This window comes from Corynebacterium sp. UMB6689, from assembly GCF_030215295.1.
GTDB classification, from domain to species: Bacteria; Actinomycetota; Actinomycetes; order Mycobacteriales; family Mycobacteriaceae; genus Corynebacterium; species Corynebacterium aurimucosum.
In genome coordinates this window covers 1-55,044 of record NZ_JASOLS010000011.1, presented here as the reverse complement: position 1 = coordinate 55,044, position 55,044 = coordinate 1, and the positions used below count along the sequence as shown (strand labels likewise).

General features: G+C 60.3%; 61 protein-coding genes and 2 tRNA genes (1 of these 63 only partly in view). 28 read left to right on the top strand and 35 right to left on the bottom strand.

Annotated elements, in window-relative coordinates; translation table 11 throughout:
- Together QP363_RS07745 and QP363_RS07740 are read right to left on the bottom strand one after the other, a co-directional pair.
- A protein-coding gene (locus QP363_RS07745) for an ATP-dependent RNA helicase (protein ID WP_284763836.1) crosses the window boundary here: on the bottom strand, positions 1-1,287 show its 5' portion. It extends 894 nt beyond the left edge of the window; the window shows 1,287 of its 2,181 coding nt (coding positions 1-1,287); the start codon lies at positions 1,285-1,287; its stop codon lies beyond the left edge, outside the window.
- Complete coding sequence (locus tag QP363_RS07740; RefSeq protein WP_070444400.1) at positions 1,280-1,903, bottom strand: sugar O-acetyltransferase; 624 nt, start codon at positions 1,901-1,903, stop codon at positions 1,280-1,282. The genes QP363_RS07745 and QP363_RS07740 overlap by 8 nt, the downstream gene beginning before the upstream one ends.
- Before the next feature lie 99 nt (positions 1,904-2,002).
- Here QP363_RS07740 and QP363_RS07735 point away from each other — a divergent pair, with 99 nt between their 5' ends.
- From QP363_RS07735 to QP363_RS07710, 6 genes are all read left to right on the top strand, one after another.
- Positions 2,003-2,539 (top strand): NADPH-dependent FMN reductase, encoded by a 537-nt coding sequence (locus tag QP363_RS07735; protein WP_070444398.1) that lies wholly within the window; start codon positions 2,003-2,005, stop codon positions 2,537-2,539.
- Between the two features lie 5 nt (positions 2,540-2,544).
- Complete coding sequence (locus QP363_RS07730; RefSeq protein ID WP_070444396.1) at positions 2,545-3,237, top strand: SDR family oxidoreductase; 693 nt, start codon at positions 2,545-2,547, stop codon at positions 3,235-3,237.
- An 80-nt stretch (positions 3,238-3,317) separates the two neighbouring features.
- Positions 3,318-3,965 (top strand): LysE family translocator, encoded by a 648-nt coding sequence (locus QP363_RS07725; protein WP_070710466.1) that lies wholly within the window; start codon positions 3,318-3,320, stop codon positions 3,963-3,965.
- A gap of 19 nt (positions 3,966-3,984) precedes the next feature.
- A complete protein-coding gene (locus tag QP363_RS07720; protein ID WP_210384562.1) occupies positions 3,985-4,263 on the top strand; it encodes an RNA-binding S4 domain-containing protein in 279 nt (92 codons plus the stop codon).
- Positions 4,263-4,967 (top strand): VOC family protein, encoded by a 705-nt coding sequence (locus QP363_RS07715; protein WP_070710465.1) that lies wholly within the window; start codon positions 4,263-4,265, stop codon positions 4,965-4,967. Before QP363_RS07720 ends, QP363_RS07715 begins: the two co-directional genes overlap by 1 nt.
- The gene (locus QP363_RS07710) at positions 4,939-5,241 is read left to right on the top strand and encodes an MGMT family protein (RefSeq protein ID WP_070644666.1); all 303 of its coding nucleotides are present in this window, start codon (positions 4,939-4,941) and stop codon (positions 5,239-5,241) included. The genes QP363_RS07715 and QP363_RS07710 overlap by 29 nt, the downstream gene beginning before the upstream one ends.
- A gap of 70 nt (positions 5,242-5,311) precedes the next feature.
- On the opposite strand, the gene QP363_RS07705 is transcribed toward QP363_RS07710, so the two are convergent.
- Complete coding sequence (locus QP363_RS07705) at positions 5,312-6,589, bottom strand: HNH endonuclease signature motif containing protein (protein ID WP_070644667.1); 1,278 nt, start codon at positions 6,587-6,589, stop codon at positions 5,312-5,314.
- A gap of 272 nt (positions 6,590-6,861) precedes the next feature.
- On the opposite strand from QP363_RS07705, the gene QP363_RS07700 reads away from it, so the two are divergent.
- On the top strand, positions 6,862-7,629 hold the full coding sequence (locus QP363_RS07700; RefSeq protein WP_284763835.1) for a hypothetical protein: 768 nt from the start codon (positions 6,862-6,864) through the stop codon (positions 7,627-7,629).
- Between the two features lie 74 nt (positions 7,630-7,703).
- Here the strand turns inward: QP363_RS07700 and QP363_RS07695 are convergent, their stop codons facing one another.
- Together QP363_RS07695 and QP363_RS07690 are read right to left on the bottom strand one after the other, a co-directional pair.
- The gene (locus tag QP363_RS07695; RefSeq protein ID WP_070644669.1) at positions 7,704-8,546 is read right to left on the bottom strand and encodes a PrsW family intramembrane metalloprotease; all 843 of its coding nucleotides are present in this window, start codon (positions 8,544-8,546) and stop codon (positions 7,704-7,706) included.
- Entirely contained in the window at positions 8,543-9,034 is a 492-nt protein-coding gene (locus tag QP363_RS07690; protein ID WP_070644670.1) for a hypothetical protein, read from the bottom strand. Before QP363_RS07690 ends, QP363_RS07695 begins: the two co-directional genes overlap by 4 nt.
- 42 nt (positions 9,035-9,076) lie before the next feature.
- Here QP363_RS07690 and QP363_RS07685 point away from each other — a divergent pair, with 42 nt between their 5' ends.
- Positions 9,077-10,993, top strand: a complete 1,917-nt coding sequence (locus QP363_RS07685) for a M13 family metallopeptidase (RefSeq protein ID WP_284763834.1) — start codon at positions 9,077-9,079, stop codon at positions 10,991-10,993.
- Positions 10,994-11,007: 14 nt separating this feature from the next.
- Complete coding sequence (locus QP363_RS07680) at positions 11,008-11,838, top strand: alpha/beta hydrolase (RefSeq protein ID WP_284763833.1); 831 nt, start codon at positions 11,008-11,010, stop codon at positions 11,836-11,838.
- 2 nt (positions 11,839-11,840) lie between these two features.
- Here the strand turns inward: QP363_RS07680 and QP363_RS07675 are convergent, their stop codons facing one another.
- The 5 genes from QP363_RS07675 to QP363_RS07655 form a co-directional block, all read right to left on the bottom strand.
- Positions 11,841-15,167: an arabinosyltransferase domain-containing protein gene (locus QP363_RS07675; RefSeq protein ID WP_284763832.1), complete on the bottom strand. Its 3,327-nt coding sequence runs from the start codon at positions 15,165-15,167 to the stop codon at positions 11,841-11,843.
- 31 nt (positions 15,168-15,198) lie between these two features.
- A complete protein-coding gene (locus tag QP363_RS07670) occupies positions 15,199-17,139 on the bottom strand; it encodes a galactan 5-O-arabinofuranosyltransferase (RefSeq protein ID WP_284763830.1) in 1,941 nt (646 codons plus the stop codon).
- A 38-nt stretch (positions 17,140-17,177) separates the two neighbouring features.
- Positions 17,178-17,936 (bottom strand): decaprenylphospho-beta-D-erythro-pentofuranosid-2-ulose 2-reductase, encoded by a 759-nt coding sequence (locus tag QP363_RS07665; protein ID WP_070710451.1) that lies wholly within the window; start codon positions 17,934-17,936, stop codon positions 17,178-17,180.
- A gap of 14 nt (positions 17,937-17,950) precedes the next feature.
- Positions 17,951-19,354: an FAD-binding oxidoreductase gene (locus QP363_RS07660; RefSeq protein WP_284763811.1), complete on the bottom strand. Its 1,404-nt coding sequence runs from the start codon at positions 19,352-19,354 to the stop codon at positions 17,951-17,953.
- A gap of 148 nt (positions 19,355-19,502) precedes the next feature.
- Positions 19,503-19,781: a hypothetical protein gene (locus QP363_RS07655; protein WP_070644676.1), complete on the bottom strand. Its 279-nt coding sequence runs from the start codon at positions 19,779-19,781 to the stop codon at positions 19,503-19,505.
- Between the two features lie 36 nt (positions 19,782-19,817).
- Between QP363_RS07655 and QP363_RS07650 the strand changes: the two genes are divergently transcribed.
- The 4 genes from QP363_RS07650 to QP363_RS07635 are packed head-to-tail and all read left to right on the top strand — an operon-like array spanning position 19,818 to position 22,007.
- On the top strand, positions 19,818-20,240 hold the full coding sequence (locus tag QP363_RS07650; RefSeq protein ID WP_284763809.1) for a hypothetical protein: 423 nt from the start codon (positions 19,818-19,820) through the stop codon (positions 20,238-20,240).
- Between the two features lie 20 nt (positions 20,241-20,260).
- Entirely contained in the window at positions 20,261-21,136 is an 876-nt protein-coding gene (locus QP363_RS07645) for a hypothetical protein (protein ID WP_284763808.1), read from the top strand.
- 32 nt (positions 21,137-21,168) lie between these two features.
- Positions 21,169-21,558: a GtrA family protein gene (locus tag QP363_RS07640; protein WP_284763855.1), complete on the top strand. Its 390-nt coding sequence runs from the start codon at positions 21,169-21,171 to the stop codon at positions 21,556-21,558.
- Positions 21,559-21,560: 2 nt separating this feature from the next.
- On the top strand, positions 21,561-22,007 hold the full coding sequence (locus QP363_RS07635; protein ID WP_284763807.1) for a GtrA family protein: 447 nt from the start codon (positions 21,561-21,563) through the stop codon (positions 22,005-22,007).
- On the opposite strand, the gene QP363_RS07630 is transcribed toward QP363_RS07635, so the two are convergent.
- From QP363_RS07630 to QP363_RS07620, 3 genes are all read right to left on the bottom strand, one after another.
- Positions 22,004-22,909 carry a glycosyltransferase gene (locus QP363_RS07630; protein ID WP_284763805.1) on the bottom strand — a complete coding sequence of 302 codons (906 nt, stop codon included), beginning with the start codon at positions 22,907-22,909 and terminating at the stop codon, positions 22,004-22,006. The two genes, QP363_RS07635 and QP363_RS07630, sit on opposite strands and share 4 nt — an antisense overlap.
- A 60-nt stretch (positions 22,910-22,969) precedes the next feature.
- Positions 22,970-23,428, bottom strand: coding sequence for a hypothetical protein (locus QP363_RS07625; RefSeq protein WP_284763803.1), 459 nt, complete (start codon positions 23,426-23,428; stop codon positions 22,970-22,972).
- A gap of 149 nt (positions 23,429-23,577) precedes the next feature.
- Positions 23,578-23,937, bottom strand: coding sequence for a hypothetical protein (locus QP363_RS07620; protein WP_284763801.1), 360 nt, complete (start codon positions 23,935-23,937; stop codon positions 23,578-23,580).
- A 186-nt stretch (positions 23,938-24,123) separates the two neighbouring features.
- Between QP363_RS07620 and QP363_RS07615 the strand changes: the two genes are divergently transcribed.
- Together QP363_RS07615 and QP363_RS07610 are read left to right on the top strand one after the other, a co-directional pair.
- Positions 24,124-24,729, top strand: coding sequence for a GNAT family N-acetyltransferase (locus QP363_RS07615; RefSeq protein WP_284763800.1), 606 nt, complete (start codon positions 24,124-24,126; stop codon positions 24,727-24,729).
- Between the two features lie 63 nt (positions 24,730-24,792).
- Positions 24,793-25,683: a Fic family protein gene (locus QP363_RS07610; protein ID WP_284763798.1), complete on the top strand. Its 891-nt coding sequence runs from the start codon at positions 24,793-24,795 to the stop codon at positions 25,681-25,683.
- On the opposite strand, the gene QP363_RS07605 is transcribed toward QP363_RS07610, so the two are convergent.
- Both QP363_RS07605 and QP363_RS07600 read right to left on the bottom strand, forming a co-directional pair.
- A complete protein-coding gene (locus tag QP363_RS07605) occupies positions 25,680-26,477 on the bottom strand; it encodes an ABC transporter ATP-binding protein (RefSeq protein ID WP_070444344.1) in 798 nt (265 codons plus the stop codon). The genes QP363_RS07610 and QP363_RS07605 overlap by 4 nt on opposite strands.
- A gap of 12 nt (positions 26,478-26,489) precedes the next feature.
- Positions 26,490-27,401: an ABC transporter permease gene (locus QP363_RS07600; RefSeq protein WP_210384561.1), complete on the bottom strand. Its 912-nt coding sequence runs from the start codon at positions 27,399-27,401 to the stop codon at positions 26,490-26,492.
- 135 nt (positions 27,402-27,536) lie between these two features.
- Here QP363_RS07600 and QP363_RS07595 point away from each other — a divergent pair, with 135 nt between their 5' ends.
- Positions 27,537-28,748 carry an aminotransferase class V-fold PLP-dependent enzyme gene (locus QP363_RS07595; protein ID WP_284763795.1) on the top strand — a complete coding sequence of 404 codons (1,212 nt, stop codon included), beginning with the start codon at positions 27,537-27,539 and terminating at the stop codon, positions 28,746-28,748.
- On the opposite strand, the gene QP363_RS07590 is transcribed toward QP363_RS07595, so the two are convergent.
- Positions 28,745-29,701: an NAD(P)H-quinone oxidoreductase gene (locus QP363_RS07590; RefSeq protein ID WP_284763793.1), complete on the bottom strand. Its 957-nt coding sequence runs from the start codon at positions 29,699-29,701 to the stop codon at positions 28,745-28,747. The two genes, QP363_RS07595 and QP363_RS07590, sit on opposite strands and share 4 nt — an antisense overlap.
- A gap of 15 nt (positions 29,702-29,716) precedes the next feature.
- The gene (locus QP363_RS07585) at positions 29,717-30,613 is read right to left on the bottom strand and encodes an NAD(P)/FAD-dependent oxidoreductase (RefSeq protein WP_070710431.1); all 897 of its coding nucleotides are present in this window, start codon (positions 30,611-30,613) and stop codon (positions 29,717-29,719) included.
- Positions 30,614-30,759: 146 nt separating this feature from the next.
- Here QP363_RS07585 and QP363_RS07580 point away from each other — a divergent pair.
- Positions 30,760-30,847 (top strand) — tRNA-Ser (locus QP363_RS07580).
- Positions 30,848-31,196: 349 nt separating this feature from the next.
- On the top strand, positions 31,197-31,340 hold the full coding sequence (locus QP363_RS07575) for a hypothetical protein (protein ID WP_157844601.1): 144 nt from the start codon (positions 31,197-31,199) through the stop codon (positions 31,338-31,340).
- Positions 31,341-31,419: 79 nt separating this feature from the next.
- Here the strand turns inward: QP363_RS07575 and QP363_RS07570 are convergent, their stop codons facing one another.
- From QP363_RS07570 to QP363_RS07550, 5 genes are all read right to left on the bottom strand, one after another.
- A complete protein-coding gene (locus tag QP363_RS07570) occupies positions 31,420-31,689 on the bottom strand; it encodes a type II toxin-antitoxin system RelE/ParE family toxin (RefSeq protein ID WP_070444336.1) in 270 nt (89 codons plus the stop codon).
- Between the two features lie 9 nt (positions 31,690-31,698).
- The gene (locus tag QP363_RS07565; protein ID WP_083311435.1) at positions 31,699-31,944 is read right to left on the bottom strand and encodes a prevent-host-death family protein; all 246 of its coding nucleotides are present in this window, start codon (positions 31,942-31,944) and stop codon (positions 31,699-31,701) included.
- A 66-nt stretch (positions 31,945-32,010) separates the two neighbouring features.
- Positions 32,011-32,766 (bottom strand): NAD-dependent deacylase, encoded by a 756-nt coding sequence (locus QP363_RS07560; RefSeq protein ID WP_070717096.1) that lies wholly within the window; start codon positions 32,764-32,766, stop codon positions 32,011-32,013.
- A 4-nt stretch (positions 32,767-32,770) separates the two neighbouring features.
- Positions 32,771-33,502, bottom strand: coding sequence for a DUF1648 domain-containing protein (locus QP363_RS07555; RefSeq protein WP_284763788.1), 732 nt, complete (start codon positions 33,500-33,502; stop codon positions 32,771-32,773).
- Between the two features lie 197 nt (positions 33,503-33,699).
- The gene (locus QP363_RS07550) at positions 33,700-33,840 is read right to left on the bottom strand and encodes a hypothetical protein (RefSeq protein ID WP_168165679.1); all 141 of its coding nucleotides are present in this window, start codon (positions 33,838-33,840) and stop codon (positions 33,700-33,702) included.
- A gap of 252 nt (positions 33,841-34,092) precedes the next feature.
- Between QP363_RS07550 and QP363_RS07545 the strand changes: the two genes are divergently transcribed.
- Entirely contained in the window at positions 34,093-34,407 is a 315-nt protein-coding gene (locus tag QP363_RS07545; protein ID WP_070520233.1) for a DUF4288 domain-containing protein, read from the top strand.
- Here QP363_RS07545 and QP363_RS07540 read toward each other — a convergent pair.
- The 7 genes from QP363_RS07540 to QP363_RS07510 form a co-directional block, all read right to left on the bottom strand.
- Positions 34,404-34,667 carry a type II toxin-antitoxin system RelE/ParE family toxin gene (locus tag QP363_RS07540; protein ID WP_284763783.1) on the bottom strand — a complete coding sequence of 88 codons (264 nt, stop codon included), beginning with the start codon at positions 34,665-34,667 and terminating at the stop codon, positions 34,404-34,406. The two genes, QP363_RS07545 and QP363_RS07540, sit on opposite strands and share 4 nt — an antisense overlap.
- On the bottom strand, positions 34,651-35,733 hold the full coding sequence (locus QP363_RS07535; RefSeq protein ID WP_284763781.1) for a ThiF family adenylyltransferase: 1,083 nt from the start codon (positions 35,731-35,733) through the stop codon (positions 34,651-34,653). Before QP363_RS07535 ends, QP363_RS07540 begins: the two co-directional genes overlap by 17 nt.
- Before the next feature lie 21 nt (positions 35,734-35,754).
- Positions 35,755-35,970, bottom strand: a complete 216-nt coding sequence (locus tag QP363_RS07530) for a hypothetical protein (protein WP_070444330.1) — start codon at positions 35,968-35,970, stop codon at positions 35,755-35,757.
- A gap of 66 nt (positions 35,971-36,036) precedes the next feature.
- Entirely contained in the window at positions 36,037-37,038 is a 1,002-nt protein-coding gene (locus QP363_RS07525; RefSeq protein ID WP_141756066.1) for a hypothetical protein, read from the bottom strand.
- A gap of 216 nt (positions 37,039-37,254) precedes the next feature.
- On the bottom strand, positions 37,255-37,674 hold the full coding sequence (locus QP363_RS07520; protein WP_070710425.1) for a molybdenum cofactor biosynthesis protein MoaE: 420 nt from the start codon (positions 37,672-37,674) through the stop codon (positions 37,255-37,257).
- Positions 37,664-38,134 (bottom strand): MogA/MoaB family molybdenum cofactor biosynthesis protein, encoded by a 471-nt coding sequence (locus QP363_RS07515; RefSeq protein ID WP_070645478.1) that lies wholly within the window; start codon positions 38,132-38,134, stop codon positions 37,664-37,666. Before QP363_RS07515 ends, QP363_RS07520 begins: the two co-directional genes overlap by 11 nt.
- Positions 38,131-39,282 carry a molybdopterin molybdotransferase MoeA gene (locus QP363_RS07510; protein WP_284763854.1) on the bottom strand — a complete coding sequence of 384 codons (1,152 nt, stop codon included), beginning with the start codon at positions 39,280-39,282 and terminating at the stop codon, positions 38,131-38,133. The genes QP363_RS07515 and QP363_RS07510 overlap by 4 nt, the downstream gene beginning before the upstream one ends.
- Before the next feature lie 40 nt (positions 39,283-39,322).
- On the opposite strand from QP363_RS07510, the gene QP363_RS07505 reads away from it, so the two are divergent.
- Positions 39,323-39,577, top strand: coding sequence for a MoaD/ThiS family protein (locus QP363_RS07505; RefSeq protein ID WP_010188351.1), 255 nt, complete (start codon positions 39,323-39,325; stop codon positions 39,575-39,577).
- Here QP363_RS07505 and QP363_RS07500 read toward each other — a convergent pair.
- From QP363_RS07500 to QP363_RS07485, 4 genes are read right to left on the bottom strand one after another with little or no spacing between them, the layout of a single operon-like run.
- The gene (locus QP363_RS07500) at positions 39,574-39,945 is read right to left on the bottom strand and encodes a phage holin family protein (protein WP_039673133.1); all 372 of its coding nucleotides are present in this window, start codon (positions 39,943-39,945) and stop codon (positions 39,574-39,576) included. The genes QP363_RS07505 and QP363_RS07500 overlap by 4 nt on opposite strands.
- A 21-nt stretch (positions 39,946-39,966) precedes the next feature.
- Positions 39,967-41,025 carry a histidinol-phosphate transaminase gene (hisC, locus tag QP363_RS07495; RefSeq protein ID WP_070710419.1) on the bottom strand — a complete coding sequence of 353 codons (1,059 nt, stop codon included), beginning with the start codon at positions 41,023-41,025 and terminating at the stop codon, positions 39,967-39,969.
- 10 nt (positions 41,026-41,035) lie between these two features.
- A complete protein-coding gene (locus QP363_RS07490) occupies positions 41,036-42,709 on the bottom strand; it encodes an alpha-keto acid decarboxylase family protein (protein ID WP_070731479.1) in 1,674 nt (557 codons plus the stop codon).
- A 13-nt stretch (positions 42,710-42,722) separates the two neighbouring features.
- The gene (locus QP363_RS07485) at positions 42,723-44,120 is read right to left on the bottom strand and encodes an amino acid permease (RefSeq protein ID WP_083313821.1); all 1,398 of its coding nucleotides are present in this window, start codon (positions 44,118-44,120) and stop codon (positions 42,723-42,725) included.
- 113 nt (positions 44,121-44,233) lie between these two features.
- Between QP363_RS07485 and QP363_RS07480 the strand changes: the two genes are divergently transcribed.
- Together QP363_RS07480 and QP363_RS07475 are read left to right on the top strand one after the other, a co-directional pair.
- Entirely contained in the window at positions 44,234-45,388 is a 1,155-nt protein-coding gene (locus QP363_RS07480) for a CdaR family transcriptional regulator (protein WP_284763778.1), read from the top strand.
- Positions 45,389-45,433: 45 nt separating this feature from the next.
- Positions 45,434-45,522: transfer RNA gene (locus tag QP363_RS07475), tRNA-Ser, on the top strand.
- Positions 45,523-45,872: 350 nt separating this feature from the next.
- Here the strand turns inward: QP363_RS07475 and QP363_RS07470 are convergent.
- Entirely contained in the window at positions 45,873-46,265 is a 393-nt protein-coding gene (locus QP363_RS07470; protein ID WP_070645465.1) for an NUDIX domain-containing protein, read from the bottom strand.
- Between the two features lie 184 nt (positions 46,266-46,449).
- Here QP363_RS07470 and QP363_RS07465 point away from each other — a divergent pair, with 184 nt between their 5' ends.
- The 6 genes from QP363_RS07465 to QP363_RS07440 all read left to right on the top strand — a co-directional run bounded on the left by QP363_RS07465 (position 46,450) and on the right by QP363_RS07440 (position 53,911).
- Positions 46,450-48,990 carry a YhgE/Pip domain-containing protein gene (locus QP363_RS07465; RefSeq protein ID WP_284763777.1) on the top strand — a complete coding sequence of 847 codons (2,541 nt, stop codon included), beginning with the start codon at positions 46,450-46,452 and terminating at the stop codon, positions 48,988-48,990.
- Complete coding sequence (locus QP363_RS07460) at positions 48,990-51,038, top strand: YhgE/Pip domain-containing protein (protein ID WP_070710745.1); 2,049 nt, start codon at positions 48,990-48,992, stop codon at positions 51,036-51,038. The genes QP363_RS07465 and QP363_RS07460 overlap by 1 nt, the downstream gene beginning before the upstream one ends.
- A gap of 104 nt (positions 51,039-51,142) precedes the next feature.
- The gene (locus QP363_RS07455) at positions 51,143-52,507 is read left to right on the top strand and encodes a TrkH family potassium uptake protein (protein ID WP_070444299.1); all 1,365 of its coding nucleotides are present in this window, start codon (positions 51,143-51,145) and stop codon (positions 52,505-52,507) included.
- 1 nt (position 52,508) lies between these two features.
- Positions 52,509-53,192, top strand: a complete 684-nt coding sequence (locus QP363_RS07450; RefSeq protein ID WP_070510746.1) for a TrkA family potassium uptake protein — start codon at positions 52,509-52,511, stop codon at positions 53,190-53,192.
- Positions 53,193-53,252: 60 nt separating this feature from the next.
- Positions 53,253-53,615 (top strand): YidH family protein, encoded by a 363-nt coding sequence (locus QP363_RS07445; protein ID WP_046648866.1) that lies wholly within the window; start codon positions 53,253-53,255, stop codon positions 53,613-53,615.
- Positions 53,612-53,911: a DUF202 domain-containing protein gene (locus tag QP363_RS07440; protein WP_070717063.1), complete on the top strand. Its 300-nt coding sequence runs from the start codon at positions 53,612-53,614 to the stop codon at positions 53,909-53,911. Before QP363_RS07445 ends, QP363_RS07440 begins: the two co-directional genes overlap by 4 nt.
- 106 nt (positions 53,912-54,017) lie before the next feature.
- Here QP363_RS07440 and QP363_RS07435 read toward each other — a convergent pair whose 3' ends face one another.
- The gene (locus QP363_RS07435; RefSeq protein ID WP_284763770.1) at positions 54,018-54,926 is read right to left on the bottom strand and encodes a DUF559 domain-containing protein; all 909 of its coding nucleotides are present in this window, start codon (positions 54,924-54,926) and stop codon (positions 54,018-54,020) included.
- Positions 54,927-55,044: the final 118 nt, after the last annotated feature.

Here is a 55,044-nt window from a genome sequence, read left to right as displayed (position 1 = left end):
ACCCTTGTTGGGCACCAAGCGGGCAAGCCGCTTCGGATCCGAATCATCCAGGCGGGCAATCGTCTGTGCTGCTCCCGCGCCGTACTTCAACAGTGCCGCGCCCCATCGTGGGTGCGTTGGCAGTAACGCCAGCTCTTCGCCAGCGTTGAGCAGATCTAGGGTGCGGTGGGCGTCGGCAAGCGCGGGCCCCGGTGGGGGATCCAGCAAGGGGAAATCCGGTCCCGCGCCCCAACTATCCATGAACAGTGCCGCCTGCGTGAGGTCCGCAGAGAGAATTTCTGGAATCACGTGCGGGGAAAAGTGCTGGTAATCCTCCTGCGAATAGCAGCGGACGACGGTACCCGGCGCCTCACGTCCGGCACGTCCGGCGCGTTGATCGGCGCTGCTTTTCGACGTCGACACTGTCACCAACCCACTCATCCCGCGCTGCGCATCCCGCTTGGGCACGCGGGATAGCCCGGCATCGATGACGGTGCGCACGCCTGGCACGGTCAGCGAAGATTCCGCGATGGACGTCGCCACCACGATGCGCGGCTCGCGCGTATAAAGCGCCGCATCCTGCTCTTGCGTGGTCTGGCGGCCATGGAGCGGAAAAACGTTATGGCCACTCAGTGCATCACACACCAGGTTGACCTCGCGCACGCCGGGAACAAAGACCAGCGTGGACTCGTGCTGCCGCGCGGCAACCCTCGCCACGCCTTTCCAAAAGTCTCGATCTCCCGCAGCGCGCCCCGGAATCGGTTCATAGGAAATATCGAGTGGGTACGTGACAGCCTCAGTGGAATGGATCGGCGCATTCCCCATAAGCTGGGAGAAGCGGGCGGCGTCGACAGTCGCGGACATGGCAATAACCCGAAAATCATCGCGGAGCTGCGCCAACTCTAAGCACATACCGAGTACGAGGTCAGTATCGAGCTGGCGTTCGTGGACCTCGTCGATGGCCACGGCGGAAATCCCTTCAAGTTCCGGATCCCGCAACAGTCGGCGTAACAAAACACCTGGGGTAACAAACTCGACGTCCGCGCCTTTGCGGGAATCACCGCGCACCGCATAGCCGATGCGCTGGCCTGACAACTCCTGAAGGCGGTTTGCCGCCGCACGCACCGCCACGCGGCGTGGTGCGGTGACGAGAACCTTGCCCTCTACCTGGTTCGCTAATGCCGGTGGAATAAGCGTGGTCTTACCGGTGCCGGGCGGGGCCTGGACCACGACGTGGCCGTCTGAAGGAAGCGAATCAATGGTCTCTAGGACGGGAAGTCCCTTGCCGATTGCCTTGAGATCAAACATCGAGATCTTGGCGCTCCCACCTATCTTCGTTGTCCTCCAGCTTGCGCACCACGCGCCCCGGTGAGCCCAGGACCAGCGAGTTATCCGGTACGTCGCGGGTCACCAGTGAGCCTGCGCCTACGACGCAGTTCTTGCCCACGGTGACGCCAGGCAGGACCGTGACGTTGGCGCCAAACCAGGTGTTATCACCGATGGTGATAGGTTTAGCTATTTCCCAGCCCTCCGCCCGCATCTCATGATCGTTGACGGGGTGGCCCACCGTGATGAGCGAACAGTTCGGCCCCATCATGACGCGGTCTCCGAGGGTTACAGGCGCTTGCGCCAGGATTGTCGCACCAAAGTTGATGAACACCCCTTTGCCAACCGTGACGTTGCGGCCGTATTCCAGGTTAAGCGGCGTGTGGAGGCCGGGTACTTCGGACTCGGGGGAGAGCAGCGCGCGCAGGATGTCGTGCGCGCGGTCGCGATCGGTGTTGTGCAGCTCGTTGAGTTCTTTGACCAACCGGAATCCGCGCTGGTGCTCGGCGTTGACCTCCTCGTTGACACTGGGCATGAACCACTGCCCGCTGGTCATGCGCTCAATGGATCCGTGATTCGCCAAGTTCTCCTGTGACATGGCAAAAGAATAAACATGTTGAGCGGAAATGTCGATCGCGTGAGCATATCGGCGTACGCTCAAACGTTGACACGTTAACAAAATGTGAAAGGCATATTTATGGCAAAAATCGGCATCATTCTTGGCTCTACCCGCGACGACCGCGCCGGGCTGGCCATCGCCCAATGGGTCACTGACCTGGCCCAAGGTCGCGACGTTGACTACGAGCTCATTGACCTCAAGGCCTTCGACGTTCCAATTCTCACTTCTTCCGTCATCCCTATGGCGGCAAACAAAAATTACGAGGACCCGAATGTCCAAGCTTGGTCCGATGCCATTGATGCCTGCGACGGCTATATCTTCGTTACCCCGGAGTACAACCACTCCGTGCCGGGTGCGTTCAAGAACGCCGTCGATTCCTTGGGCGCTGAGTGGGTGGCCAAGCCGATTGCCTATGTGGGCTATAGCTTTAGCGGCGGCATCCGCGCGGTGGAGGCGTGGCGTCTCATCATGGCTAATTTCTCCATGAAGCAGCTGCGCACTCAGCTTGATATCTCGCTCAATACTGACATGAAGGATGGCACCTTTACCCCGGCCGACTTCAAGATCGAGATCGTGGAAAACATCTGCGCCGAGCTGGAAGAAGTCCTATCCTAGGGCGCATGGAAAAGGTAGCAGTTGTCACAGGAGCGTCCTCGGGGATCGGGGAGGCGTCGGCAAGAGCGTTGGCGGCCGACGGTTGGCATGTCGTCGTCGGTGCGCGTCGCGTAGAGCGCCTTGAGGCCCTCGCGAAGGACATCGGCGGCGAGGCCTATGCCCTCGACGTAACCTCGGACGAGTCCGTGGCTGAGTTCGTCTCCCACCTCGACCGCGTGGACCTCTTGGTCAACAACGCCGGTGGCGCGAAGGGCTTGGAACCTCTCGTGGAGACCACCGTAGAGGACTGGCAGTGGATGTACGACGTCAACGTCCTCGGCACTGTCCGTATGATCCAAGCCCTCATGCCGAAGCTGCGGGGTGGGCTCATTATCAACATGGGATCCGTTGCCGGGTGGAACGTCTACGAGGGCGGCTCCGGCTACAACGCCGCCAAGCATGGCGTGCGCGTGATTTCTCGTGCATTACGTATCGAGGAGCACGGTGTCCGCGTCACCGAACTCGACCCAGGCCGTGTGGCCACGGAAGAGTTTTCCCTTAATCGTTTTCGGGGCGACAAAACGCGTGCCGCACAGGTGTATGACGGCGAACTCAACCTCACCGCAGAAGATATCGCTGAGGCCGTGCGTTGGGTGGCCTCGCTGCCGGAGCACGTCAACATTGACACCATGACCATTAAGCCGCGCACGCAAAGCTAAATTACCTGTTTCGCTGCAGGTGAGACGCCTCTTATAGTGGCATGTGTTAGCAATAATGCATGTGAGTATGGGGGTGTTAGATGGCATTCAGCGCCATAGTGGCCTTAATGGGTGTGTGGTTCGCGGCGATGGCTTCGCCGGGACCAGACGTGGTGCAGATTATTCGTTTGGGCGCCCGCTCTACGCGCGCGGCGGTGTGGGCCGCAATCGGTAGCACCACCGGCTTGATGATGTGGACCGTTGCTTCGCTAGCGGGGCTCACCGCATTGATTTCGGCGCACCCGGAAATCCTAGTGGCGCTGCAGGTTGCCGGCGGCAGCTATCTGCTATGGATGGCTTTTTCTGCCATTAGCGGTGGCATCAAAGAGCGTCGTGCTCCGGCAACTATGAATCCCCAACCGCGTGGGTTCACCCCGGATGGCATCATCAGACTCGGCACGGCGTACCGCATGGGCCTGGTCAGCGACCTTTCCAACCCCAAGGTGCTGATCTTCTTCGGCGCTATCTTTGCCAATTTCATCGACCCCGGCATGGGGTTTGGTGCCAATGCCACGGTGGGCTCAGTGCTCATCCTCGAAAGCCTCATCATCTTCGTTGGCGTCGCGCTGTGCACACGTGCGGTGTCGAAGTGGATGGCGAAGAACTCCGCCAGTGTCGATATCTTTAGTGGTGTCGTGTTTGCCCTGCTTGGCGTCATCATTCTGACGGAGGGACTCCTTGCGCTTTGAGCTGGGTATGCTGGTCAGCATGCTAGAAGTCTCAATTAAGGGAGAATCCATCAAGCTCGGCCAGTTCCTCAAACTGGCCTCCTTGGTCGCAACCGGGGGTGAGGCCAAAGAGCTCATCGAGCAAGGCCAGGTCACCGTCAATGGGGAAGTCACTAAGCAGCGCGGTGCAACGCTGGTGCTTGGCGACGTCATCTGTGTCTCCGACACCTGCGCCCGCGTCGTCGAAGACGACGACGATTATTTCGATGAGGCCACCGCCGATGATGACTTTGACCCGGAGAAGTGGAGGAACCTCTAATGCCCGCTTTTGAAGCAGAAGTAGGAATGCCCTACTGGATTACTCTGGCTAGTTCCGATGTGAAGGCCTCCGAAAAGTTTTACTCGGCCGTGTTGGGTTGGGAATTCGAAGACGGCATTGCCCGCCTGCAGGGCCTTCCCATCGCGGAGATTGTCCCAGGCCAAGACACCTGGGCAACTTATTTCCTTTCCCGCGACTTGGAGGCGGATTGCGCCCGGGTAGAACAACTCGGTGGCAAGATCCTCGCTTTAGGTGCGCCGTTGGCGCTTGTTCTGGACAACAGTGGTGCCATGTTTGGTTTGACGCAGCCGGAGCTCGACCGCTTCGTCGCCGGCGGAGAGCCGGGTACTCCGGTGTGGCATGAGCTGACGGTTTCGGCGAATTTCCACTCAGCGCTGGACTTTTATGGCGAGCTCTTCAACTGGGAAATCCGTGGTGATGAGCATTACGCAGTAGCGGAGGAAGAAGGCGCTGCCTTCGCCGGATTTTGGCACGCGGAGGGCTTGCCGAGTTTCTGGCAAACCTACCTGGGCGTGCGGGACATTGACCAGGCAGCTAAGGCTGTAATTGATAACGGCGGAAAGATCATTCGTGAGCCCCACGATTCCCCATTCGGCCGTCTGTGTCTGATCGAGGATTGCACAGGTGCGGCGCTTACCTTGTGTGAGGTTGAGGATGCCCCCGAAGAACCCATCGAGCTCTAGGGTTACGGAGGTCGTTCTCCGCATTCCAGCTGGCAATGTCTCCACCTACGGAGAGATCGCCAAAGTGGTGGGGGTCGGCGCGCGATATGTGGGCTGGGTGATGTCGAAAAGCGCAGATCTGCCCTGGTGGCGGGTGGTCAACAGCACTGGCCGCGCCCACACCTCGGCCGCCCAAGCCCATTGGGATGAAGAAGGCATCCCGCACCGCGGCGACCGCGTGGTCCTTTCTGAGTGTGGGCTGGATGCAACGGATCTGGGAGGCAGCGCCTATTAAGATCCGCTTTGAGAATCGCCATTCTTGGTAAGGGGGTGGCTACTGCGTCGTTTTAAACGACGGACCTTTCTTAGAAGGGGATTTCCTCACCGCCTTCAGGTTCCTTGTTCTCTGCCTTTTCTGTAGGTGCGTGGTGTGCGGCCTCTTGTTGTTCTTTGTCTAGCTCAGCTTTAAGTTCTTGAGCCTCACGGTGTTTCCGGGCACGGAAGCCCTCAATATCTTGTGCCACACTTCGCGCCCAGCGTTTGTTCTTAGGGGCTAGTGGTCCGGAAGGTTCGGTGATTGCCCACGTTCCATCCTCAAAAAGCCAGACCACATCCCCGGTATCCGGGTCCAAAATATAAAAGGCCCGTCCGTCGGTCTTCATGTTGTGGTGATGCTGGCATAACGCGACCATGTTGTCCGGGTGCGTTGGTCCGCCATCGGCGTAGTTAATACGGTGGTCCAACTGGCATAGCCACGCAGGCATTCCGCAGCCAGCTGCACGGCAGGTGCCATCGCGGCCCTCAACATATTTGCGCACCATCGTGTTTGGTCCGTAGCTTTTGGAGGCCTCTGGCTTGGTGCTTAAATCCCTTTTTGTTACGGCCTGTGCGGGGATATTGCCCACCTGCCAGCCATGGCCTTCTACATATACTGGTGCATCCTCGACGTCATTAGCTTGATAAGTGTGGAGTACTACTCGGGCAGCCTCTGGCTCTACCTTCCCAGTGATGAGGAGGATGAGTGCCTCGGCCATAGAAACTTCATACTTTTCCGCCGCTGCCTTAATAGCCTCATGAATAATGACCCCGATGCTGCTGTCAACCTCTAGTTCGATGGTGGCGCGCTGGGCGCGGGTGAGTATGGAATACCGGTTCTTCGGGCGCGTATCTTCCACCGCGATGGAGTCATCATGAACCTTGACGAGATCACGCATGCGGCGGCGAATCTGCGAAGTGCTGGGAAACGCCTGATTGGGCTTCGTAGGAGTAAACCAACGGGCCAACGAAGTATCGATGGCAGCCACTACCTCTGGGGAAGGCTGGCCCAGCTTAGCCATGACCTGGTCAATGGCAATCAAGGCAGGTAGGTCCAGCAAATAATAAGCATCTTGTAGGGCCTTGAGCTGGGGGAGTTCTCTAAGGCGGTAAATCCCCATGACTATGCGAGCAACTGCCCCGGCCGTTTTGCCGGTCTTTAACCCAAGGCGCATACACGCTGTGTCTGAATCTTCGTCCAAGGCGGGAAGGACGCTAGACCAGAACTCGTAGTCTGCTTGGCGTATGTCCTTGCCTTTCATACATACTGGGTCGTTCGGATTGGAATGAGAAAAATAGGGAACAACAACGTCTGAAGTGGAAGACACTTCAACCCCCTCTTTTGACTGAGTTAATGCGACGGGACGAACCCCCACCGTTCGAAATCCCTTTCGAAATAAGAGCTTATTCGGTATCTCTGGAGAAGTCCATACTGCGGAAAGAAGTTGTGATTAGAGGGGTAAATGAGAAAACTGGTGCTCCACACAAGTCGTGGGGTAAGCGCCAGATAAAACGAACATTCGAGATTTCCAGTGGGGGTTTAGGGTGCCAAATCTCCAATCAGAGCTGTTAAAGCTGTGACTTGAGTTAATCTATACAAGTGTTTAAGTCTCGTTCCTTCATTGTCGGTCTTGCCCTGGCGGCCGTCACCGCGCCTTCTGCCCAGGCTCTGACTTTCGATCCTGGAAAAGTCCCACCACGCACCCAGATGACCGTGCGTTATGCCGATGGAAATTCAGTTTCCACTGGGAATAGCCACGAGTCCCGCCCCGCGCTTTCCCTGGCGAAGCTGTATCTCGGTATGTGGGTGCTGAAATATGGCGCATTCGAGGATAAGGCGCGGGTGGAGAACATGATTCGTTTTTCTGAGGACGGCACCGCCAGTGACTTGGAGCGGAAGTATCCACAGGCCATTCCCTCTATCATCGGGGAGTATCGGTTAGGAGAGACTCACCACAATGGCTACTGGGGAAATACCACGACGTCGACGGAGGATCTCACTCGCTTCATAGGGGCGATATCTGGCGATCCGGCTGCCGCGCCGCTCATGAAGGGTATGGCGGCGGTAGCGCCTGCGGCATCCGACGGTTACCGCCAGGACTTTGGCACCGCACGCATCCCGGGCATCATTGGAACGAAATTTGGATGGTCGGACAACCGTCAGGTTCACGCTAGTGCCTCTTTCGGCCCTGGGTATAGCGTGGCGGCTAATACTTATGGATCTCCCGCGGATCTCACGGGGGATGTGCTGGGAGCGGTGGAGGTTGCACCACAGGCGCCAGGCTTGCCGACGCCTCTACAGGACGCGCGCGATAGAGCATGTGCGGAACTAAAACGGGCGGTGCCGAGCTCATCGCAGGCATGCTAAGCGTAGCCGTTGTCGGAAGTAAAGAAAGTATCCTTCGGGCGCGACATCAGAGCTGCAGGGGCAGTTCGACTAGTTCACCGCAGGCTGGCGAGGCCGGGCGAATGCGAGTAGGTATCGTCCGCCTTAGCTAGACGGTGGGCTCGAATCCCCAGGGCGATGACGGTGGGGTAGAGGATGAGCGCGACGACGATATACTGCGTGATCAGCTGCCAGGTTTCTTCCCACATGTAGTTCCACGCGAAGTGGAGACAAAAGGAAACAAAAAGCGCGCCCACGCCGACGCCGAGACGCCACCACCAAGTTTTATGGGCAGCGTAAATGGCCCAGCCGATGCCGAAGCCCGCAATGGCTGTCAGTGACATGTGCAGACCTGGTCCCGCCACAAGGCGCAGTCCCCACATCTGCAGCATGCCAATCCAATCCGACGTCGGGTGCATTACGGCGCCGAGAGAGGCGTAGAGGATGTTCTCGAAAACATCGAAAGCCCAGCCCACGAGTGCGCCGACGATGAAGCCGTGCCAGGGCCGGTTGAGCTGGCGGAAGCTGAGGAGAATGAAGACCACGCCGAGGGCCTTAGCGAATTCCTCCGGATAAGCACCGGACCAGGACATCATGGATTCTTCCCAGCCCACACCTTTGGTGAGGGAGGTGAACGGCAGTGCGGAGAGGAGCGCTAAAGATACCGCGGTGCCGCCTCCCCACAGCACGCTGGCAGTGGCCCAGCCCTTGGCCGGTGCGGCCCACATCGGGCTGAGGCGCCACAGGTATAGGCCTAGTGCTAGGAAGGCTAGTCCGATCAGCAGGCTTATCAGGCCTGGGAGCGGGGCAACGAGAAAGGAGCCCAACAGATTGATAAGAGCGGCGGGTAGGCAGACGCCAATGAAGACCCACAGGGTTACGCGGAAGATCTTGCTCACTTGAAGGCCTCCATAAATTGATCGGCGAATTCCTCTGGGTTTCCATCCGAGAAGACGAGCTCGTAGTTGAGGTTTCCCTTGGCCACGCTGAAGGCAACGACCGGGATGTACGTATACGTTCGCAGGACGAGGATGCCGTCTTGGTTTTCTACTTTTTCCTTCGGCATCGACCCGAAGGTGGTCGCGCGAACGGCGCGGCGCAGGGCTAGCTCATCATCGTCGACATCAGAGGTGAGATAGGCCTCGACCAAGGTGTCGCCGCAGTCCCACGCCTGGTTGGCCACGGAATCGTAGTTAACGCTGCACTCGACGCCGTCGATGGGCTGATGCCACTCCGGATCATCGAGGACGACTGGCTCTGTTTCCGGCTCGTGTTCCGGCAGTGCCAAGCTGAGGATGGCGGGCGTGCCCAGCACGAGGAGAGTCACTCCCAGCACAGCGAAAAACGGCCCCGTCATCTTCGCTGGCGGGAAACGATAAGAAGTCATGCACACCACACTAACGCGTGCTTCTGACATAGAGTGAAGTGCATGAAGGATCTGTATCAATTTGTTAATGGCCCCTGGATTGAGTCCCACGTTATCCCCGATGACCGTGGCGTCGACGGCACTTTTCACGCGCTTCGCGACGAAGCCGAGGAACTCGTCCACGACATCGTTAAGGAAGACACGGGCCGCCCAGGGATCGTGTATTCCTCCCACATGGATGTAGAAGGAGTCAATGCTGCGGGAACGACGCCGCTTGACGAGGACCTCGACAAGCTGGTGGCGGCGGACCCGGAGGAGCTGGCCCACAACCTGGGTGTGCTGGAGCGCGAGGGCGTTGGCGCCCCGGTTACCTTCTGGGTGGAAAAGGACTCCGGCACCGAGGAGGCGGTGGCCTACATTATTCAGTCCGGTTTAGGTCTGCCGGATGAGGCATATTACCGCGAGGAAGCCCACGCGCAGACGCTCGCTGACTACGAGAAGCACGTTGCGGCGATGCTGGGATTCTTAGATCCCGCCCGCCTCTTCGGACTGGGCGCGGAGACGGCCGCGACGCGTATCGTAAACCTAGAGAAAGAAATCGCGGCCGGCCACTGGGATGTGGTGGCCTCGCGTGATGCGGTGAAGACGTATAACCCGGTGGACGTCGCCAAGCTGCCCAGCATCAGCCGCGCCATCCTGCAGGGCGGGGGACTGCCCGAGCACCGTGCGGTAGCTATGATGCCGTCTTATTTCGAGCACCTCGAGGGCCTGTTCACCGCCGGCCGTATGGCGGATTGGCAGCTGTGGGCAACGTGGCACATTCTGCTATCGCGCGCGCCTTACCTCTCCGAGGAGATCGGTAAGAAGAACTTCGAGTTCTACGGAACCAAGCTTTCCGGTGCCACGGAGCAGCGTGACCGCTGGAAGCGCGCCGTGGGCTTGGCGGAAAACATGGTGGGACAGGAGATTGGCAAGGTCTTCGTGGACAAGCACTTCCCGCCCTCCTCGAAGTCCGAGATGGATGAGCTGGTGGAGTACCTTACCGCCGCTTACCGCGAGAGGATTTCGCAGCTGGAGTGGATGACTCCGGCTACTCGTGAACGCGCGCTGGAGAAGCTCTCCCAGTTCAAGGCCAAGATTGGCTATCCAGATACCTGGCGTGACTATTCTGACCTGGAGTTTTCTCCGAAGGGTGCGGACTTGGTGGCCAATGTGCGCGCGGGTAACGCGTGGAATCACGATTATGAATTGGCCAAGATTGGCAAGCCGGCGGACCGCGATGAATGGTTCGCAACCCCGCAGACGGTCAATGCTTTTTATAATCCAGTGGTCAATGACATCACCTTCCCGGCAGCGATTCTGCGCCCGCCCTTCTACAACCCTGAGGCGGACGCGGCGGAGAACTTCGGCGCTATCGGTGCGGTGATTGGTCATGAGATCGGCCACGGCTTTGATGACCAGGGCTCGCAGTATGACGGCCAGGGCAACCTCAACTCCTGGTGGACGGAGGAGGACCGTGCGGCCTTCGAGAAGCTGACCGCGAAACTGGTGGACCAGTTCCAAGGGCAGGTACCGAAGGTGCTGGAAGGCACCGATTCCGCAGGCGTCAACGGCAGCTTCACCCTGGGTGAGAACATCGGTGACCTGGGCGGATTGGGAATCGCCGTGGTGGCCTACAAGAACTACTGCGCCGACAAGGGCCTGGACATCAATGGCCAGGTCACGCCCTTTGAGGCTGAGGGCGCTGAGCCGGAATTGGCAGAACACGAGTACACCGGTCTGCAGCGTTTCTTCCTGGCGTGGGCGCGCGTGTGGCGCACTGCCATCCGCCCGGAGATGGCCACGCAGTACCTGGCCATTGATCCGCACTCGCCGGCGGAGTTCCGTTGCAACATCATCGCCGAAAACATCGATGAATTCTACGAGGCTTTTGACGTCGAGGGTGGTCTAGCACCGGAGGAGCGCGTCACCATCTGGTAGTACCCTTGGGGGCCATGAGTGAGTGGAATATCGGTGGTACTGATCGCCAACTAAGTCCGGAACAACAGCTCGAGCAGCTTTCCTCCTACATGGAGGTGCACTACCCGCTGCCGGACTTCCGCCCGCCGTGGGCCGGTGGAGGTTCGCCGGAGGCGGACCGCTACTGTGCGTTGCTGCCGGACCGCATCGTGCAGGCCTCCATGATGGTGCTGGGTTCCGCAGTGGATCACTCGCTGCCTGGTACTGCCTTCACGGAGGGGGTACGTGTTGAAGACTCTGAGGTGGGAGCGATCTTTGTTCCTTCAGAGCAGAATGGTCGTTGGGCGGTGTCGTTGCACTCTGGCGGATGGTGGCGTGGTGACGGCAAGGCGCTAGAGATGCAGTGGCGGCCCGAAGTGGCTGCTGCAGCACAGCTGTCCGGAACCACCATCATTGATGTCGACTATCCGTTGGCACCCGAGCACACTGTGGCGGAGATGGCTCAGTCGGTTCAGGCGGCCGTCGATTATGCCCGCGAACACGGTGCCGAGCGCGTGACGGTGTGGGGCTATTCCTCGGGTGGGGCGCTCGCAGCGCTGGTGCCTGCCGACGCCCTCCTCCTCACCTTCCCTGACTTCGGCGCGCTGGCCAAGCTCCCGGAGGACATCCGCGGTGAGTACGTCCTCGACGAGGCGGCGCTGGCAGCAGCCTATTCTGACATCTTGGTCCAGACCGCAACGCAGGATGAGATTGCGGAATGCGTGGAGATTCCCGGTGCACAGACCGCGGACTACGTGTCTATGCACCGCATTTCCACCCCGGCCGTGGCGCGGCAGCGCATTAAAGATTCGGCCGAGTTCCTGTAGGGCTACTGCTCGCCCTCCGGGCGAATCTTCATCTCGGAGTTCTTCCACAAGCCAGAGCGCTGGATGACTTCCTGGTCGATATCCGCCTTCAGCGGTTCCTCGCCCCGGGAGTTGGTACGCAGCTCGTACTTCTCAATGGCGCCCCAGTCGCGTGCCCAATCGTTGTTGAGGTAGCTCGGGATCTCATAGGAGTAGTTCACTGCCTCTGCGGTTGCCAGCGCGCCACCACCGGAGAAGGACTGGAAGTCTGTGAGGGAGGTTTGCGCGGCGGCGTCGGGAAGAATGCGGAACTCCGGAATCTCCGTCACACCGGCGTAGTGGTCGAAGGTGCGCTGGCAGGGGAACTGCAGTGCGACGGACCAGTCAAGGAGTGCCGGGGTGGAGGAATCGAACTGGGAGTTGATGGTGGCCAGCTCCGGTACGCGCGGTGGGGTAAACGCCATCCAATCGTCTTCATCGGTGGAATCATCTACCGCAACGAGGCGTACAACGTTGGCCTCTTCCGGGAGCTCGTCTAGAGCAATGCGGAGGTTGCGCCATTTGGGGGTCGCGCCGACGTCGGAAAGCTCGGCCTCACCCTTGTTGGTGACCTTGCCGTTCTTGAGGGTGCCGTACTCCAAGGTGAGCTCGGTGCCTTCCTGCTCTACACCGTTGACGTCGTGGTGGTAAATCTTGCCGGCAGCAGAGACCGCGAGGACAGGGGTGTTTTCTCCTGGTTCCGGCAAGTTGTACCACTGGGTGGTGATGGTGGCGGTGGAGCGCTGCGACTCATCGTAGGAACCCATGACCGGGACCTTTGTGTAATCCAGGTTGAAGGGCAGGTGCATCTCGGAGCCGTTGACGCCTAGCGTTCCGCGCACGCCACCGGCGGAAGAATCGGTGACTTCGGTTGTTTCGGTGGTTTCCTCATTGGAAGCAGCCGAGTCATCACCGGTGGTGTTGGCAATGGCGCCTACCGACGCCGAGTTGAGGTTCTCCGGCTCAATATCTTCCTTGATCATGTTGGGGCCGAAACCGAAGTTATCCTCGTCTTCGTCAACCAGCGAATCCTTGAGGTCGCCGTCGACCGGAGTGAGGAAAGCCTCGTTGGTGTTGGTTTCCACCATGGTGGCATCCGCCAGCGAGCAGACATCGCCGCGCAGGGACGCCAGGTTGCCCTTGCCCACGGAGTAGGAATCCGCCTGGGCCACGTAGCCCTTGGCAAAGGAGGCGCAGGAGAAGGCCACGATGAGGATGCAGGCCACCGCAATCGGTGCGGACATGGCGCCTGCCCAGCGAGAAACCTTGGCGGCGTTGGCGGCCTCGAATTCCTCGAGGGTGCCGTCGGCCTCAGCCTTGTTCTTGCGATAGCTGTGAACCAGGGACTGATAGAGGCCAATCGCTAGGACCACCATGGCGATCGCGAGCACCACGGTGTTGGCCTCGATGGCCTTGAACTGCACCGTGCGGTCCCACCACGGGATGCCGAAGGAAGACACGTACCACCAAGCGTTCCAGCCACCTAGGGAGATGGCGAGGAGGAAAATCACTGCGGCGACGGAGAAGGTCCGGGCGCGCGGGGAGCGCATGGCGATCTGGGACAGGACCACCGAGCCGAGCGCGGCGATGACGCCGGCGATACCGGCGTAGATACCGAAGTGGTGCGTCCACTTCGTCGGCGTGAACATGAGGAAGAAAGCCGAGAGCGCCATGATGGCCAGCAGGCGTTTGGTGGGATCTGCCTCCGCACCGACGACGCGGTGGTTCTTGATGAAGGCGTAGATGATGAGCGCCAGGCAGAAAAGCATGGTGAACATGGCGAAACGGCGCGTCAGGGAGCCATCCACGGAGGGCTCGAAGAGCGTGGAGTAGCGCACGAACTCGGAGTACCACGGCAGGGACGGGCCGACCGCGGAGCGCACGCGCGTCGATTCGATGACTGACGCTAATGTTTGGTCCCCGAAGGCGGCGACCATGACGGCAGTGCCGCAGGCAAGGAACGGGGCGATGAGTGCCGGCCAGGTGACTTCGGGGGCGCGCGTGCCCATGATGCGGAACAGCGCGGGCAGGCAGACCAGGAAGATGCCCACCGCGGTCAGGCCGGTGGGGCCAGCGGCTAGGGTGATGGTGGCGATGATGGTGCCCACCGCTGCCGGCAGAAGGCGCTGGGTGGAGATGGCGCGCTCGAAGGAAGCCCACGTCAACATGACACCGAGGGCCACGATGGGCTCTGGGCGTACGCCGTTGTTATAGGGCAGCCAGAAAGCTAGGAACATGAACGCGGCCGTCCAGTGCGCGAGGCGGCGCTCGTTCACGCGGGTACCGAAGCGCGGGAGCATCTCGCGCGACAAAACAAACCAGATGATGAGCGCCGAGATGAGCGAGGGCAGGCGCACGATGATGGAGGCGCTGGAGAACTGTGCCAGCCATGCCACGAGGTCGTAGTACGGCGCGCCGAACGGGGCCTCGGGGACGCCGTACCAGCGGTAGTAGTTCGCCATGTAGGTCGCGTGATCGGAAACGCGGCCCATGGTGAGGATGAAGCCATCATCGGAGGTATTGGCGCCGAAGACGTACCACCAGCCGAGTACAGCTGCCACGACGCCATCGAGCGGGCGGATCTGCTTCCAGGTTTCGGGCATGAAGCCAAGGCGTTTGCCATCGAGGCGGTCAATCCGCCACAGGCAGACCAGGCTGATGACCACCATGGCCAGGCCCAGCCACATGGCGATGAGCTTGAGCGGTGTCGGGGAGGAGGTAAACCGAGAGTTGATCTCTACGTGGATGCGGAGGTCGTCGCCAAGCTCTGCGAGGTTCTCCGGAGTGTCATCAATCTCGGTGTAGACGCCGGTGACCTGCGGGCGCAGATCCTCCTCGGTGGTCTTCTTGTGCTTGCCCACGGAGACGGTGGTCCCGTCCTCCGTGGAGGCGATGCTGAGGGTGGCGTCCTCTGGTAGCTGTGCCACCTGCTCAGCTGTGAGCGAGAAAATGACCTCATCGAGGCTGGTTACCGAGAGGCCACCCTCGCCGGCGCGGACAAACATACCGCGGTTGGAGGCCTTCTTGGACTCCGGGGGCACGGTGCCGTAGAGCAGGTCCTGGCCGTCGCGCAGCTTGTCGACGGCTTCCAGGGGGATCTCTGCATCAATTTCTTCCGGCGCCACCGAGATGAGCGGGGCGTTGATGGACTGCAGGGAGCCCTGCTGGGGCCAATCGAAGGAGGATTGGGTCTGGTTCACCGGCAGTAGCGGCGTCGCCACGAAGCACAGGAAACCAATGAATCCAGCGATGATGGCGGTGAGTCGCAGGGACTGCGGTGCACGTAATGAAGAGGTTTTCCGATCTGACACGGCGATCAGTCTACGTCACCGCCTTGGCTTCTTAAGATCGCGCCGCCACGACGAAGGGGCCGATTTGTTGCGTGTTCCAACCTTCCTCAAAGACCTCTGGGTTGAAGAACACCGCGCGGTAGCGCACGTTGGGCTGGTTGGGGTAGATGTCTTCCGCCAAGTGCGTCTTGTAACCATCGCCGGGTTTTTTGATGTCTCCGCGGAAGATGAGGACGTCCGGCCCGCGCCACGGTGCGGACTGAAGCGACTTCGCAAACTCTTCCGGAGTCTGTTCCCAGGATTTGGAAGCCCACTCCTCGATCTGCAGGTTGCGGGTGCTGAACTCTCCCAGCGGGTTGGCGTAATTACTGGTGAAGGCGTTGAATCCGTAGTAGGGGTTATAGGCCATGAAGAGCTTCTCATCGGTCAGGACAACCGTGTCATTGGCCTCGTAGCCCTGGGCATCGATGAACTCGCGGATCTCGCCGTAGTTGGCGGAAGAATCGCTGGTGTAGCGGTCCGCGCGTTCCCCGTAGCCGTCGGTATCGGTATAGGCATGGTCCAAGGCGGTCACGTTCGTTGCTGGGATCTGCTGGGCATAGTAAACACCGCCAAGCCCCATGAGGATGGCAAAGGCTAGGGTCACGCGCTTGCTGGTGACCTCGCTGAAGCCTTCCGGGTAGAGCGTGGGCAGGCCCATGAGGCGGATGTCGGCCAGCGCGAGGATGCCGGCCGTAGCGAAAAGCACCACGACGATCAGCTCTAGGCGGAAGCCCAGCAGCGTGCTGCCGGCGAGGGTCATGACCATGGAGGCCAAGGTCCACAGGTAGGTGCCGACAAGAGCGGTGCTCAGAGCGCGGATTTCGGGCTCGTCGATGCGCATGACGAGGTAAATCAAGCCGATCAGGCTGAGGATGCCAATGACGGACAACGAGAGGAAAGGCGCCGGGATTTGGGTGCCTTCTTCCGGCAGGTAATGCTGCGCGGTGGACTCTAGCGGGGCAGTGGCGTGCAGGACCCCGTAGAGGTAGGGCGCCCAGGCGATCGCAGCGATGGCCAGGGAACCGGCCGCGATGGTGACCAAGTGCACGAGGGGTACCCATGTGCGCTCAGCGACGCCGGTGACCAGTGCAATGAGGCTGACGATGGTGAGCGCCACTGCACCCGTGTAGAGCGTGTAGAAGCAGGCAGAAACTCCCAGGTAGATAGCGATTGCGGCAGTAGAGAACCAGGAAGCCCTGTAGAAAGCGTGGGAGCACAGGACGGCCACTGCCGGGACGCCCATGGCGATGACGGCGGAATAGGGCTCCTCAGCGCCAATGGTCAGGGTCACCGCCATGGTGGTCAACGCAATGGCGGTGGCAACTGGCAGCGAACCGCTGAGCCTTTGCCACACCGGAACCAGGATGCACCCGGCCACGGCCAGGGAGATAAGGCTCCACGGTTGATAAACCTCCCAGCCCGGCATGTTGAGAAGGTTCGCGAGCCGCCCGCCCATCCAGAACCAGCCCAACGGGTAGAAGGTAGGCAGGCCCTCGTAGTTCATGTCCGCATAAGAGCTGGCCTCTGTGGCGCGGGTGAGGAATTGGGTACGGAATACCTGGTCGACTTGGACGCCGTCGAGCCACAGGCGGGAAGCCGAAAGGGGCAAGCCGATACTGGTCAGTGTGAGCAGCGCTGGGGAGATATAACACACAGCGGTGGTGAGCCACGTCCGCCAGCGGGGGCGCGGCGTAATAATCCACCACGCGCACAGAGCACCCACCAAGAGAACGGTGAGCGCAGTTCCCGCCGTGCTCAACGCACGGGTCACCATCGACGTACTGAACGCCGGGAGGGAGACCGTTTTGAAAGCGAAGAAACCAATGAGCGTAACAAGGCCGCCACCTACAGCGGCGGCGGCAATACCCACGAGGCTGGCGCGACGCGTCAAGCGGTCGACGTTATATTCCACGGTGGGGGAGATAGACGACGTGGCGGGAGACTCAGTCATGTAAGTAGTTTCCCACACGCCGTGGACATAGCGGAACTTTAGAAAGGCAGCTTCCGGAATATCGCCTGTGGGATGAACTTGAATCCCAAGGACACGTACTCAAACAGCGGGTGCACGAAGATGGACTGCTTGCCATCCAGCACCGCCTTGACGGTGGCCTTAGCCACGTCGGAGACGTTGACGGTCAGGGGAGCCTCGCCGGCTTCCGCCGACATCTTGGTGCGCACCTGGCCTGGGCGAACCACGAGCACCTTGGCGCCGGAGCCGCGCAGGGCCTCACCGAGGTTGATGAAGAAGCCGTCGACACCGGCCTTGGAGGCGCCGTAAACAAAGTTGGAGCGGCGTACGCGCATGCCGGCGACGGAAGACAACGCCACGATGGTGCCGTGGCCCTGCTGCTGGAACTTCTGGCCGAGTAAGACACCGAGGGAAACCGGTGCGGTGAAGTTAGTCTGGGCCGAGGCAACTGCCTTGGCCTGGTCCTGCCACAGTTCCTCCTGGTCACCGAGGGTGCCGAAGGCGATGATGGCGACGTCGACATCGCCGCGCTCAAAGGCGCGGTTGACGACGTCTCCGTGGCCCTCGAAATCAGTCGCGTCGAAGTCGATGACCTCGACGTCGCCACCGCGGGACTCGATGGTTGCGCGAGCATCCGCGATACGCGGGGAGTCCGCACGAGCCGCCAGGGTGACCTTGGCCGGGCCGCGCTCGAGGAATTCCTCGACGATGCCGAGGCCGATCTCGGAGGTGCCGCCGAGAAGGAGGATGTGTTGTGCTTGGCCTACTGCATTCAGCATGAGGTGATTCCTTTCTAGTGCAGCTCGAGGCGGCGGGACATATCGGAGGCGAAGACGCCGGTCGGGTCGATGTCGTTGCGAGTCTTGAGCCAGCCCTCGAGGCCCGGGTACATCTTGTGGAAGTTCTCCGCTGAGGTGCGGGACTCCTTGGCCAGGTAGAGGCGGCCACCGAATTCCATGACGCGCTTATCCAGATCATCGAGGAAAGCGCCCAGGCCCGGCTTGATGGGGAAGTCCACGCAGACATTCCAGCCCGGCATCGGGTAGGACAGCGGGGCCTTGTTACCCGGGCCGAAGAGCTTGAACACGTTGAGCGCGGAGTAGTGGCCGGAGCGCTGCATGTCCCGGATGATCTCCTTGAAGGGCTCGACGGCGTCGGTCGGCACCACGAACTGGTACTGCAGGAAGCCATTGGAACCGTAGCCACGGTTCCACTCGCCGATGAGATCCAGCGGCTGGTAGAACTGCGTGAGGTTCTTGACCTGGTTGCGCGCCGGGGCGCCCATGAGGTAGTAGGCCTCACCGATAGCCATGAGGGAAAGCTTGTTCATGGTGAAGTTCGGGAAGATATCCGGAACCGTCATCAGCTGTGGGGCATTGAACTTCAGCGGGTCTTTCGCCAGCTTCGGGGCAAGCTCCTCGAGCTGCTCCAGGGTTGCCAGGGAGCCGCGGGAAATAGTGGAGCGGCCCAGCTTTGGTTCCGGGGAAATGACGTCGAACCACGCGGAGGAGTACGTGTAGTTGTGCTCCGAGCCATCGGAGTGGAAAGCCACGGTTTCATCGAGGTTATCCGTGCGGTCGGTATCCGCGATGAAGTAGGCAGTTTCCGTCTTGGTCATCTTGATCTTGGCGCGCAGGATGATGCCGGTCAGGCCCATGCCGCCGACGGTAGCCCAGAAAAGATCGCTGTTTTCACCTTCCGGGGTCAGATGGAGGACTCGGCCGTCTGCCACGAGCAGTTCCATGGAGGTGACGTGGTCACCGAAAGAACCGGCGGAGTGGTGGTTCTTGCCGTGGATGTCCGGGCCAATAGCGCCGCCGATGGTGACCTGGCGGGTGCCTGGAAGGACAGGAACCCACAGGCCGTAGGGCAGGGCGGCCTTCATGAGCTGGTCCAGGGTGACGCCGCCGTCGACGTCGACAATGCCGGACTCCGGATCGATGGAGTGGATCTTGTTGAGGGGTTGCATGTCAATGACGAGGCCACCGGCGTTCTGCGCGGGGTCGCCATAGGAGCGGCCCATACCGCGGGCGATGACGCCACGGCGCAGGTGGGAAGGCTTATCAGCATTGTCCTCAGCCACCTGGGCGACAGCCGTCTTGATGACGTCGACGTCTGGGGTGGACAAAACGTGGGCGGTTGTCGCCGCCGTGCGGCCCCAACCGTGGAGGGACTTCTCAGTAGTATGCAGTTCCATCTCTTACTCTTTGATTCGATGTGATGGGTCGGTTTCCTACACTACCTAGGCGGTCGTGCCTGTGGCGGCAGTGAAAACGTGAGATTAGGTACAAAAGCCAAGCAAACGGAACATTTGTGCTGTCCGGTTGTGTGGGTTTAGTTCGGAATTAGTAAAGATCCATGATCTCGCGGATTTCTTCCGGCAGTTCTTCTTGGGAGCTAATTTCTGGGCCTTCATAGGCGCGCAGGATCTCATAGACGCGGCCGCGCGACGTGGAATCGAGGATGGGCAGTTCCTCGGCGATGAGCCGCGTCATAAAACCATTAAGCGGCAGCGAGGTGTGTTCCGTCGCCAGAAAGTGACCGTGACGCTTGTCTTCCTCGGCGCGCTCATCTTGCGCTGCTCGCTGTGCCGGGGTGAGGTGCTCTTTTTTAGAGGAGTACATGCACGGTAGCCTACCGCCCGCCTAAGGTGGGGCGGTATGACCTCTCCCAAGCAAGATAATTATGCGCTGGATGACACCCTCGCCGGACGCATCACCCAAGCCGCGGCTGTGGGCATCATGACCGCGTTCCCTGATTGGATCAAGAATAGGACTGCGCTCGTTTTCGCCTATGTCCTGTCCTTCTTAGGTTTCGGCGCGCTCGTGGTCATTACTAACGCCGAGAGCCACGAGGGCCAGCCGGAGCCGGAGACTCCCGATGTCCCCGCGTGGGCCATCCCGGTTGCCTTCGGCATTCTGCTGCTTGGCGGATGGCTCACAATAAAGACTGAGCACAGCGTGGTCCGATTTATTCGCCGCCGCGGCGTGGAAAAGCCGTGGACTGTGTGGGGTGGAATCAGTGCTGCCATCGTCTTCATGCTCAGCGAGCTCGAAGCGCGCGAGCTCACCGCCCGCAACTAAAAATGCGTATGGTGGGGCACATGAGCTCAAAGGTCACAGATTTGGCGCAGGTCCGCGCCAATCGTGGTGATTCTGCTCGAACCCTGCTGTGTCAGGTATCCAACGTCCGCGCGGATGCAGAGGTGCACCGTCAGATCGGTTTCTCTGATGCGCTCACGCTGGAAGAACTTCACCATATTCTTGAAATCTGCTTCGGGCTGCCACACGAGGATCCCCCATGGCACTTCTTTGAACACACCGAAGCCCGTGGCCAGCGTATCGACCCAAGTCACACCGTGCGCGAGTTTTTGAGCCGCGAAGGCCAGCAGGTTGATTACGCCTGGGGTCTGTGGGACTTCGAAATCGTCGTGGTCGAAACCTATCCGCGCGATAGCGGAACGCCGGCGGCCCTGTGCGTCGGTGGTTCTGGTTCCTTCCAGACACCTTTCGATCTCACCGCTGTGAATGCGGAGCTTACGGGCCAGGAAACCATTGATGAGGTTTTGAACCTCGTGGTTAGCCCCGTCCACGCGCTGATTGAGCGGACCCGGCTCTATGATTTCGTCCCCCTCCTCCAAGCTCTAGACCTCAACCGCGACGTCACCATTGATAGTGACGCGTACCGCCAGCTGCGGACCTTGCCGCGTGAGGTGACGAACGAGGGCAAAGATGCTTTCTGGTCCATGGCTCTAGCGCTGTCCTGCATGGGCGGGCGCGAATTGACCGATTCCGTAGCGGAAACCGCCATGGCTGCGCTGGGGTGGGTCGATGATGATGGTGAGGAGCTGCGCGGCCCGGAAATTCGGGAGCTGTGCTCGGCTTCGCTGAAGGTGCTTTCGTCTCTCGGCGCCTATGGCGAAGACGCCGTCGCGCCCGTAGACCGCCTGGACATTTACCGCGCCCTTGTCCGCGGGTAGAGTATTTCGCCGTGACTGAACCTACTTCTAGCATGAAGACCCAGCTCGTGCGCTTTGTGTCCGTTGGTGTTTTCACCGCGGCCATCGACTATGGCCTTACCCTCTTTCTGACGTACCTAGGCCTACACCGTTCCCTGGCGAAGGCGATTGGCTGGGTTTTCGGCACCATCGCCGCCTATCTGGCGAATGCCCGGTGGACTTTCGGGGCTCAAGTTTCTGGTCGTACAGCCGGTGCCGTGGGATTGCTGTATTTGTCCACCTTCGCCGTGCAAAACTTCCTGTACTGGGTGCTTAACGCCCCGCTGATCAGCATGGGCTTTGAAGGAGCGCTCAAAGACACCATCGCCTTCGTCATCGCGCAGGGCGTGGCCACGGTGACTAACTTCGCCATTCAGCGCGCCTTCATCTTCAAAGGAAAGTAACCATGGCCGAACGCCTCTCACGGTCGAACTCCCTGCAGGCGCAGGGCACGAAATTTGCGATCACGGGGGCCATTGCCGCGCTTATCGACGTCTCCCTGACCTGGCTTTTTCAAATTGGTTTAGCCGTGTTCGGCGATGTGGCCTCGCGGACCGTCGGTTTTGCCGTCGGTACTTTGGTGGCTTACTTGTTGAATCGACGGTGGACCTTCAACGCGCGGGCCTCGAAGCGCCGCTTTGTTGCGGTCTTTGCCACCTACGCCATGACCTATGCGATCAACATTTTGTTGTATCGCTGGGCCTTTCCCTTCTTTGACCACACGCTGGACTGGCCTTCGTCCTGGGCGCTGGCGGTGGCTTTCGTCATTGCCCAGGGCACGGCAACGCTGATTAATTTCTTTGTGCAGCGGTGGCTGATTTTCCGCAGCACGCGCAAGTCCTTTGAGTTTTAGGGCCGGCGGAAGTCTTCTTTGCGTCCGCGGTTGTGCAGGCGCAGCCATTCCATGAATCCCTTGACGTCATGCTGCTGGACTAGGAAGAACCAGCCGAAACGTGCGAATTCCTGTGGTAGCAACTTGCGCATGCCGCGCTGCCACAGAAGGTAGCCGCGGTTGCGGTAGGTAAAGAAGCGCTTGAACTCGCCTTCCGGGTATTGCGTGTGCATTTTTCCGCCGAGGATGGGCTTGAACTCATCGGAGCCATCCGGATGCAGGTAGCTGGTGGTCAGCGCAGTGCCGAAGTTTAAACCCGAGTTGACCAGGCGGCGGTGATATTCCACCTCATCACCACGGATGAACAGGCGGTAGTCTGGGACGCCGATGCTCTCCATGGCCTCGGCGGAGATGAGCGCGCCGTTGAAGAGGGAGGCAATGCCGGGCAGAAAGTCACCCTCCAGCTCGCTCATGTAGCGCCGCCACACCAGGCCCTGGCGCAGTGGGAAAGCCAGCTTGGCAGGCTCATCGATATTGCACACGGCGGGGGAGACTTCGTGGAGTGCGTTGTTTTCCGCAACTCGGTAGAGCTCCTCTAGCACGTGGTGGTCGGCGGGGCGGCCATCATCATCCGCGCACCACACCGCGTCCGCGCCGAGGGCGAGTGCGGTGAGGAAACCCAGCGCGAAGCCGCCGGCGCCACCAAGGTTGGTTTCGGAAGGCACGTAGACGCCGCGCTCGCCGGCTAGTTCGTGGAGGAGCTCCTCTACTGCTGCTTCCGCACCGTTATCCACCACGATCACCCACTGCACTGGGTGCGTTTGGTTCACCACCTGTTCAAGGGAGGCGCGCAGTAGCTCCACGCGCTGGTGGGTGACGATCACAGCGGCCGTTGTACCGGCCTGGGACAGGGTGGCAGTCATGGGTTCTATTGTGCCACCCGCCTGTGGCACTCAGGTGCGTGACATGGAGGTGGCAAAGGTTTAGGCGTTGAAGCCCGGAATCTTGATGAAGCCGGAGTTCACAGCATTGACAACGCCAGCAATGAGGCCGAGCACAATCGCGGCGATAGAGGTGCCAACGAGGATTTCAGCGGTGGTTCCCACCGGGTATTCCTTGGCGGTGTCATTCTTCAGGGAAGACATGGCGACATCCTTGGCGGAGCCAGCAGTCTCCAGGCCTTCTTTGATTTCTTCAGGGGTGCTGCTGCCCTCGCTACTACCCTTGCTGCTGATAGCCTCAGCGCCCTTCTCAATGCCGTAATCCACGGAGGAAGCGAAGCCGTCACCACCGACGGCTTCCTTGAATCCTTGCTTCAGGATGTAGCCAAACACCTCGCCCTCTGAGACCTCGGAGGAACCCTTCTCGGCGGCGGTAGCCGGGGCGATGGACAGGGACAGTGCAGTGGCGGCGGCAACGGCAGCGGCGGTGAAACGCTTCATGGAGGTACTCCTTGAGAAGAAAGGTAGAGGTAGTGAAAGTAAAGAAGATGATAAAGAAGTGAAGGCTAAAAAGTATGCGATATGGAAAAGCTCCAGCCCACAACGGACTGGAGCTAGAAGTTCAAAGCTAAAAGCTTGATGCGTTCAAATTAGAACGGAAGGGAAACGCCCGGGATGAGGCCGTTCTGAACTGCGGTGTAAGCAGCGCCGAGGACGGCAGCGGCGATGCCAACGCCCCAGAGGATGTCAGCGGTGGTGCCGGCCTTGTACTCCTGCTTCTTATCGTTGTCGTAGGAAGACTGGTAGAAGTTGTTCCAAGCCTTAGAGGAATTCTCGTCGCTCTTGTGAGCATCCGAGCTTCCCTTAATGGAACCCCAGTGCGGTGCGGAGATGAACTCCTTGGCGATGCCGTCAACAGTAGACTCGCCCGGCTGTGCAGCAGAGGCAACACCAGTGGACAGGGACAGTGCGGTGGCAGCGGCAACAACGCCAGCAGCGAAACGCTTCATGATAGGGCTCCTTAAAGTTAAGAGAGAACAGTGCCTGTGATTCAGGCTCTCGGAAATTTTAACTTGAAAGGATCTGAGAAAAGAAGCAAATAGGAAAAGCTTCTTTCGTGATGCACCCATACAGGGGTATGCATATTTCCAGTGCATGAGACTAAAGGTGCGTTCTACGCAAAGTACAGTGTTCTCATGACCGTGAGAAGCGTTGAAGAAATGTGGGCTCCCTTTAGGGTTTCCATCCACGTGGGTGAGCTGAGTCTGCGGGTGCTGCGCGATAGTGACATCGCCGCCATTCATGGGGTTAGCGCCGCTGAGATTTTCGGCGAGCCGCTTCCGGAGTACACGTTCCCGTGGTTGAAGCAGAAGCCTGATCCGAGTTTCCGGTGGGCGCATCGCGCACAGATGTCCCCGGAAGAATGGTCGCTCGATTTTGGAGTGCACCTTGATGGTGAGGTTATCGGCTCGGTGGATCTGCGGGCGAAGAATTTCTCCGATAACTATGAGGTTGTAACCGGATCGTGGATCTACCACCGCCTTCAGGGCCGCGGGATAGGTACGCAGATCCGTCATGCCGCTGCGGTCTTCTGCTTTGATTACCTGGGTGCGCATCGGTTGCGCTCGGAGTGGGAGCCGGGAAATGAAGCTTCCCAGGCTGTGTCGCACAAGCTGGGCTACACCATCAACGGCAACAAAGCAGTGTTGCGCAAAGAGGATTATCAGCCGGGGCCGGAAGTGGCTGTGGCCGGCATGAGTGAGGAACTGCGCGCGATGTTGGGAGCCAACTTCGCAGTTTGAGGAATAAATCGTGAAAATGGGTGAGTTTCCACTCAATTTCACGGAAACTTGTAGAATGTTGGCATGCTTAACGCGCGGTCCGCCTCAAAAATCGACGCTCTTCTTGATCGGTATGCGGCGTTGCGGGAGGACGCCCCCGAGGCCGTCGCGGAGATAGCACGCGCAGAAGTGGCGGAGTCGGTGTATAACTCGAACGCCATTGAGAATTCCACGCTGACTTTGGAGGAGACCGAGAACATTCTGGCCGGGTTTACAACTAGGGCGCATGATTTGCGGGAAGTCTTTGAGGCCAAAAACCTGGCGCACGTGACTGAGGAACTAATTCGGGGCGTCGGTAAGCTCGATGCAAACCTCCTTCTGAAACTGCATGGCATGTTGCTTCGCGGCATCAACGACGACTGGGCGGGGCGCTTTCGTCGAAGGGGAGAGTGGGTTCGCGTGGGCGCTCATATGGGGGCCAACCCTGAATACGTGGACAGGCTGGTGGACACAGCCATTGCCGAATACTACGAGGACACTAGCTTCTTTGTTGACCGAATCGCGCGGTTCCACGCGGAATTTGAAACCATCCATCCTTTTTCAGATGGTAATGGGCGCATCGGGCGCGTCATTATCAATCAACAGCTCTTGGAGCTAGGGGCGCCGCCCATCATCATTCCGAACAAGGGAAAAGAACGCCACTACTACCCAGTGTTCCGTGGCTACCCGGTGAGTGGGGACTTTTCTGCATTGAGCACACTTATCGCGCGGCAACTCGTCGAGTCCTTGCACAAGCGCATCACGCTGCTGACCGCGCCGAGGGTAATTCGCCTGTCGGAATGGGCAAAGGTTAACGGTGTCTCTGGGTCCGTCGCCGCCAATAAGGCGGCGCGGGGTACCATTCCGGCCTTCCGACAGCGTGGAACGTGGATGATTGACGCGCAATATGTCAACGAGGCAGGTAGCAGGGGCTAAACGTTTTCCTCGTTATCGAAGCGCTTGCGCAGATCCCGCACGTACTGGCCCACCTCAGGGCCTTCGTACTCGCCGACGACGTCGGAGACCTCGCCCACCGAGCGGATCTGGCCGTGGTCGATCCATAGGGCGGTATCGCACAGTTGGGCCAGGAAGTCATTGGAGTGGGAAGCAAAGACCAGGATGCCGGAGCGCTTCACCAGATCCTGAAGGCGGACGCGGGCCTTGGCCATGAAGGCGGCGTCGACGGCGCCGATGCCTTCGTCGAGAAGCAGGATCTCCGGCTCAATGGAGGTCACCACGCCCAGCGCTAGGCGTACGCGCATACCGGTGGAGTAGGTGCGCAGCGGCATGGAGAGGTAATCACCCAGTTCAGAGAACTCCGCGATCTCATCCATCTTGGCCTTCATCTGCTTGATGGTCTGGCCCAGGAAGAGGCCGCGGATGATGATGTTGTCGTAGCCGGAGACCTCTGGGTCCATGCCCACGCCGAGGTCGAAGACTGGGGCAACGCGCCCGCGGACGTCGGCAGCGCCGCGCGTGGGTTCGTAGATGCCGGAGAGCAGGCGCAGCAGAGTGGTTTTGCCCGCGCCGTTGTGGCCGACGAGGCCCACCCGGTCACCTTCGCGCAGGTGGAGGTTGATGTCTTTGAGCGCTTCCACCATGACCACGTTCTGGTCATTCTTGCCAATGGAGCCACCGGCCGTGGAGAGCATCGCCTTCTTGAGAGAACGGGACTTGGCATCAAAGATGGGAAAGTCCACGCAAGCGTTATACGTATCAATGGAAACCATGGACGATCCTTTCTAGACCCAGTAGGAGACGCGGAAGCGCCACTGGCGCATGGCCAGGCCGGCGATGAGCAGGCCGGCGACGGTACAGCCGATGACGATGAGCCAGTGATAACCGGCGACGGGCTCGCCGATCATAGGGGCGCGGATGATCTCCATGTAGTGGTAGAGCGGGTTGATCTCAGCGATGCGCGCGCGGCTGGCCACGGCACCTCCCTGTTCCTTCAGGGTGTTGGTCATCCACACGATAGGCGTGACGTAGAAAAGCAGCTGGGTCAGAGCCTCCAGCAGCGGGGCAACGTCACGGAAGCGGGTGGCGATGATGCCGAAGAACATGGCTACCCACACGCCGTTAACCAGGAAGAGTCCTAGCGCCGGGATGAACAGGAAGAACTCCCAGCCCAAGTGGCGCGGGAAGATAAGAATGAGCAGCAGCCAGATGATGAGGTTGTGGCCCAAGAAGAGGGTTTGCCGCCAGACTAGGCGGTAGACGTGCACCGACAGTGGTGCGGGCAGCTGTTTGATCAGGCCCTCGTTGTCGATGAAGACCGTCGAGCCTTCCTTAATGGCGCCCGAAATGAAGTTCCACATAATCAAGCCCACGGTCACGTGGGGCAGGAATTCTGCAACCGGGATCTGGAAGAGCATGGAATACAGCAGGCCCAGGGCCGCGGCCATCACGCCGGTTGCGATGGTGATCCAGAAAGGACCCAGCACCGAACGGCGGTAGCGCTGCTTGATGTCTTGGATGCCCAGCTTGAACCACAGCTCGCGCTGGCGCGCGCCTTGCAACAGATCGGCGAAAGCCGCCGACATGGTCATGGAACGCGAGGCCGGCTCCTCGCCGGGTGCAGGCGCGGAGGTCATGCGGGCGACGTCGTCACGCAGGTTTTTCTTGTCTTGCACGTCCTTCACCCTAGCGCGCACCTCCGCCAAACACCTACACACACGCCCTTAACCTGGGAAAACACGAGCGAGCTGGGAAAATCGAGGGTTAGGAAAGATTTACGTGGGGCGTATAGAGTAGGGAGTCGATCGGACGATTCGAGGAAGGGTTGAAGCATGACGGAACAGTATGACGTCGCCAGCGTGCGAGGTCTTTACACTGGTCTGTCCGATGGTTGGACCTACCTGAACGCGCACGCCGCGTCGCAGATTGCAGAACGCGTGGCCTCTGGCGTTGCCCGTTCTTTCCGTATGTCCGCCACGGTGAAACCGCTGGAGGATGCCGTGGGCGCGCACTCGGCGCACCACGACCCCGGAGAGCTCCACGCGGCGGACATGTATGCTTCCGCGCGCCGGGCAGTGGCGGATCTCACGGGGGCGACGGCGGAACGGGTCATCCTGGGCCCGTCGCTGCCGGTGCTGTATCAGGCTTTGGGCGTTGCACTGCGCCCGCTGTTGCGCCGACAGTCTTCGGTGGTGCTCTCCCGTTTTGATTCTCCGGAGTTTACGAGCGCGTTCGCACACCTGGGTACTGATATTCGGTGGGCGCAGCCGGATTTGGGAACTGGCGAGCTTCCGGCATTCCAATACGCTGATCTGGTGGATGGCTCTACACGTTTTGTCGCCTTTTCTGCCGCCCACGAGCTGCTGGGCACTGTAACACCGGCCGCGGAGATCATCGATGCGGTCCATGAGCGTTCGCGCGCCTGGGTGCTTGTCGACGTCTCCTCGATCGCCCCCTACCGTCTCCTCGACTTTGATGCGATTGGGGCGGATATCCTCGGCGTGGATGTGGGTGCTCTCGGTGGTCCGCAGATGGCGGCGCTGGTCTTCCGCGATACTGCGATGTTCCGTCGCCTCGATGAGCTTGTCGTTGGCCCGGTTTCCGCGGGCTTGGCGGGTGGCGTTGGCCCCCTAGTGGATCATGTGGCGGAACTCGCCGGCGGGGAGCGCGGTTCGCGCCGCGTGCGCCTGACGCGTTCGATGCAAGCTCTCTCCGGCTATATGGAGGATCTCACCGGGGATCTCTACAGCCTGTTGGGCACGCTACCGGCCGTTCACATCCTGGGTGTGACGGGTGAGGCGGCTGCCGACGCCTCCGATGACCGCCTCCCGCGCCTCACCTTCGCCGTGCGCGATGTTCCGGCGGATGTGATCCACCGCCGGCTCTTCGACAATGGCCTAGTTACTACCATCGCTCCGCACACCCCGCTGCTCACGGAGATGGGAGTGGAGGAGGTCGGCGGTGCCGTCACGGTTTCGCTGAGTCCGTTTAGCACGTACCACGATGTGGAGCACCTCACCCGCGTGGTCGCGTCTTTGGCTTAGACCTCGAGGACGAGCTTGCCCGTGACCTCGCCGGAGTCGAGGGCTTTGTGGGCTTCGGCGGCGCGAGCAAGCGCATACGTCGCGTGCAGGTGGTGCTTGACGCTGCCGTTCTCTAGCCAGGGCCAGACATTTTTGACGGTGTCCGCAACGATGGCGGCCTTGCCCTCCAACGAGCGGGAGCGCAGCGTGGTGCCCTGCAGGGTCAGACGCTTGTTGAGGAGGATGGCCATGTTGAGCTCGGCCTTCGTGCCACCCTGCATTCCGATGGTGACCATGTGGCCGCCCTTAGCCAGCGCGATGAGGTTCTTCTTGAGGTACTTCGCGCCCATGATGTCGAGGATGACATCGCACTGGTTCTTCAGTTCCTCGGCGAAGTCCTGTTCGTTGTAGTTGATGAGGATGTCCGCGCCGAGTTCCTTGCAGGTCTCGAGTTTTTCGTCCGAGCCAGCCGTCACCGCGACGGTGGCGCCGAGGTTTTTCGCCACCTGGATGGCGAAGGTGCCGATACCGCCCGCGCCGCCGTGGATGAGGATGGTTTGGCCCTTGTTTAGTTTCGCCTCCATAGCGATGTTGGACCATACGGTGCAGCCCACTTCGATAACGGAGGCAGCTTCGGCAAAGGAGTAGCCGCTGGGGATGGGCAGCAGCTGGCCCTTGGGTACGGCGACGTATTCGGCATAGCCGCCGCCGGCGAGCAGCGCGCCGACCTTGGAGCCCAGCTCGACGTCGGTGGTGCCTGCGTCGACGACTTCACCGGCGACTTCGAGGCCGATAATCTCCGAAGCGCCCGGCGGCGGCGGGTAGTGCCCGCGGGCCTGGAGCAGGTCGGCGCGGTTTACGCCGGCGGCTTTGACTTTAACGAGGACTTCGCCGGCAGCTAGTTCTGGTGTGGCGACATCCCCCAACTCCAGCGAGTGCGGGTCGTCCAGATTGGTCTGAATGATGGCTTTCATGCCACACCACCGTACTTAAATCCAATCATCCTCGACCAGGAAGGCATTGACCGCGATGGCTGCGGCGTTGGCTTCGCCCATCGCTACCGCGACCTGTGCCGGTGGGTTGACCACGTTGCCCACCGCCCAGATGCGCGGGTGGCTGGTGGCACCGGCGAGGCCCGTTTTGATCAGGCTGCCGCCCATGCCCGACGGCGGGCTGTGGCGGTCAAGGTTGAGGTCAGCGAGAAACTCATCGTGCGGGTGAGGGACAGGCATGTAGAACAGTGCATCGACGGCATGGGTTGTGCTCCCAACCAGGACTTTTCCGTCCTGGAAGGCGGTGACGGGGCCGTCGACAAGCGCAATGCCCCGCCGGGTCAGGTCAGCGCGCTGTTCCTCGGTGAGCTTCATGCCGTTGGTGAAGAAGGTGATGTCCTTGGACCACTGGCGCAGGAGCGCTGCATGGTGCAGGGAGAACTCGCCGATGCAGAGAACACCGAGTTTCTTGTCGGCGACCTCGAACCCGTGGCAGTAAGGGCAGTGGAGGACTGTATCTGCCCAGTTTTCTTCGAGTCCCGGGATGTTTGGATGTACGTCGTCCACACCGCTGGCGACGATGATGGAGCGGGCCGCGACGGTATCTCCATTACTCAATGTGGCGGTGAGTGTTCGGTCATTATCGGTGACGGAATCCACGGTGGTGTTGACGATCTGTACGCCGTAGTTGCGCAGCTGCTCCTTACCGCGCTCCTGGAACTCGAGTGGTGGTGTGCCCTCGAGGGCGATGACACCATGGATTTCGTGGGCGAAGCGATTGCGGGGAGTGGTGGAATCAACAACGAGGACACTGCGGCGGGCGCGGACCATGACCAGTGCTGCCTGAAGGCCGGCCGCGCCACTGCCGATGATGAGGGTATCGACTGTCTGCATAGGCCCGAGTAAACCAGAGCAAGGTATATGCGGCAATGGCTTTCAGTAGGTTGCGCTTTGCGCAACGTGATGAGCCGAATTCTTCTCCCGCGGCGGAGTCTAGTACTCTGAACGTGTTGCGCGCGGTGCATGCTGACGCGTGACGAGGAGGCGTGGCAGAGCGGCCGAATGCACTGGTCTTGAAAACCAGCGTGGGGAAACTCACCGCGGGTTCAAATCCCGCCGCCTCCGCCAATTGTTTTGGGGGTCATTTGTAGCGGCTTTGCTTCTGTCCCATGCGGCTGTAACGAAGCTCAGAACGCATCCTGCCAGTAGGAATCCGCTAATTTGCAGGTGGGTGGCCGAGTTTCCGCCGCCGCCAGCCACGACGAGGAAAATCGAAAATGCAATCGCGACAAGGCAGTGGATGACCAACCGGCTATGCGCTCCAAGGTGGCATTGCGGCCAAGCTTTCTCGATAGCCCAGCTCACTGCTGCGAGAATGACATAAAAGACGATTCCCGCTAAGGCTCCTGGAACTAGGTAGAGCATGGATTCATCTCCTCTCGGGGGGAATAATGGTTGTGGTAAGGAAGGCGGTTTCGTGATGTCAGAGGATAACTATTCGGCGTGGGTAGAGACTGATTATCTTTTCGGCTCCCCAGTCAATGCTCGCCGGCTATTGGAGTCTTACGAGCAAGTGCTAGACGGAAAGGCTAAGGAGCACGACATCGATCTAGCTGTGTAAGAACTATCTTCCGATCGAAGTGGAGTATTCACCTTCTGGCAGGGTGGAACCGGTTTTGTTTATCTGAGAGGAATTTTACCTATTTCCGGTAAACATCTCGTCGGTGAGCAATGCGCAGGACGAGCACCACGAGTTTTCCGTCTAAGATTTCATAAACTACGCGATAGTGTCCGACTCGAATTCTGTACAGGTCGTCTGAGGCTCTTAGCTTCTTTACTCCATCAGGGCGAGGGGTAACGGCCAAGTCTTCGATTGCAGCAAGTAGTCGCCTCTGTGTCGGCCTGTCGAGCTTGCGTAGCTCCTTGGCTGCGGATGCCTTATAGGTGATGTGATAAGTGGAGTCAGCCATAGAAGGCGATTAGGTGAGTCCGAGTTCTTTTTTGAGGTCTTCGTGTGAAATCTCTACGGCTTCTCCTCGGGCAATCTCTGCGGTCTGAACATCCTCACGATCTTCTAGTGCTTCGACTGCGCGGGCGAAAAATGAAGGAGAGACGACAAAAGCGCGAATCCGGCTTCCACGACTAGTGATGGCGACGGGTGTGTGCTGTGCCTCTTCAAGAATTTGGCTTTGGGATTGGCGGAATTGGCTGGATGCCACTGACATCGTTTTCATACTGCAAATGTACATCTTGTACATTTCGGTGGGCAAGGGCCGCGGGGTTTCTGGTTGCTACTCGTCTTTGCCATCGATCCGCCCCGCCAAGATGCGAGGCAGCGCCTCCGCTGCGGTGGCGGTGACCACGACGTCGGCAAGCGGCGAGAGGTCCGTGGGCTGCGGGGTGACTTCCACGATGGGGATGCCGCGCGCGTGGGCAATCTGCGGCAGGCCGGCGGCGGGATAGACCACGCCGGAGGTACCCACAATGAGCAGCGCGTCCGCGGTGGACATGCGGCGTTCGGCCTCGGCCCATTCGTCGTTGGGCAAAGCCTCACCGAACCACACCACGCCTGGGCGTACGAGCCCGCCGCACACGGGGCACTCGGGTGGAGTGATGCTCTCGACCGGTTTCTTCGGCAGCGCAATGTCCTCGTCGTACGGTGTATCGCAGTCGGTGCAGCGGAAGGCGAATAGGGAGCCGTGTAGGTGGACCACGTCCTGGCTTCCGGCGCGCTCGTGCAGGTTATCGATATTTTGCGTGGTCACCGTCATGCCGCGTGCGGCAGCAATCGCGCGGTGCCCGGCGTTGGGTTCGGCCCGCTGCGCCAGCTGGGCGCGCCACAGGTACCAGGCGAACATGGGCTTTGGTTCATTACGCCATGCGCTTATCGACGCCATCGCGACCGGATCCACGTTCTCCCAGATGCCCGTCTGCGCATCGCGGTATGTGGCGATGCCGCTATCCGCACTCATACCCGCGCCGGTGAACACCTCAACGTGAGTGGCATCAGAAAGAATCGAGTGTGCGCGCTCAAACAGGTGCTCCATGCATCTAGAGTACGTCGATGAGCACGCAGAATGCTATGGATACGAGAAGGGCAATGCCCATGCGCCACAGGTAGCGCCGTCCCGGTTCGTGGGCGGTGTTGATCTGCAGCTTCGAAGGATTCGTGGAAAAGACTGCCATGCACATCGGGTCTTTAGGTTCTTTGTAGACTCCCATGCCACCGGCAAAGCGGAGTGCTTCGTTGCGAACCTGTTCATCATCGTCGGTTGGTATGGCTTTCACGGCCTTCGCAGATGTCAGCGTCAATCGGACGCCTTGAATCATGATGAACAGGGTGAAGGCTATCCACGCGGCCACGAGGAGAAAGCCCGAGAAGGGGATGTCCGGTACCACCGTGCAGACCGCGGTGAGGCACACGCAGGTCGTCATGGCGAACACTGTCTGGGCGATGAAGGTGGTGGTCTTTTCAGCGATCAGCTCCGCGCGCTGGGCGGTGGCTTCGGAGAAAGGAAGCGCTGACTCCGCCGGAACCTGTGTTGTCTTTCGCGCCAGCGAGACCGGTGGCACGCACAACGGCAGCGCGATGGCGAAGACAACGCCAATCCACACCAGGGCCGTTGCGTTGAAGAAAGACTTGGGTTCGAAGCGGTCCGGGTTGCCCGAGCCATCGAAGTGGACCGGGATGGGATCAGGCACCGAATCCCAGCGCAGCAGCATGTACCCCAGCGTGAGAGCACACACCACAGCGGTGGCGACGTAATACTGGCGGCTTCTCATGGCAGTAAGCTTACAAGGCGGCAGGCCGAGGACCTCTGCGAAAGGCGTCTGGCAAATGGCATCTGCCAAAAGGCATCTTTGGGATTAAAAACGCCATTTGCGCGGGGTAAAAGGCGTTTTTGGCTCTGAAAACGCCTTCTGGTTGATGCCTTTTACAAGATGCCATGTGGGCAGAGGAGATTGAGCAGGGGTTTGGTCTATGTGTCGTTGTGCTCCTGCCAGGCATCGATGCCGCTGCGAAGCGAGTAGACGTTGCTGAAGCCGCGGGCGCGCAGGGCGTCGACTGCTTGCGCGGAGTAGAAGACGGTGACACCTGCAGCGGTAGCGCTATGGCGCACATCAGGGCCGTTGCGTTGAGGAAAGACTTCGGATCGAAGCGGTCAGGGATGGGACCTGGGGCCGAGTCCTTGCGCCGCAGTTTGGCCCCAGCGTAAGAGCACACACCGCAGTGGTGGCGACGTAATACTGGCGGGTCTGCATGACAGTGAGCTTTCAATCCGGCCGGCTGAGTTTTCCGCGTTACATGGTCTGGGTGAGCAGGTAGAGTCGAGTCCAAGCTGACCTAGAACCGGAAAGGACAGTAGCCGGCAATGGAACCTTATGTTGGAATTGTCGTGATGGAGCTTGCTAAGAAGTCCAGTTCATCTGCCCAAAGCTTCTTCCGCGAGGACTTTTATATTGTGTATGCGGAGTCGGACGAGAAGGCTCGAGAACGCGTTGAAGCGATGGCGAACGAGCAGGCCGATGGTGAGGACGTGAAGGTACGGCACATCGTGGATGTCGCGCCAGCCCTCTATGGTTATGTAGACCGCGATTGTGATCTCTACTCGCGGCACTTTGCGAGCCTAGAGGACTACGAGCGTTTCGAGATGAAGCTCGGCGGAACCGACCCGCTGGCTGATTAATCGTAGACTTCGCGTCGGTGATCTAAGTCAACAACGGTGACCGTGACTGTGTTTTCGTATATTGCCGCGATAACGCGGTAGTCCCCGACTCGCCAGTGCCACAGACCGGATTTATCCCCCACGAGACGCTTGCCGCGCGAGCGCGGGTCTTCGAGTTCTGCCACTTCGCGAAGAAACCTGCTGACTCTCTTCTGCGTTGGTTTGTCTAACTTTCGGAAGGCTTTTGCACCGCGCGGCGTGAAGCTAATTCTCCACGCCACATTCAGCCTCTAGGTCTTCAAGAGAAATGGTCTCTAGCTCGCCACGGCGTGCGGCCGCTGCCTCGGACTCAAGCTCAGAGATGTGTTCCAACCAAGCGTCGATGCCGCCGCGCAGCGAGTAGACGTTGCTGAAGCCACGGGCGCGCAGGGCCTCGACTGCTTGGGAGGAGCGCAGGCCGCTGGCGCAGTAGAGGACGGCGAGGTCGGCGGGGTCTAGGGGCGGGTTGTGGCCGGCGAGGATGTCATCGAGCGGAAGGTGCTGCGAGCCCGGGATAAGGGAGGCGGCGCGCTCGGGGGCGGTGCGGACGTCGATAAGCGTGGCGTCCTCAGGGATCTCGCGGACGTCGGTGGGGTTGTCGGGGCGCGCCGGGGTGGCGCCGTTCGCGCGCACGGGGATGTATTCCCAGGTCCCGACGAGGGAATCGTAGTAGCCAAGCGTACCGATGAGCGGGGTGCCGATGCCGGTGAGGAGCTTAAGCGCCTCCACGGCTAGGGCGGAGCCGGCCACGCCGACGACCGGGCCCATCACGCCGGCCTGTGAGCAGGAGGGTACCTGCGGGTCGGTGGGGAAGAGGTCCTCGTAGACCGGGCCGTGGCCGGAGTGGAAGACGGTGAGCTGCGCGTCGTATCCCAGCAGCGATGCCCACACGTGCGGAATGCCCAGCTCATGGGCGGCCCAGGAGGCCAGGTGGCGGGAGTAGAAGTTATCGGTGCCGTCGATGATGAGGTCAGCGCCGCGCAGTTGCTCCAAGGCGGTATCAGGCGTGAGGCGCGAGAACTGCTCGACGGTGCACTCGGGGTTGAGGGCGCTCAAGGCTTCAGCGGCGGATTCAGTCTTGGGCTGGCCCACGGTCGCCGTGCTGTGGATGACTTGGCGGTGCAGGTTGGAGAGGGAGACGGTGTCGTCGTCGAAAAGCAGGATGCGCCCCACGCCTGCGCCTGCCAGGTAGAGAAGGGCAGGCGAGCCCAGGCCGCCGGCACCGATGACGGCGACTGTGGAAGCGCGAAGTCGTTGCTGTGTGGAGGTTCCCCAGAGGGCTTCCTGACGTGCGTAGCGTGAACTCATTCTGAAGTGCTCCGAGTTTTCCTAGACTTTTGCCTTGATTTCTATTGTTTCCTGCAGTGGATTCTGATTAAAGAATTCGGTTTCAATCCCGGTTGGTGTCGATATTCTAAGCTCTGGCGGAATCGTGCTTCGTCCTACCTCGACGCTCACTCGAACGTCATGCACGCCCTTGATGGCCACCAGTGTGTTGACCTTGATGACGAGTTCATCTTTGTCAGAAATGTCGGCTAGGCGCATCAGCCAGGCAGTGGACTTGCGATTTCCATGCGAGGTAAAGAGCAGAAAATAAAGCTCTTCTAGGCATTATTCCGTCCGTTTATCGAAAGGGTAAATAGACATCGGAATTGTGTATGCACCTTTTGCAGTACCACCTTGCATAAGCTGGCTAAGCTTCGCGATATGCGCGCCATCCTTATCCGCAGCTGGGTCTTTGAATGTAAAAGAATGTACGCGAAGCTCCTCAGCACCTTCAATCGGCTGAGTCACGATATATAGATTTCCGCCGTCGATAGTTGCAGATACAGGACGGCGATCTGCGCCGATTAGCGGTTCAGTTTCTTTAACTTCCTGACGCTCGAGATCAAGTGCCACGATCGTTCCTCGACTCGTAAAGTACGACACGCTTCCTTCTTCGTAGCGAGAGGACCTATTTACGCCTGGTATCGGCAGCCTTTCGATATTTCCTTCGTGTTTTAAAGTTGGTTTTTCATTCGAGGTACCAACCGAGACAACATACGCACCACCAGTATCGTCAGGAAAAGAAATATATGATTTTTCTTTCCCACACCCAAGAGCAGAGAAGTATTCGGATGCGACTGTTCCGGCAGGTATATCAAGGCGAGATTCAGACAACAACCCGTCGACTCCCATACGCACAAGCGTTAAACCGCTTCCGTCATCTTCATCACGTTCTATCCAGACAGCTTTTTCATCAGTACAAGCCCTTAACGCGACTGGTCTCCTATCGCGAGTTACCGTGCTTGTAGATTCCTTAGTTGCGAGCACTATGCGGCTCGCATACGGACTATCGCTCATGCCTTCGTTAAAAACAAACACTGCTGCTTTATTGTCCACAGAACCAGCAGAAGCTGTTTGGGTCGGTAGACCTAAACCTGCGAGTGGTTTCTCAGATTGTTTGCGAAAATCTGAATCAAAGACAACCAATTGATCCTTATCTGGAGCCACATACCCTTCACCGAGCCTCTCCATCGAAGGGTTATACACCGATGCAAGTTCAGCGAGAGAGTCCACCTCATCAGTGCTCGTTCCAAAAACATAATTGTGATTATTTACGGAAGGAGTCACAGAGACAGCCCTAGCGATCCCGCCCCATTCCCAAGTAGTAAAAGACTTCGATGTCTGTGAACGCTCTTGCGCACACGAAGAAACGACAAGTGCACAGACGCCTAGAGCGCAAACCGCTAGGAGTTTTCGAAGTAGTGCTATGAGCATTGCGCTTTCACTTTCTGGATCTAAGCCCATTTCCCGTCCGTACCGAATTCCGACAGTGCATACAACTGTTTATTCCAGGCCTACCCACGTGGTGGTGTCATCGGTATGCAGCTGCTCTTTCCAGATGGGGACTTCCGCCTTGACGCGGTCGGCGCAGGTCGAGGCTGCCTCGAAAGCGTCCTTGCGGTGCGCGGAGGCGGCGGCGACGAGGAAGGCGGATTCGCCGATTTCTAGTGGGCCAGTGCGGTGCGCGCACCAGAGGCGCACGGTGGGGAAGGCAGCAGCGACTTCAGCGGCCACGCGCTCGATTTCCTGCTGGGCTGAGGGATGCGCGGTGTAGGTCAGGAGTTTCACACCCCGGCCGGAGTCGTGGTTGCGCACGATGCCGTCGAATAAAACGACGGCGCCGGTTTCAGCGGTGGCGATGTCGGGGGCTGAGATAGGCTCAGCGCTGATGTGGGCGCCGAGTAAGCCGAAGTTAGTGCTCATGAATGCCTTCCAGCTGGTTGATGATGTGGTTAAGCACCGGTTCGAGGACCGCGCAGCCGTCCTTGGCCGCACCCGTGGAGCCGGGCAGGGCCATGGCGAAAGTGGACCCGGTGACTCCGGCAACCGTGCGGGAGAGCGCCGCAGTGGGGATGCCGGCGGAGTGCGCGTAGAAGGCGTGGGCCAGGCCGGGGAGCTCGCGCTCGAGATGCGGGGTGAGTGCTTCGACGGTGCGGTCATCCGGTGTGATGCCGGTGCCGCCGGAGGTGAGGATGACGGAGGGGGCATCGGCGAAGGCGGTGGCCAAGGCGGCGTCGATGTCGGCGTCCGCGACAACGAGGGGCTGCGGGGTATCGAAGCCCTGCTCACGCAGGAAGTTCACCAAGATGGGGCCGGAGCGGTCCTCGTACTCGCCGGCGGCGGCGCGGGTTGAGGCAACAATAACGAGTGCGCGGTGGGTCATGAGAGTGGGAATACCTCCACGAGGTCGCCGGCTGAAAGCTGCGTGTTAGCCGGGATACGGATGAGGGCGTTAGCGCCGATGGCCTGGGACATTAGGTGGGAGCTGGTGCCGCCGAGGAAGGAGGCGTGGGCTGTGCCATCGGAAATACTGATAGTTCCACGGCGGAACTGCTCGCGGTTGTTGAGTCCGTCTGCGGATTCAACAAGGTGCGCGCGAACCGGCTCTGAGGCATGGCCAAGGACGGGTGCCAAATAGAGGCGGAAGCTCACCAGCGTGGAGATGGGGTTGCCGGGAAAGCAGACTACGGGGACCTCGCCAAGGCGGGACAGGCCCTGCGGGCCACCCGGCTGTTGCGCCACGTGGCCGAACCAGCCGTCTTCTTCGAAGATTTGGCGGATGACCTCGAATTTTCCATGGGAGATGCCACCGGAGGTGACGATGACATCGGGGCGGTGGGTAATGACTGCTTCGGCGAGGTCCGCGCGCAGGGCAGAAGGATCGTCGTTCGTGCGCACGAAGCCAGCCACGTCGATGCCATACTGCCTGGCCAAAGCTGCGAGCATTGGCGCATTGGAATCGGGGATGGTGGCCTCACCTTCGCCACCTATTTCAGCGCCACCGGTACAGATGAGGATGCGGGCGGGCGCGACGGTGAGGACCTCGGTCAGGCCCTGGGAGGCGAGGGTGGCGATGGAGGGGGCGTCGAGAAGCGCGTGCTCTGTGACGAGAGTGGTTCCGGCCTGGACGTCGGAGCTCGCGCGGCGGATGAACTGCTCAGGAGCTGCCGGCACCGTGACGGTAGCGCCTTCCTCCGGGAAGCGCGGGGGCTCGCAGTGCTCGACGGGGACGATGGTCGCGGTGCCCTCAGGGACTTTCGCGCCGGTCATGATGGGCAGGGCGGTGCCTTGCTCGAGCGAGCCCGGGGGATCCCCCGCCGCGATAGTGCGGCCGACGGTGAAGGTGCCGCCGTCACATGTGGGAAGCGCATAGCCATCCATCTGCGAATTATCAAAAGGCGGCAGGTTGTGTTGGGCGCGGTACGTCGCGGCGGCGCGTCGGCCGAAGGCGCTGTTCAGGGGAGTGGACACCACCCGGGGTTGCGGAAGGGCCGCGCGAACGGCGGCGAGGTGTTCCTCATAGGTGCGCATCAGGTTCCTTCCTGTCACGGAGGCTGGCATAGTGGCAACCATGGTTGACATACACTACTTTGCCGCAGCCCGCGCCGCCGCGGGGCGCGCGCAGGACACAGCGCAGGCAGCGACGCTGGGGGAGTTGCTCGACGTGTTGCGTGCTCGGCATACCGGCAGCACCGAGGCCGGAATGAGCTTCGCGGAGGTGCTGGAGCGCTGCACCTTCCTGGTGGATGGCGCGAGCGCTACCGAGGACGCCGTGCTTGCCGACGCCTCCCGCGTCGACGTCCTCCCACCCTTTGCTGGGGGTTAGTTTCGGCTGCGCAGGGGACTAGTAAAGAAGTTCACCACGCCGGAAACGATCGCGAGAACAATCGCGCCGATGATGGCGGCGCCCCAGCCGTCGATGACGAGTGAGTCCATTAGCGCGCTGACGAGGAGCAGGACCGCGCCGTTAATGACGAGCGCGAACAGGCCCAGTGTCAGGCAGGTCAGCGGGGCGCCGAGAAAGCGGAGCACTGGGGTGACGACCTCATTGACGATGATGAAGACCGCCGCGATGAGCAGGAAATTCTGGGTGCTAGCGGGGACGATGTCGATTCCGGGGACAATCGCCACCACGGCCCAGAAGGCCACCGCGACGGCAATGACGTTGAGTGCAAAATTGATAAATGTCTTCACAACTGCACTCTAACGCGGAAACTACTCCTCTGCAGCGAAGGCAGCGTCCCAGGCTTTAAGCAGGATGTCGGTTTCCTCAGCTGTGGTGACGGAAATGCGCACGCCCTCAGGGAAGGCGCGGACGAGAACGTCATTCTCGGCAAGCTGTGCAGCAACGTCCTGCGGGGAGCCCAGCTTCGCAATGGAGTCGGCGGCGAGCCAGATGTGGTTGGCCTGGGATTCCGGCACACCAAAGTCGGCGAAGTGCTCCACCAGGCGGTCGCGCTGCTCCACGGTCTCGTCGGTGCGCTCACGCAGCTCCTTCTGGGCGGCCAGCGAGGCCACAGCGCCAGCTTGTGCCACCGAGTTCACGGAGAACGGGATGGCCACCTTGCTTAGCGCCTCGATGATCTCGGCGTTGCCGAAGGCATAGCCTAAACGGATGCCGGCCAGGCCATAGGCCTTGGAGAAGGTGCGCAGGCCAATGACGTTGTCGTGAGTGTGGACGTAGTCGGTGGCCAGCGGGACGGCGTCGTTGCGGTTGTACTCGATGTAGGCCTCATCGAGCGCCACGATGACGTCCTTCGGGACCTTGGCCAGGAAGGCGTCGAGCTCCTCCTTGGTGATGATGGAGCCGGTGGGGTTATTCGGGTTGCACACGAAGATCAGGCGGGTCTTGTCCGTGATGGCAGCCGCCATGGCCTCCAAGTCCACGCGGTGATCCGCGGTGAGCGGGACCTTGACCGGGGTAGCGCCCACGACCTGCGCGAAGATGGGATAAGCCTCGAAGGAGCGCCAGGGGAAGACAATCTCATCACCGGGCACCGAGGTGATCTGCACCAGCTGCTGGCAGATGGCGGAGGAACCCGCGCCGCAGGTGACCTGCTCCGGTGTGACGCCGAGGTTTTCGGCGAGCGCCTTGCGGATTTCCACCGCGCCCATATCCGGGTAGCGGTTGACGTGCGCGGCTGCAGCCTCCATGGCCTTGAGCGCGCCGGGCAGCGGCTCCTGAGTTGCCTCATTGGAGGAGAGCTTCAAGGCGTGCTCGGCGTTCTTGCCGGGCACGTAGGCGGGCAGGGAGGAAAGGTCTGGTCGAATCATGTTCTCCACCTTAGGCGTTGCGGGGCCCACGAGGCCCGAAGTCGAAGTCAGCGGTCTGCGGCCCGAAGGCCTGAAGGCCCTTCGGCGCGTCGAAGGCATCAAGGCGCACCTCAAGGAAGGCGCCGCGCTCTGGGTGAGCAGCGATGTCGTCTAGGGCCTTCGCCAGCTCGCCTTCGGTTGAGGCCACGTAGGACTCCATCGTGGTGTCCTTCATGAAGGCCTTCGGCAGAGCCGTGTAATCCCACATCTGGATCTCGTTGTATTCGCGTTCCATGCCCAAGATGTAGCGCTCGATGGTGTAGCCATCGTTGTTCACCAACACGATGATGGGCTTCAAGTCCTGACGCAGGATGGTGGACAGCTCTTGGGCGGTGAGCTGGAAGGAGCCATCACCGATGAAGAGAACATGGCGGCGCTCCGGGTTGGCCAGCTGTGAGCCAAGCACGCAGGGCAGGGTAAAGCCGATGGAGCCCCAAATGGTGGAGTTAATGTACTGCACGCCCTCGGGCATGCGCTGCTGGCCCAGCCCGATATTGGAGGTGCCGGCTTCGGCGATGACCACGTCATCGTCCTGGATGAAGCCGAGCATCTGCGGCCAGATGCGCTCCTGGGTCAGCGGGGCATCCGGGTTCGGCTCGAAGGGCTCGGGTTCGAAGGCCGCGCTTGGCGACGCCTCGGCTTCCTGGATGCGGTCGAGGAGGACGTCGAGAAGCTCCAGCGTATTGATGCCCACGAAGAACTCGCCGTCGGCGTTGAGGTGCTGGTCGCCGAAGTTATAGACGCGGGCATCGGCCAGGTTGTGGGTGAAGGAGCCGGAGTTGACCTCGATGAAGCGCGGGTTCGTGGTGACCAGGAAGTCGGATTTTTCGATGCGTTCCTGCACGCCTGGTGCGGAGGCCGCACCGTTATAGGTGCCGATGAACAGCGGGTGGCGCTCAGACAGGATGGCCTTGCCGGAGGAAAGCTGGGAGTAAGGCAGCTGGGCCTTGTCGATGATGGCGCGGAGCTTCTCCGTGAAACCGTGGCGGTTGGTGTCCTGATCGATGAGGATGATCGGGTCTTTGGCCTTCGCCAAGTGCTCCAGCACGTAGTCCGCGGCAGCGTTCAGGCGCTCCGGATCGGAGGGGGCGAGTTCGGTGGAGAAAGGCTCGTCGGGGACCTCGATGGTCAGGTGCGTGATATCGGAAGGAATCTGGATGTGCACCGGGCGCTTCTCGCGCAGGCAGGTGTGCAGGGCGCGGTCGAATTCCTCGACCACGTTCATGGGGGACACGCGCGTGGCCACTTCGGTGAAGGGCGCGAAGGAATCGAGCATGTTGGCAAAGTCGCCGTCGGCAAGCGAGTGGTGCAGGTTCCAGCGGAATTCGGTCGCATACTGCGGCGGCGCGCCTGCCAACGACACCAGCGGGACGTGCTCGGCACGTGCGCCCGCAATGCCGTTGAGCGCGGAAAGCTCGCCCACGCCATAGGTGGTGAGCAGGCAGCCCACGCCGCGTTGGCGGGCGTAGCCGTCAGCGGCATAGGCGGCGTTGAGCTCGTTGCAGGCGCCGACGAAGCGGATGCCCTCGGAGGCCTCGATCTGCTCGAGGAAGCTCAGGTTGAAATCACCGGGCACGCCGATGATTTCAGTAATACCGATGGCCTTGAGGCGGTCCAGGATGAAATCACCAATGGTGGTCTGCATGAGAGAGTCCTTTCTATGTGTTTCGTGCGTCGTGGCGCTTCTTCCCCAGCCAGATGAGTGCCAAGGTCACAATCCAACAGGGTAGGACAATGGCACCGGTGCGGTAGTCCGGCAGCATGAACATCAAAGCGATGACGAGGGCGAAGAAGGCCAAGCACAGGTAGTTAGCGATGGGGTAGAGGGGCGCGCGGAAAGCAGCATCCGGGCAGCGTTTGCGGAAGTTCAGGTGAGCTACGGCGATGGCGGACCAGGAGATGAGCTCCGCGCCCACGATGATGGCGAGGAGAACAATCAGGATTTTGCCCTCGAAGAGGAAATTAAGCAGCACGGCAGAACCCATGAGCAGGGAGTTGAAGAGCAGGGCGCGAACCGGCACGCCCTTAGCGCTGACGGAGTTGAAGAAGGGCGGAGCTTGGCCGCCGCGGGAGAGATCCCGCAACATGCGCGCGCCGGAGAAGGTCATGGTGTTGAACACGGAGACGGCGGCGACGAGCACGATGAGGTTGAGGCCCGTGGCGGCAGCCGTGATACCTAGGGTGCTCAGCGCGCGTACGAAGGGTGAGGTGGAAGTATCGAGTTCGTTCCACGGAGCGAGCAGCACGATGATGCCGATGCCGCCGACGTAGAAGATGAGGATGCGCCAGATCACGTTGTTGATGGCCTTGGGCAGGCTTTTAGCGGGATCCTGCGCCTCGCCCGCGGCGGTGCCGATGGAGATGATGCCGCCGAAGGAGAAAATAACAGCGACGAGGGAAAAGAGCACACCGGAGGCACCGTTGGGGAAGAAACCGCCGTGCTCGGTGATATTGCTTAAGCCCAGGGCCGGCTCCGGGGTGAGGCCAAAGATGATGGCCGCGCCGACGACGATCATGAGGATGAGCGCGGCAACCTTGATGAGCGAAAGCCAGAATTCTGCCTCGGCGAAGGCGCCGACGTGCACCAGGTTGATGGCGGTGACGATGACGAGAGCGACGAGGGCGGTGAGCCAGTGCGGGATGCCGGGGAACCAGAAATCCATGATGGTGCCAGCGGCGGTAAGCTCCACCATGCCGACAACGATGGTGGTAAACCACCAGTTCCAACCAGTGACAAAGCCGGCGATGGGGCCGATGTATTCGCGGGCGTAGGCGCTAAAAGAGCCGGCGACGGGGTGCTCCACGGCCATCTCACCGAGCATGCGCATGATGAGGAAGATGATGAAACCGCCGATGGCATAGGCGGCGATAACACCCGGACCGGCCTCCTGGATGGAGGCGCCGGAGCCTAAGAAGAGGCCCGTGCCGATGCACGAGCCAAAAGCGATCATCTGCAGATGGCGCGACTTCATGCCGCGCTGCAGGCCGTCGTCTGTACTGGCGTTGTCGCTGGCGACAACGTCCTGTGCCCTGACGGAATTGTTGGTTGTGGTCATGTAGACGCCCTTCATGAACGTATATCTGTGACGTGAGTCATTGAACTGTAGGAGATTATTGCGCACCACAGTTTTGTTTGTCACTAGACAATATTCGGAAGTATCTTTGACATATGTCAAAAGTGACACCCCCGCAGCTGACGAGCATTCAGGATATCGTCGACGAATGCGCCCAGATCCTGCAGCGCTCCGTCGAGGTGACTACCCCCGCCATCGCGGTGATTGCCGCCAGTGCCCAGATTGGTGCCATCGATAAGAACCGTGCGGCCTCTATTCTTAACCGCACCCCGCCCCCAGAGCCGATCCCGTGGATGTTGAGCTTCGGTATTCAGGAGGCTGTGTTGCCGGTGCGCCTGCCCGCCAACCCGCGCTATGACATGCTGCCCCGCGTGGTCATCCCCCTGCGCCACGAGGATCGGCTCGTGGGCTACCTCTGGATTATTGATGAGCCCGCGCTGGGTGATGCCCCCTTGGTCCGCCTCGGTTCTTTAACGGCTCCGCTAGCCAGGCTTATCGACGAACGCGATGCGCCCCTCGCCGCCCGCGCCCAACAGCTCGGTGAGCTGGCCCGCGAGGTGCTTACCGGTGATCTGGCCGCGCTGGCCGGGGCGCGTGAGCGCGATCTTTTGCCCTCCGATGGCGAGCTGACCGTGCATCGCGTGCTGGTGGAAGGCGATCAGCGCGCGGTGGCCGTGGAACTTGCCCGCCCGCTGGTGCGCCGGCCCTTCTTGGTCGCGGACTCTCATGATTCCCTCGTGCTTGTCGAGTGCCGTCGCGATGACAAGGACACCGAGGCCCTCATGGAGGAGCTACAGAGTGCGTCGCTCGTCGCCGGCGCCGAGGTAGTGGCCCGCGGCTCGGCGCCGACGGCCCCGCAGGCGCGACTCATGGCGGACGTGGCCAAACTCTGCGGCCAGGACTCGCTGCGCTGGGAGGAGGCGGGCGCGTGGCGCCTGCTGCGCGGATGGGAGCTGACCTCAGCAACGGTGGCGGAGATGAGCCCGGATGCCGCGGTGCTTCTCGACGACCCCCGCAACTCCTACTGGCACACCCTGCTGACCTATTTTGAGCATTCCCGCAATGTCTCCGCGACCGCCGCTGCGCTCTACATCCACCGCGCTACACTGCACTACCGCCTAGACCGCGTGCGTGAGATTCTCGGGCCCGGCGTGCTCGATGATGGCTGGCGTTGCGCGGCTCTTTACGTTGCCCTCAAGCTGCACGCGGCGCTTCAGGGAAAGAATAGGGAAGCCCCATTTTGTCCATAGGGGAAGCGCTCAGGTAGAGTGATGGACGATTCATTGCGAATCGCTGGAGACGTGCCAGAGCGGCCGAATGGGGCTCCCTGCTAAGGAGTTGACTTACTTGCGTAGGTCCGGAGGTTCAAATCCTCTCGTCTCCGCAAACTACAGAACCCGAGTCATCGTTTCACCGGTGGCTCGGGTTCTGCGTTTTGTTGTTTTAGATAGGCATTTCTGACTTCTAGTGGGCATCGAGTGCTTCCCACACGGCTTCTTTGTCGTTGAGATCGATAAGAGCCGGCCCTCCGCAATCGAAAGAGGGGAGTTCAGCCTTAGCATTCATGCAGTCTATGTTAGCCGAGGGGGCACTGGCGGTCGCTGGTCGCTGTAGAAAACGTGACACATGATGTCATCTGGAGCCAAGTCTCTCCAATTGTCCCCGTTCGGGGTACCTTTTCGCATCTAAGGCCCTGATTTTTGAGATTTTGAGGCCTTATTTACGAAAACGGACCTACCCAGCCAGCGCGGGGAAGACGCGGTCACGCAACAGGTGCGCAAGCTCGCGGTCGGGGGCCGCTGGGTTGACCCAGGCGGTGTCGCCGATTTCGGCGGCCGCCTGGGGTTCGTCGGCGGTGATGGTGCGGGTGCAGGTGAAGATGGTGCCGACGACGACCTCGCCCGGTTCGTTGGCGGCGGGAGCGTCGAAGGTGCCGAGTTCGTTGAGGCTCTCGGCGTCGAGGGTGAGGCCTACTTCTTCGGCGACTTCGCGCAGGGCGGCGTCGACAAGCGCTTCGCCCGCCTCAGGCTTGCCGCCGGGCAGCTGGTACTTGGTGGAGGACTTCTTGCGCACGGTAAGCACGTGGCCTTGCGGGTTGCGGATGACGACGGCTGCGACTTCAATCATGGCCGCCGATTGTAGTGGGTAGTGAAAGTGCTAGAAAAATTTGTTTATCAATACAAGTTGGCGGGGTGTGGGCAAGGGTTTTGTTTTAGCAAACCATATCAACCTTTAATTGTTAATCATGGAAATTACGTTATGGGTTTCGGCAGGTTAGAGACTCGAAGCTTCAACGGGTACACTGCCTTCAGTGCGCCAAAGTTGGAAGATTTTTATCAGAGATGTAGCCAGGCTTGGCCGCGTCCCCAGGGCGTGGATCATCCTCATCGGACTCATCATCACCCCCGCGTTGTATTCATGGGTGAACATCGCGGCTTTTCGTGACCCTTATGGCCATACCAACAACATCAAGGTGGCCGTGGTCAACGAGGATAAGGGTGCTAACAATGAGCTCACTGGGGACATTGATGTTGGCAGCGAGGTCATTGAGAAACTGAAAAAGAATGACCAGATAGGCTGGCAATTCCTTGAGCGCGACGAAGCCGAGAAAGCCCTTTTAGAGGGAGACGTGTATGCCTCGGTGACGATTCCGGAGGACTTCAGTGAGAACCTCGTGAGCATGCTCGACGGGAAGTTCACGCAGCCGCAGCTGGTCTACCGCGTCAACGAGAAAAACAACGCCATCGCCGTCAAGATCACGGATACCGGTGCCAATGGTCTGGACAAGCAGATCACGGCGGCCTTTAAGGAGCAGGTGGCCACCGTCGCTGCGGAGAACGTCAAGGACACCGGTACCGACTTTGAGCGAAAAGTCACGCGCGCGATGAACAACACCAGCTCCTCTTTTGGGGAGACCGCGCAGGAGATTGACGGCAACCGCGAGAACCTCGCGCGGATCCAGGGAAAGCTTGACGCCGCTGCTGACTCCACGTTGGGAGCTAAGTCTACGGTGGCCAATGTGAGTGCTGCGCTGGGCGACGCCCAAACCGCCCTCGCCGAGGTCTCCTCCCTGGTCGAGCAGGCCCAAGGTGGTATTGGGGACTTCACCGACCAGACCACCGGCGCTTTCGTCAACGGTGCGACTGCGGTGGCGGACGGCACCGCCCAGGCGCAGGAATCCATCGCTGATGTCACCGCTGGCCTGAACCAGGCCGGTGACCGCTTCGATTACGCCACGCAGCGGGCTAATACCGCCATTGATGCGAGCGCAGAATCGATTGCGCAGCTTAAAGCCCTGCGCGATTCCGCAACACTCTCACCGCAGGTGGCTAAGGAAATTGATGACGCCATCCAGCGCCTTGATGAGGGTAATGAATCCAACCGCCAGTTGGTGGGAAACCTCAGTGCGCTGAGCAAGGATACGCAGGCCGCGGCGGATAACGTGCAGGCTAGCGCGGACGCCATCAACCAAGCGGCGGCCGATACCAAGGCCACCTCGCAGACGCTGCGCGATACCGTGACGTCCGCCGTGCCCGAAATCAACCGTGCCATGAGCAACCTGAGCTCCATGGCGAGCGCTTTGAGCTCCACCCTGGAAGCCCAGAAGGGCACCATGCAGGAGGCAGACGGTCTCCTAGATGGTGTGGCCCAGCAGCTGCGTGCCACGAAGGACACCTTGTCCGATTTCGATGCCAACCTCCTTGCCCTGCAGGACAGTTTGCGCGCGATGCAGGGTGATGTGGGCTCGCTGCGAGCCGCAATGAACTCCAAGGTCGTTCAAGATGTCACCGGGCTGGATGCGGAAGAAATCGGTAGGTTCTTTGCCGAACCCATCGAGCTGAAGACCGAAACCGTGTACCCGGTGGACAGCTACGGCTCCGCCATGGCGGCGCTGTTTACCAACCTCTCCCTGTGGATTGGTGCCTTCGTCCTCATGGTGATCTTCCGGGTCGAGGTGGATAAGGAAGGCTTCGACCGCGTCACAGTGGGCCAGGCCTACTTGGGCCGCTTCCTCCTCATGGCGTTGATGGTTATCATCCAGGCCATCACGGTGACCGTCGGTGATCTGCTCATTGGCGTGCAGACCGTGAATGCGCCGGCTTTCGTCCTGACAGGCATACTCGTGGGACTGGCCTACTTGAGCATTATTTACGCACTGTCCTCATCCCTGGGACACCTGGGACGTGGCCTCTGCGTGGTCTTTGTCATTATCCAGATTCCGGGTGCTTCGGGCCTGTACCCGATTGAGCTTTTGCCCAACTTCTTCCACACCATCTACCCACTACTGCCATTCACGTACGGCATCGATGCCATGCGCGAAACCATCGGTGGGTTCTATGGGAACCACTATTTCAAGAACATGGCCGTGCTCGCCTTCATGTTCATTCTGTTCTTCGTCTTCGGCCTGCTGCTGCGTAAGGCGTTGGCGCACTTCAATGTCATCTTCAACCGCGAGCTGCGGGACACTGAGCTCTTTGACTATGAAAACGTGCAGGTTGTGGGCTCCGGCTACCGCATCGCGGACGTCATCCAGGCGCTGGATAGCCGCAGTGGCCTGAAGAAGGATCTGGACCGCCGCGCGCACAACTGGGGCTATTGGCTCAAGCTGGTGGGCATCGCCGGTGTTATCGGAGTGGTGATCCTCATCGTCGTCTCGGGTCTCTTGCCCGACCAGAAGCCGCTGCTTCTGGCTATTTGGACGGCATGGTGCTTCCTCATCATTATCGCCGCGGTCACCCTGGAGTACCTGCGCATTAGCCTGAAGCAGTCCGCAGAGCTGGTGACGTTGGATGAGGATGACATCAAACATCCAGCGCGCATTGGCGCGGAGTCCACGGAGGGGGATAACTAATGCGTGGAACACTCGATCTTTTTCTGAATGACATGCGCACCGCATGCCGCAACGTGATGAGCGCGGTGATGCTCGTGGGCCTCGTCGTTATCCCGATGCTGTTCACCTGGTTTAACGTTCTGGCCAGCTGGAATCCCTTCGATAACACCAGCCAGCTCAAGGTGGCGGTGGCCAGCAAGGACACCGGCTACAAAAGCGATCTGTTGCCGGTGCCCATCAACGTCGGCGACCAGGTGCTCAATGAGCTACGTGCAAACGAGCAGCTGGATTGGGTTGTGACCACCTCCGATGAGGCGATAGAAGGTACCAAGTCCGGTGAGTATTACGCAGCCATCGTGCTTCCGGAAGATTTCAGTACCGACATGATGAACTTCTACACGGATGGTTCCCAGCCTGCGGATTTGTCCTTCTATATGAATGAAAAGAAGAATGCGCTGGCGCCGAAGATTACAGGTCAGGGTGCAGAGGGCGTGTCGGCGCAGGTGGCCGAGGCCTTCACCACGACGGTCGGCGATGTTTCCTTCGACCTGGTTACCTCACTCTCCGACTTCTTGAGCCAGGGCGATACCAAGGCCGTGTTGGACCGGATGCAGGCGCGCGCGGATGGTGTGCAGACCCAGCTGGATATGGCGGCACGTACCGCGCGTTCCTTGGCTGGACTTGTGGATACCGCGGTTCCGCTCATGGAAAGCGCCCAGCGCATTGCGGACTCGGCGGACCTGGAGCTGCCGGAGGTCCAGTCCTCCTCACTCAATGTTTCGACGGATGCGCTGCAACAATCCCTCGATGCGACCAGCGCCAGCTATGATGTGGTGCGCCAACGCATTGATGCGCTTTACGACGACGCCTCCGCCTCCCGCGCCGACCGCGTCGCCGCGCTCAACACCTTGGCCGGCCAGGTAGAAGGCACCATTGCGCAGTACCAGAACCTGCATGGCCACATTGAGGCCCTCCCGATTCCCGTAGGGGATAAGGAGAAAGCGCTCAGCCGGATCGAGGACGCTATCGACGCCGAGCGTGCCCTTCACGCGCGCCTTACGGCCGCCGCCAACGCACCCGAACCTACGAAGCCGGATCTCTCCAGCCTCGATGATGCCAAGAAGGCAGTGGAGGGAATCTCCACCTCCGGTCTGCGTGAATCCTTGCGCGCGCTGCAGAATTCCCTGGGCCAGGTAAGCGCGGATCTGGATACCGCGAAGACTCCCGTCACCATTGATTCCTCTTCCTTGACGGATGCCCGGGATGCGGTACAGAAGCTCGCCTCTGGCTTGCAGGACAAGGCGAACAAGTTTGGTGATCTAAAGAAGGACATCGATTCCGCTGCGGAATCCGGGGATCTGAAGAAACTCGCGGACCTTATTGGTTCAGATCCGGACGCCTTGGCGCGTGCGATTGCGGCCCCAGTGGACGTCGACAGGCAAGCGGTCTACCCGGTCAAGAGCTTCGGCGCCGGCATGACGCCCATGTACACCGCCCTGGCGCTGTGGGTGGGTGCGCTGCTGACCGCAGTGAGCGTGCGCACCGACGTTGTGGACAAGGACAAGTATTCGCCGATGCAGCGCTTCTTCGGGCGCTTCGGTATTTTCGCGGCGGTCGGCCTCGTGCAGTCGACGATGCTCATCCTGGGCCTCATCTTCTTCGTAGGCATCGAGCCCGCGCACCCGATCCTCATGCTGCTGGCAGGCTGGATAAGCTCGCTCATCTTTATGCTGATTTGCTACACCTTTGTGGTGTCGTTTGCCAACGCGGGCAAGGCGCTAGCGGTGCTCATGCTGGTCATCCAGGTCTCTTCTTCGGGCGGTGCTTACCCATTGCCGGTGCTTCCGGAGTGGTTCCAGAACATTAGCCCCTGGTTGCCAGCGACCTACACCATCCGCGCCTTCCGCGCGGCCATCGCCGGAACCTACCACGGTGACTTCTGGCTGTCGCTGCTTGCCCTCTTGCTCTTTGCCGTACCGATGCTCGTGTTGGGCGTGGTCTTCCACAAGCCGCTGGAGAAGTTCACCAATGGCTGGGTGGAGACCTTGGAAAAGACCAAGCTGATGTAGTGCTTACCGCACGGTGCAGCCGATGCTATTTACATAAAACTCTGGAGATACTCACAGGTTAGTGGGGTCCCGTGAAACGGCACCCAGCGGTAAGCTGAAGCGCTGTGAAACGCGGTCATTTCCTGGGCCCAGCTCGGCTCACCGCCGCGGGCTTTATTCTGCTTATCCTCGTGGGAACGGTGCTTCTTATGCTGCCGATTTCCGCCAACGTTCCACAGTGGACTCCGTTCTTGCCGGCACTTTTTACGGCTACCTCGGCAGTCTCTTTGACGGGTCTCGTGGTGGAGGACACCGGAACTTACTGGACGCCCTTCGGCCAAGTGGTCATTATTACGCTCATCCAGCTGGGCGGCCTCGGCATCATGAGTTTGGCGTCGTTATCGGGCATGCTTCTGACCGGACGCATCAGCTTCAAAGCTCGCAGAACTAGTGCTGCGGAGGGCCGCGCCGTGGTCTCTGGCGGAATTCGCCGCGCCTTGCTGCTTACCTTGGTGATGACTCTGATCTGCGAGGCCATCGTTGCCGTATTTATCGGCGTGCGTTTAGCCACCGAACACGGAGTAGCACCAGGACGCGCGGTGTGGGAAGGCATCTTCCACGCTATTTCGGCCTTCAACAACGCCGGGTTTAGTACCTATTCCGATAGCGTCGTTTCCTTTGCCGCCGATGCTTGGATCCTGTTGCCCCTCGCCTGCGCCCTGATTACGGGTGGCTTGGGCTATCCCATGCTGGCGGAGTTCGTGCGACGGGCCCGCGCACGGCTAACACGCTGGCGTGGTGGCACGCCACGCATTCACCGCATGTCCATGACCGCCCGGATGACGCTGGGTGCCACAGCGTTTTTGTTGCTTAGCGGCACCGTTGTTTTCTTCCTCGCAGAAAACTCTGGGGTACTACACGGGATGCCGCTGGGACAGAAGCTCACTAACGCTTTTTTCATGAGTGCGTCGCCCCGCACGGCCGGTTTCAACGCCATTGACTACGGGGAAGCGCATCCGTTGACGCTGATGGTCACGGATATCCTGATGTTCATCGGCGGCGGCTCCGCCGGTACGGCGGGTGGCATCAAGGTGACGACCGCATGCGTTCTGGGCGCGGCGATGATCTCTGAATTCCTGGGCCGGGAAGACACCTCCATCGGGCACCGTCGCCTGCCGCTGTCCACCTTCCGCCAGGCCCTCGCGCTGACCGCCGCCGGAATGATCGTTGTTGCTGTAGGCGTGGCAACGCTGCGCATCTGGGACCCCGAGTTCACCGCGGACCAGGTCACTTTCGAAGTCATGTCCGCCTTCGCCACCGTGGGTTTGTCCACGGGTATTACCGCAAGTTTGTCCGCACCATCACAGCTCATGCTGTGTCTCATCATGTACGTTGGCCGCGTAGGCCCCACCACCTTCGTGGCGGCACTGGCCGCCCGGACTATTAGCCTGCGCTACCGCTACCCAGAAGAAAGGCCGTTCATTGGCTAACATGTTCAGCGCCCTGCGGCGCGAGAAGACGTCCATCAATATTCCGCCGGTCGTCGTCATTGGCATGGGGCGGTTCGGTTCTTCCCTGGCCCGTGAATTGATGGAGCATGGCGTGGAGGTTCTTGGCATCGATGCCGAGGAGAAGCACGTGCGCGAGCACGCCGCGTACCTCACCGAGGCGGTGACCGCGGATACGACCGACGCCGAGGCCCTCCGCCAGCTGGGCGTTGATGAAGTGGAACGCGTGGTCGTGGCCATCGGCTCCGATTTGGAAGATTCCATCCTCACCGCCTCGAACTTGGTGGAACTGGGGGTAGGCGATATCTGGGCCAAGGCAGATTCGGATGCGCACGCCCGTATCCTGCGCCAATTGGGAGTGCACCACGTGATCCGCCCAGAGCGCGATACGGGCCGCCGCGTGGCGCACCTGTTGGGCGGGCGCTTCGAGGACTTTGCGGAGATCGCCACCGACTATGGTGTGACGGCGATGACCCCGCCGGCGTCGATAAGTAAGCGTCCGCTCAACCTGCACCAGGTGTGGGAAGAGCACAACGTTCAGCTCATCTCCCGCTGTGAGGGGCCTGGCCAGTGGCGCCCGCTTGTCGACGGCACCGAGCTCACCCACCGCGACCTCATCGTCGTCGCCGGTAGCCCAGCGGATCTTGAGGCCTTCTCGCAGTCCTAAGCGCGGTGCTTGGGGTGCCTCGCACTGTGGAGCGAGGAGCGGGGCGCTACAGTGGCGCGTATGACGAAGGCACGTTTTCCGGGCTCGGTGTATGGAACAGGGGAGGAACCCGACCCGCGCTTCAGCATGGCTAATGAGCGCACCTTTTTGGCGTGGATCCGCACGTCCTTAGCCTTTATCGCCGGTGGTGTGGCTCTGGAGACCTTCGAGCTGCCGCTGAACACCACGCTGACTCGCGTCGTTTCCGTCATCATGCTGATCGTGGCCATAATCCTGCCGGCGGTGGCATGGTTTCACTGGGGTGCTTCGGAACGAGCGATGCGCCATGGGCGTCCGCTCCCGGCTAGCCCAGCGTTGGCGTTGATTGTTGGTGTGGTGATCATCATCGGCCTGATGATTCTGGTGGGCGAGCTGCTAGCGTGAGCGAGCTTTTTGATCCCGGCCTCCAACCCGAGCGCACCCGCTTAGCCTGGCAGCGCACGGGTCTAGCCGGCCTCATCGCGGGTTTGCTGGTCGTTCGTTCCGTTGCGCCATGGGCCGCCCTGATTGTAGGGGTAGTGGTGGCCGTGGTGCTGTGGTTGGCCACCGCCAAGCTCCGCCATGCTGACGAGATCCTGGCTCGGGCCGAATCACCTGCCCTGCCCGGAGCTCCGGCGCTTGCCGCCGTTGCGCTGGGGACGATGCTCCTCGGGGCAGTTGCCTTTGCCGCTATCTGGTAGAGCCAAACCCCCAGACCTCGATCCCGCAACCTGCAGGTGGGCGTCGCCAAGCGCTTGCCGACGCCCCACCGCCGACCAGGGAGTTGCGGGATCGAGGTCTGGGGATCTAGCGAAGGTTCCTAGGCCCCGCAGCTAAGTGCCGCGCGATGGTGGCGATAAAGTCTTTTGGAGCTTCGCGCAATTCTTGGGGTGAGAAGCGTAAGACGACAAAGCCTTGGTTGAGGAGTGCCTTTTGGCGTTGGTGTTCGGCTCGAATTACCTCTTCCAGCTCGTTCTCGTATTTCACATTGCCGTCGATTTCAATGAGCAGCCAGCCATTAATCGCGAGGTCGGCGTAGTACTGATTGACCCGGTATTGGGCGCGCAGGCTGCGAACCGCGGGAAGGCCCGCGTCAAGAATAAGCGCCCGCGCATAAGACTCCCAGGGAGATTCGGAGCTGTTGACGCTGTGCTCCACGGCCCGCCGGGCATCCGCGACTCCTTTCACGCGACCCATGTTGCCAAGAACCCAGTTGAGGGTGTCCTTTGATACCCGGCGTGACCGTACGTAGTCTGCGGCGACGAGACCTTCGACGAAGCCATCGAAACGCGCGATGTCGATCGCTGTGCGTGCCAGGGACGTAACCCGGATCCCGTGGACTTCTGTGACTTGATTGTTGAGCTTTGTCTGCTTGTAACGGAAGTATTGGCGCTTGGACCTTTGGGGAACGGAGTTGGAGGGGACTGTCGCGAAATACTCGCTCGGCGTTGTGAGCGTAGGGATGCCATGGATGCGAGCAGCCGCTTTGCCCAGGAGAGTTGCCCGCGGTGCGGCACGCGCATGGGCATAAACCTCTGCGGTTTCTCGCTCCCAGGGTTTCATGTGCAGCCATCGGTGCAGGGGAATGACATAGCACCACGCGAGCTTATGGAATTTCCTTGCGTGAATTTTTCCCCATCGGGGGTCGTCGTTGGTGAGCGTGCGCAGATCGACCATGTGGGTGTCTATGTAGTGAAAGATGCCTAGGTTGTTCATGGCTTACTTTTAGCGCATTCGAGCAGCTCGCGCGCGCTGAGCAGCATTCAGGGCCAAACCCCCAGACCTCGATCCCGCAACCCCCTGGTGGGTGGTGGGGCGTCGCCAAGCGCTTGGC

Coding starts and splice junctions, on each gene's coding strand:
- QP363_RS07735 (WP_070444398.1), top strand. CDS start 2,003: ATGGCAAAAATCGGCATCATTCTTGGCTCTACCCGCGACGACCGCGCC.
- QP363_RS07670 (WP_284763830.1), bottom strand. CDS start 17,139: ATGACTGAGTCTCCCGCCACGTCGTCTATCTCCCCCACCGTGGAATAT.
- QP363_RS07730 (WP_070444396.1), top strand. CDS start 2,545: ATGGAAAAGGTAGCAGTTGTCACAGGAGCGTCCTCGGGGATCGGGGAG.
- QP363_RS07480 (WP_284763778.1), top strand. CDS start 44,234: ATGTCAAAAGTGACACCCCCGCAGCTGACGAGCATTCAGGATATCGTC.
- QP363_RS07470 (WP_070645465.1), bottom strand. CDS start 46,265: ATGATTGAAGTCGCAGCCGTCGTCATCCGCAACCCGCAAGGCCACGTG.
- QP363_RS07720 (WP_210384562.1), top strand. CDS start 3,985: ATGCTAGAAGTCTCAATTAAGGGAGAATCCATCAAGCTCGGCCAGTTC.
- QP363_RS07460 (WP_070710745.1), top strand. CDS start 48,990: ATGCGTGGAACACTCGATCTTTTTCTGAATGACATGCGCACCGCATGC.
- QP363_RS07520 (WP_070710425.1), bottom strand. CDS start 37,674: ATGAGCACTAACTTCGGCTTACTCGGCGCCCACATCAGCGCTGAGCCT.
- QP363_RS07590 (WP_284763793.1), bottom strand. CDS start 29,701: ATGAAAGCCATCATTCAGACCAATCTGGACGACCCGCACTCGCTGGAG.
- QP363_RS07615 (WP_284763800.1), top strand. CDS start 24,124: ATGACCGTGAGAAGCGTTGAAGAAATGTGGGCTCCCTTTAGGGTTTCC.
- QP363_RS07740 (WP_070444400.1), bottom strand. CDS start 1,903: ATGTCACAGGAGAACTTGGCGAATCACGGATCCATTGAGCGCATGACC.
- QP363_RS07635 (WP_284763807.1), top strand. CDS start 21,561: ATGGCCGAACGCCTCTCACGGTCGAACTCCCTGCAGGCGCAGGGCACG.
- QP363_RS07560 (WP_070717096.1), bottom strand. CDS start 32,766: ATGGAGCACCTGTTTGAGCGCGCACACTCGATTCTTTCTGATGCCACT.
- QP363_RS07685 (WP_284763834.1), top strand. CDS start 9,077: ATGAAGGATCTGTATCAATTTGTTAATGGCCCCTGGATTGAGTCCCAC.
- QP363_RS07715 (WP_070710465.1), top strand. CDS start 4,263: ATGCCCGCTTTTGAAGCAGAAGTAGGAATGCCCTACTGGATTACTCTG.
- QP363_RS07555 (WP_284763788.1), bottom strand. CDS start 33,502: ATGAGAAGCCGCCAGTATTACGTCGCCACCGCTGTGGTGTGTGCTCTC.
- QP363_RS07570 (WP_070444336.1), bottom strand. CDS start 31,689: ATGGCTGACTCCACTTATCACATCACCTATAAGGCATCCGCAGCCAAG.
- QP363_RS07620 (WP_284763801.1), bottom strand. CDS start 23,937: ATGAAGCGTTTCGCTGCTGGCGTTGTTGCCGCTGCCACCGCACTGTCC.
- QP363_RS07690 (WP_070644670.1), bottom strand. CDS start 9,034: ATGACTTCTTATCGTTTCCCGCCAGCGAAGATGACGGGGCCGTTTTTC.
- QP363_RS07545 (WP_070520233.1), top strand. CDS start 34,093: ATGGAACCTTATGTTGGAATTGTCGTGATGGAGCTTGCTAAGAAGTCC.
- QP363_RS07445 (WP_046648866.1), top strand. CDS start 53,253: ATGACGAAGGCACGTTTTCCGGGCTCGGTGTATGGAACAGGGGAGGAA.
- QP363_RS07565 (WP_083311435.1), bottom strand. CDS start 31,944: ATGTCAGTGGCATCCAGCCAATTCCGCCAATCCCAAAGCCAAATTCTT.
- QP363_RS07630 (WP_284763805.1), bottom strand. CDS start 22,909: ATGACTGCCACCCTGTCCCAGGCCGGTACAACGGCCGCTGTGATCGTC.
- hisC (WP_070710419.1), bottom strand. CDS start 41,025: ATGATTCGACCAGACCTTTCCTCCCTGCCCGCCTACGTGCCCGGCAAG.
- QP363_RS07680 (WP_284763833.1), top strand. CDS start 11,008: ATGAGTGAGTGGAATATCGGTGGTACTGATCGCCAACTAAGTCCGGAA.
- QP363_RS07490 (WP_070731479.1), bottom strand. CDS start 42,709: ATGCAGACCACCATTGGTGATTTCATCCTGGACCGCCTCAAGGCCATC.
- QP363_RS07645 (WP_284763808.1), top strand. CDS start 20,261: ATGAGCTCAAAGGTCACAGATTTGGCGCAGGTCCGCGCCAATCGTGGT.
- QP363_RS07515 (WP_070645478.1), bottom strand. CDS start 38,134: ATGACCCACCGCGCACTCGTTATTGTTGCCTCAACCCGCGCCGCCGCC.
- QP363_RS07595 (WP_284763795.1), top strand. CDS start 27,537: ATGACGGAACAGTATGACGTCGCCAGCGTGCGAGGTCTTTACACTGGT.
- QP363_RS07640 (WP_284763855.1), top strand. CDS start 21,169: ATGAAGACCCAGCTCGTGCGCTTTGTGTCCGTTGGTGTTTTCACCGCG.
- QP363_RS07665 (WP_070710451.1), bottom strand. CDS start 17,936: ATGCTGAATGCAGTAGGCCAAGCACAACACATCCTCCTTCTCGGCGGC.
- QP363_RS07585 (WP_070710431.1), bottom strand. CDS start 30,613: ATGCAGACAGTCGATACCCTCATCATCGGCAGTGGCGCGGCCGGCCTT.
- QP363_RS07655 (WP_070644676.1), bottom strand. CDS start 19,781: ATGTACTCCTCTAAAAAAGAGCACCTCACCCCGGCACAGCGAGCAGCG.
- QP363_RS07725 (WP_070710466.1), top strand. CDS start 3,318: ATGGCATTCAGCGCCATAGTGGCCTTAATGGGTGTGTGGTTCGCGGCG.
- QP363_RS07535 (WP_284763781.1), bottom strand. CDS start 35,733: ATGAGTTCACGCTACGCACGTCAGGAAGCCCTCTGGGGAACCTCCACA.
- QP363_RS07505 (WP_010188351.1), top strand. CDS start 39,323: ATGGTTGACATACACTACTTTGCCGCAGCCCGCGCCGCCGCGGGGCGC.
- QP363_RS07605 (WP_070444344.1), bottom strand. CDS start 26,477: ATGGTTTCCATTGATACGTATAACGCTTGCGTGGACTTTCCCATCTTT.
- QP363_RS07450 (WP_070510746.1), top strand. CDS start 52,509: ATGTTCAGCGCCCTGCGGCGCGAGAAGACGTCCATCAATATTCCGCCG.
- QP363_RS07650 (WP_284763809.1), top strand. CDS start 19,818: ATGACCTCTCCCAAGCAAGATAATTATGCGCTGGATGACACCCTCGCC.
- QP363_RS07435 (WP_284763770.1), bottom strand. CDS start 54,926: ATGAACAACCTAGGCATCTTTCACTACATAGACACCCACATGGTCGAT.
- QP363_RS07710 (WP_070644666.1), top strand. CDS start 4,939: ATGCCCCCGAAGAACCCATCGAGCTCTAGGGTTACGGAGGTCGTTCTC.
- QP363_RS07510 (WP_284763854.1), bottom strand. CDS start 39,282: ATGCGCACCTATGAGGAACACCTCGCCGCCGTTCGCGCGGCCCTTCCG.
- QP363_RS07485 (WP_083313821.1), bottom strand. CDS start 44,120: ATGACCACAACCAACAATTCCGTCAGGGCACAGGACGTTGTCGCCAGC.
- QP363_RS07660 (WP_284763811.1), bottom strand. CDS start 19,354: ATGGAACTGCATACTACTGAGAAGTCCCTCCACGGTTGGGGCCGCACG.
- QP363_RS07625 (WP_284763803.1), bottom strand. CDS start 23,428: ATGAAGCGTTTCACCGCCGCTGCCGTTGCCGCCGCCACTGCACTGTCC.
- QP363_RS07530 (WP_070444330.1), bottom strand. CDS start 35,970: ATGCGCCTAGCCGACATTTCTGACAAAGATGAACTCGTCATCAAGGTC.
- QP363_RS07610 (WP_284763798.1), top strand. CDS start 24,793: ATGCTTAACGCGCGGTCCGCCTCAAAAATCGACGCTCTTCTTGATCGG.